The organism is Halobacillus sp. Nhm2S1 (genome assembly GCF_019599545.1).
Taxonomy (GTDB): domain Bacteria; phylum Bacillota; class Bacilli; order Bacillales; family Halobacillaceae; genus Halobacillus.
On sequence record NZ_JAIEZV010000001.1, the window covers coordinates 1,207,691 to 1,248,135 of the forward strand.

At 43.1% G+C, this 40,445-nt stretch carries 31 protein-coding genes, 16 tRNA genes, 2 rRNA genes and 1 riboswitch (1 of these 50 cut by a window edge); of the genes, 3 read left to right on the plus strand and 46 right to left on the minus strand.

Going from position 1 to position 40,445, the window contains the following annotated elements; genetic code table 11:
* The 16 genes from K2225_RS06245 to K2225_RS06320 form a co-directional block, all read right to left on the minus strand.
* Positions 1-47: the beginning of a hypothetical protein gene (locus K2225_RS06245; RefSeq protein WP_220583944.1), read on the minus strand. Its footprint begins 448 nt before the window's first position; 47 of the gene's 495 nt are visible here — the first part of the coding sequence; the start codon lies at positions 45-47; its stop codon lies off the left edge, out of view.
* Positions 48-129: 82 nt separating this feature from the next.
* On the minus strand, positions 130-1,251 hold the full coding sequence (locus K2225_RS06250) for a Ger(x)C family spore germination protein (RefSeq protein WP_220583945.1): 1,122 nt from the start codon (positions 1,249-1,251) through the stop codon (positions 130-132).
* On the minus strand, positions 1,248-2,408 hold the full coding sequence (locus K2225_RS06255; RefSeq protein WP_220583946.1) for a GerAB/ArcD/ProY family transporter: 1,161 nt from the start codon (positions 2,406-2,408) through the stop codon (positions 1,248-1,250). Before K2225_RS06255 ends, K2225_RS06250 begins: the two co-directional genes overlap by 4 nt.
* A complete protein-coding gene (locus K2225_RS06260) occupies positions 2,338-3,924 on the minus strand; it encodes a spore germination protein (RefSeq protein WP_220583947.1) in 1,587 nt (528 codons plus the stop codon). Before K2225_RS06260 ends, K2225_RS06255 begins: the two co-directional genes overlap by 71 nt.
* Before the next feature lie 246 nt (positions 3,925-4,170).
* A complete protein-coding gene (locus K2225_RS06265; RefSeq protein WP_220583948.1) occupies positions 4,171-5,466 on the minus strand; it encodes an NCS2 family permease in 1,296 nt (431 codons plus the stop codon).
* A 129-nt stretch (positions 5,467-5,595) separates the two neighbouring features.
* Positions 5,596-7,092 carry a PH domain-containing protein gene (locus K2225_RS06270; RefSeq protein ID WP_255574242.1) on the minus strand — a complete coding sequence of 499 codons (1,497 nt, stop codon included), beginning with the start codon at positions 7,090-7,092 and terminating at the stop codon, positions 5,596-5,598.
* On the minus strand, positions 7,085-7,564 hold the full coding sequence (locus tag K2225_RS06275; RefSeq protein WP_220583950.1) for a PH domain-containing protein: 480 nt from the start codon (positions 7,562-7,564) through the stop codon (positions 7,085-7,087). The genes K2225_RS06270 and K2225_RS06275 overlap by 8 nt, the downstream gene beginning before the upstream one ends.
* 89 nt (positions 7,565-7,653) lie before the next feature.
* Positions 7,654-8,469: a pyrroline-5-carboxylate reductase gene (proC, locus tag K2225_RS06280; RefSeq protein WP_220583951.1), complete on the minus strand. Its 816-nt coding sequence runs from the start codon at positions 8,467-8,469 to the stop codon at positions 7,654-7,656.
* A 215-nt stretch (positions 8,470-8,684) separates the two neighbouring features.
* Complete coding sequence (locus K2225_RS06285; protein WP_220583952.1) at positions 8,685-10,190, minus strand: potassium/proton antiporter; 1,506 nt, start codon at positions 10,188-10,190, stop codon at positions 8,685-8,687.
* A gap of 137 nt (positions 10,191-10,327) precedes the next feature.
* On the minus strand, positions 10,328-11,491 hold the full coding sequence (gene yhbH, locus K2225_RS06290; protein WP_220583953.1) for a sporulation protein YhbH: 1,164 nt from the start codon (positions 11,489-11,491) through the stop codon (positions 10,328-10,330).
* 248 nt (positions 11,492-11,739) lie between these two features.
* Positions 11,740-13,053: a 2-oxoglutarate dehydrogenase complex dihydrolipoyllysine-residue succinyltransferase gene (gene odhB / locus K2225_RS06295; protein WP_220583954.1), complete on the minus strand. Its 1,314-nt coding sequence runs from the start codon at positions 13,051-13,053 to the stop codon at positions 11,740-11,742.
* Positions 13,040-15,907, minus strand: coding sequence for a 2-oxoglutarate dehydrogenase E1 component (locus K2225_RS06300; RefSeq protein ID WP_220583955.1), 2,868 nt, complete (start codon positions 15,905-15,907; stop codon positions 13,040-13,042). The genes odhB and K2225_RS06300 overlap by 14 nt, the downstream gene beginning before the upstream one ends.
* A 208-nt stretch (positions 15,908-16,115) precedes the next feature.
* Entirely contained in the window at positions 16,116-18,215 is a 2,100-nt protein-coding gene (locus tag K2225_RS06305) for an RNA degradosome polyphosphate kinase (RefSeq protein WP_220583956.1), read from the minus strand.
* 154 nt (positions 18,216-18,369) lie between these two features.
* Positions 18,370-19,905 carry an exopolyphosphatase gene (ppx, locus tag K2225_RS06310; RefSeq protein WP_220583957.1) on the minus strand — a complete coding sequence of 512 codons (1,536 nt, stop codon included), beginning with the start codon at positions 19,903-19,905 and terminating at the stop codon, positions 18,370-18,372.
* 84 nt (positions 19,906-19,989) lie between these two features.
* Positions 19,990-21,885: a PrkA family serine protein kinase gene (locus K2225_RS06315; protein ID WP_220583958.1), complete on the minus strand. Its 1,896-nt coding sequence runs from the start codon at positions 21,883-21,885 to the stop codon at positions 19,990-19,992.
* Positions 21,886-22,247: 362 nt separating this feature from the next.
* Positions 22,248-22,427 carry a hypothetical protein gene (locus K2225_RS06320; protein WP_220583959.1) on the minus strand — a complete coding sequence of 60 codons (180 nt, stop codon included), beginning with the start codon at positions 22,425-22,427 and terminating at the stop codon, positions 22,248-22,250.
* 193 nt (positions 22,428-22,620) lie between these two features.
* Here K2225_RS06320 and K2225_RS06325 point away from each other — a divergent pair, with 193 nt between their 5' ends.
* Positions 22,621-23,436, plus strand: a complete 816-nt coding sequence (locus K2225_RS06325; RefSeq protein WP_305038434.1) for a lipoate--protein ligase family protein — start codon at positions 22,621-22,623, stop codon at positions 23,434-23,436.
* Positions 23,437-23,455: 19 nt separating this feature from the next.
* The gene (lipA, locus tag K2225_RS06330) at positions 23,456-24,400 is read left to right on the plus strand and encodes a lipoyl synthase (protein WP_220583960.1); all 945 of its coding nucleotides are present in this window, start codon (positions 23,456-23,458) and stop codon (positions 24,398-24,400) included.
* A 41-nt stretch (positions 24,401-24,441) separates the two neighbouring features.
* Here lipA and K2225_RS06335 read toward each other — a convergent pair whose 3' ends face one another.
* The 10 genes from K2225_RS06335 to K2225_RS06380 form a co-directional block, all read right to left on the minus strand.
* Positions 24,442-24,696 (minus strand): hypothetical protein, encoded by a 255-nt coding sequence (locus K2225_RS06335; RefSeq protein ID WP_146818585.1) that lies wholly within the window; start codon positions 24,694-24,696, stop codon positions 24,442-24,444.
* Between the two features lie 458 nt (positions 24,697-25,154).
* Positions 25,155-25,631, minus strand: coding sequence for a tRNA (uridine(34)/cytosine(34)/5-carboxymethylaminomethyluridine(34)-2'-O)-methyltransferase TrmL (trmL, locus tag K2225_RS06340; RefSeq protein WP_220583961.1), 477 nt, complete (start codon positions 25,629-25,631; stop codon positions 25,155-25,157).
* A 51-nt stretch (positions 25,632-25,682) separates the two neighbouring features.
* Positions 25,683-26,552 (minus strand): amidase domain-containing protein, encoded by an 870-nt coding sequence (locus K2225_RS06345; protein ID WP_220583962.1) that lies wholly within the window; start codon positions 26,550-26,552, stop codon positions 25,683-25,685.
* Between the two features lie 84 nt (positions 26,553-26,636).
* Positions 26,637-27,185 carry a methylated-DNA--[protein]-cysteine S-methyltransferase gene (locus tag K2225_RS06350; RefSeq protein WP_220583963.1) on the minus strand — a complete coding sequence of 183 codons (549 nt, stop codon included), beginning with the start codon at positions 27,183-27,185 and terminating at the stop codon, positions 26,637-26,639.
* Between the two features lie 72 nt (positions 27,186-27,257).
* Positions 27,258-28,391 carry a tRNA epoxyqueuosine(34) reductase QueG gene (queG, locus tag K2225_RS06355; RefSeq protein ID WP_220583964.1) on the minus strand — a complete coding sequence of 378 codons (1,134 nt, stop codon included), beginning with the start codon at positions 28,389-28,391 and terminating at the stop codon, positions 27,258-27,260.
* A gap of 17 nt (positions 28,392-28,408) precedes the next feature.
* A complete protein-coding gene (locus tag K2225_RS06360; RefSeq protein WP_220583965.1) occupies positions 28,409-30,118 on the minus strand; it encodes an ABC-ATPase domain-containing protein in 1,710 nt (569 codons plus the stop codon).
* Positions 30,119-30,249: 131 nt separating this feature from the next.
* Positions 30,250-30,323 (minus strand) — tRNA-Gly (locus tag K2225_RS06365).
* 783 nt (positions 30,324-31,106) lie between these two features.
* Positions 31,107-31,559: a hypothetical protein gene (locus K2225_RS06370; protein ID WP_220583966.1), complete on the minus strand. Its 453-nt coding sequence runs from the start codon at positions 31,557-31,559 to the stop codon at positions 31,107-31,109.
* 226 nt (positions 31,560-31,785) lie between these two features.
* The gene (locus K2225_RS06375) at positions 31,786-32,310 is read right to left on the minus strand and encodes a hypothetical protein (RefSeq protein ID WP_220583967.1); all 525 of its coding nucleotides are present in this window, start codon (positions 32,308-32,310) and stop codon (positions 31,786-31,788) included.
* Between the two features lie 139 nt (positions 32,311-32,449).
* Positions 32,450-33,622, minus strand: a complete 1,173-nt coding sequence (locus tag K2225_RS06380) for a TraB/GumN family protein (RefSeq protein WP_220583968.1) — start codon at positions 33,620-33,622, stop codon at positions 32,450-32,452.
* 136 nt (positions 33,623-33,758) lie between these two features.
* A riboswitch (purine riboswitch) is annotated at positions 33,759-33,861 on the plus strand.
* A gap of 60 nt (positions 33,862-33,921) precedes the next feature.
* On the opposite strand from K2225_RS06380, the gene ade reads away from it, so the two are divergent.
* Entirely contained in the window at positions 33,922-35,652 is a 1,731-nt protein-coding gene (gene ade / locus K2225_RS06385; protein WP_220584035.1) for an adenine deaminase, read from the plus strand.
* A gap of 42 nt (positions 35,653-35,694) precedes the next feature.
* Here the strand turns inward: ade and K2225_RS06390 are convergent, their stop codons facing one another.
* The 20 genes from K2225_RS06390 to K2225_RS06485 all read right to left on the minus strand — a co-directional run.
* The gene (locus tag K2225_RS06390) at positions 35,695-36,123 is read right to left on the minus strand and encodes a DUF559 domain-containing protein (RefSeq protein ID WP_220583969.1); all 429 of its coding nucleotides are present in this window, start codon (positions 36,121-36,123) and stop codon (positions 35,695-35,697) included.
* A 130-nt stretch (positions 36,124-36,253) separates the two neighbouring features.
* Positions 36,254-37,435 carry a hypothetical protein gene (locus K2225_RS06395; protein ID WP_220583970.1) on the minus strand — a complete coding sequence of 394 codons (1,182 nt, stop codon included), beginning with the start codon at positions 37,433-37,435 and terminating at the stop codon, positions 36,254-36,256.
* A gap of 38 nt (positions 37,436-37,473) precedes the next feature.
* Positions 37,474-38,376 (minus strand): hypothetical protein, encoded by a 903-nt coding sequence (locus K2225_RS06400; RefSeq protein WP_220583971.1) that lies wholly within the window; start codon positions 38,374-38,376, stop codon positions 37,474-37,476.
* 193 nt (positions 38,377-38,569) lie between these two features.
* Positions 38,570-38,651 (minus strand) — tRNA-Leu (locus K2225_RS06405).
* Between the two features lie 9 nt (positions 38,652-38,660).
* Positions 38,661-38,734: transfer RNA gene (locus K2225_RS06410), tRNA-Cys, on the minus strand.
* Between the two features lie 58 nt (positions 38,735-38,792).
* Positions 38,793-38,867 (minus strand) — tRNA-Gly (locus K2225_RS06415).
* 8 nt (positions 38,868-38,875) lie between these two features.
* A tRNA-Gln gene (locus K2225_RS06420) sits at positions 38,876-38,950 on the minus strand.
* A gap of 27 nt (positions 38,951-38,977) precedes the next feature.
* A tRNA-His gene (locus tag K2225_RS06425) sits at positions 38,978-39,053 on the minus strand.
* 13 nt (positions 39,054-39,066) lie between these two features.
* Positions 39,067-39,137 (minus strand) — tRNA-Trp (locus K2225_RS06430).
* Between the two features lie 18 nt (positions 39,138-39,155).
* Positions 39,156-39,241 (minus strand) — tRNA-Tyr (locus tag K2225_RS06435).
* 19 nt (positions 39,242-39,260) lie between these two features.
* Positions 39,261-39,336, minus strand: a tRNA-Thr gene (locus K2225_RS06440).
* A gap of 4 nt (positions 39,337-39,340) precedes the next feature.
* A tRNA-Phe gene (locus K2225_RS06445) sits at positions 39,341-39,416 on the minus strand.
* A 24-nt stretch (positions 39,417-39,440) separates the two neighbouring features.
* Positions 39,441-39,517, minus strand: a tRNA-Asp gene (locus K2225_RS06450).
* A gap of 75 nt (positions 39,518-39,592) precedes the next feature.
* Positions 39,593-39,669, minus strand: a tRNA-Met gene (locus tag K2225_RS06455).
* 46 nt (positions 39,670-39,715) lie between these two features.
* Positions 39,716-39,791: transfer RNA gene (locus K2225_RS06460), tRNA-Val, on the minus strand.
* Positions 39,792-39,797: 6 nt separating this feature from the next.
* Positions 39,798-39,872, minus strand: a tRNA-Glu gene (locus K2225_RS06465).
* 9 nt (positions 39,873-39,881) lie between these two features.
* Positions 39,882-39,974 (minus strand) — tRNA-Ser (locus K2225_RS06470).
* 3 nt (positions 39,975-39,977) lie between these two features.
* A tRNA-Asn gene (locus K2225_RS06475) sits at positions 39,978-40,052 on the minus strand.
* Positions 40,053-40,063: 11 nt separating this feature from the next.
* Positions 40,064-40,177 (minus strand): 5S ribosomal RNA (gene rrf, locus K2225_RS06480).
* A gap of 157 nt (positions 40,178-40,334) precedes the next feature.
* A 23S ribosomal RNA gene (locus K2225_RS06485) occupies positions 40,335-40,445 on the minus strand; the annotation flags it as partial.

Genomic DNA, 40,445 nt, shown 5'->3' on the forward strand with positions numbered 1-40,445 from the left:
CTGATCATCAATAAAAAGAAAAATAAAATTCCAAACCTTTTCCACACGCTTCTTTCCTCCGTCAATTCTATGTTTCTAATATAGAGACGAGATGACTCCCAAAAAGGTTTCACGTGTGAGGAAAAAATTTTAATTAATGATTCCGTGCTGAATAATTTCTACTTCCACTGTTGGTGTAATTGATATTTCCGGATAGGTTTCACTCCAGTCTATTTCTTTCCATACTTCCGGGTGATAAGCTTTTACTCTTCTTCCTATCCCGAACACATCACTATTCGCTTCTTGAAGCTGAGCGATTATATCTACCGACTCTTCGGTAAGTCGCTCTGAGAGCTTCTTGCTAATTTCCTCTATCCTCCCTTTCACATATAAATGATCGGAAGGGTATTCAGCAATTTTCACGCTCATATCTAAGTGAATGGTGGCAGCAATCTCTCCATCTTTATTCTCGACTTTCATTTTCCGATCATTTTCAGCGACACTTACAGTCACATAATCTAAAATTTCATCTTTACCATTGTCATCAATTTTTTCAGTCAAGCGAGCTACCCTTCCTTTCACCCCTTGCAAGAGCATATACATCGTTGTTTGTTCCGCTCCAATCTTTTCCCCTGTATATGCTTTTTCATGAAACAATCCCATCCCGTTGAAAGTGAGTAGGCTGCCATCATCTTCTATTTTCAATAAAGGTACAGAAAAGTCGATCCCAGGTTCCAGTAATTCAGCACAAAGCAGTTGCAGATTTTCACCAGTCGCATGAGTTGATGAAACAGCAGCTTCCAACAGGCCTCCGATATAATTACTGATCCTGGTCGCTCCACTATGATTCATACTTATCACTTCTTTAGCCGTTCCTTCTTCGACCACAGCAAGATAAGCATTCAGATTACTGCGAGGACTGCGGTACATGTCATCAAGAATAGGGTAGATATTCTTTTTTGCAAGGTCCTCGCCTAGTAGGACTACTTTCACTTTTGATGGATCGTACGTTTCAGATATCATTTGATCAATTTTATCTCTTGCATGTAAAGGTGTGTTTGCAGAGGTCGATACAATTTGTAAACTTTCACTCCCCGGGCCTTCGGATGCTCTATTTACAGTAGGGATGGATACTGTCTGAATGATTTCTCCCTCTTCTCCTTGATCAAATCCAAGGGAAAGTACAAGTTTGACGTTTTTAAACTGTTTTTCGTCCCAGCATCCCGTAAGAAACAAAGTGCATACCATACAGATAAAAAAACATACCTTCAAGACGAACTCTCCCCCTTCCTTCTGTTTCTTATGAAGTAACTTAAAGGAACCATGATTAATGGTAGGGCGACAGAAAAAATATAGCCGGAATTGGTCACAACCTTGTTGAATGCTTGAATTCTTGATATGTCTAAACCAACGTATATGCTGATGATGAATATGATTACACCAATAAGAACAATAAAATGGCTCTGGGGCTCCCTCTTAAATAGATCTGACAGTCCTAAACTGGCCATGTATAAATAAGTAGCGAGTGTAGTCGCCACATTGATCACCCAGATTGAAATAAAGAACAAGTCGATCCTCGCAATGATCGGCAGCGTAAATGCCTTCAGCATATACAAAACGGGTTCTGGAACTAGTTTAAGCTCACTCGTACTGAAAAAAGTAAAGCTTGCAAAAACCGTAAACATATAAAAAGTCGTAACAAAACAGTGCGCATAAACAATCGTTTTCAATTTTTGTACATGCGACCCTTCAACCTTTGAGAAAATAACGAGCGAAACGATAAATCCAAAAAAGGAAAAGATCGCTTTATTTATACCAGCAAACACCTTCCCCCAACCCGATTCTAAAATGGGAAACAAGTACATGAGGTGCATTTCTTTTGTAGCAATAATAATAAAAAAGATCAGTAATCCTAACAGTAAAGAAAGCATCGTGTACATACGCCCTAATACGATCAATCCACCGCTTACCATGTACATACAAACCGAAATCAATAATGAAGAAGTAACCCATAAAGGCGTGTTGGGCAACACCCACATACTGATCATCCTGCAGAACAATAGAATGATTAACGAGCCTACGCCAATGAAATATAAAATATACAAAATGGAAATCGGTTTTCCAATCCACTTTGTAAATAGTTTATCGTTTATGGTGTACAAGGTATCTTCAGGAAAACTTTTCGCTACCACCCAAATTCCAAGAAGAATAACTTGAATAGCAAGGGCACCGATAAGCAGGGAAATCCACCCATCTTGCCTCGCTACGCTGTGCAAGTCATAGGGGACAGAAAGAATTCCTACTCCAATTTGAGTTTGAACGATAATAAAGAAAAACTGTCTTTGCGACAGCTTTTGATCATTGTTTCGTGTCTTTTGTCGAGGAGGTTTTCTCTCCTGGACTGCCTTGCTTTGATTGGTTCTGTCCATCTCGATTTTTCCACTCCCTTGAAGGGTCCAAAGCTACAGGTTTAAGCGCATGGGCGTCCTTTGGTCTAAGCTTCATCATAAACATGGGCAAACGGACGAACGTATCCTTCAGATCAACAAGACTCAGCGGAGCAAGGGGGGCAAAATAAGGGACGCCAAAAGAATGGAGCCTCGTCAAGTGAGTCAGTATAATTAACATCCCAAATACGATACCGATAAACCCGAGCGTTCCTGCGAGTACAATCAACGGAAAGGTTAATAAACGAAGAGCTGTACTCAGTTCATTAGAAGGAACGACAAAGGATGCGATGGCCGTCAACGCAACCACAATGACCATTATGTTTGAAACGAGCCCTGCTCTTACCACTGCGTCCCCGATAACGAGACCACCGACAATACCAATCGTCTGACCAATCGGAGCAGGAAGCCGTATCCCCGCTTCCCTGATCAGTTCAATGATGATGACCATGACAAGCCCTTCTATAATGGGTGGATAGGCAATTTCATTGATCGAAGCTTTTACTGGAATTATGAGTTCGTCAGGAATAACTTCAAAATGAAAACTGACAACAGCAATGTAAAAAGCTGGCAAACCTACCGCAATAATGAAACTGAACAAGCGTATCAATCGAACGAAAGTTCCGGTGAACCAGCGCATATTATAATCATCCGGGGCCTGATAAAACATAAAGAAAGTCGCTGGTGCAATGAGGGTCGTAGGACTCCCCTCCGACATAATGGCGACTCTTCCCTCCACTAAATTGGCTGCCACTCGGTCCGGCCTTTCCGTATTCAACATTTGAGGAAACGGAGAGTTGGACTGATCTTCAATAAACTCTTCTACATGTCCCGGACTATGGATCATGTCTGAATCAATAGAATGCAGTCTTGTCTCAATTTCCTGGACAAGTGTAGGGTCCGCTATACCATCCATATAAATGACAGAAACATTCGTGTTCGTCTTTTTACCTAACTTAAAGTATTTGATTGTTAAATCTCTGTGTTCCACCCTTTTGCGGATGAGGTTGATGTTTGTCATCATATTTTCGACAAAACCATCATGAGCTCCGCGGACCACTTTCTCATTCTGTGGTTCTTCAGGGGTTCGTCCAAACGAAGAAGTGACACTGAACTGGGAGATTTCCTTCTTTCCCTCTTCCATATAAATTGCATGTCCGCGCAAAAGTGTTCGTACAGCTTCTTCTAAGTCGCTCGTCTTTTTTGCATTGGGAAGTTGGAAAACGTCATCGGCATGCCCCATTTCGAGTGGTGCAAAAATCTTTTCATGGATTTTTTCGTGTTCAGCTAAAGACTCAAAATATAATAGAGCCGCCTCACCTTTTTTTAAGACCCTTATCTTTAAATCGTTGGTTTGATGAAAAGCACCTAAGATATACTCAACGTTCTCTGACAACCTTCTTGAGCATTGTACTTCTTTCTCACCCGAAGGTTCGGACATATGTCGGTCGGCTAACTTATCACGGTTATTCCTGAAAATTCGCGTAAAGATTCCCATTTCGCATCACCTAACCTTAATTTGCCACGGATAAAATGGAATATACCTAACAAATCTTATCCTCTCCAAAAACCCTCATCCAATAACGTTGAAGACTCAGTTTCGAGGCTTTTACAGGAGAAATGGTGGTTAGGAAACAGCTCACTACAGAACTTAACTCAAAAGTCTCTAAACCAACTCTGTCAAAATCAAGAACTTTAATAACAAAAAAAGTCCTACGGCATGATAGCCGTAGGACATACTGGTTTAGTGGCCTGGGAAGAAGACCATTTGCAAAATGAAAATAACTGCGAACATATACAGCATCCAGTGAACATCTTTTCCTTTTCCAGTGACCAGCTTTAGCAACGGGTACGTAATAAAGCCGAAAGAGATCCCTGTTGCAATACTCGAAGTAAGAGGCATGGAAAGGATAATGATGAAGGCCGGGAAAGCATCATCGAAAGAACCCCAGTTCACCTTTGCAAGACCGCCCATCATAAAGCAACCGACAATGATCAATACGGGAGCTGTAATGGCTGGCAACCCAGAAACTGCTCCAACGATAGGGGCAAAAAACATCGACAGAATGAACAAGAACGCAACAACCAGAGTCGTTAGTCCAGTCCGTCCTCCAGCTGCTACTCCTGAAGAAGATTCAATGTATGCGGAGGAAGGACTCGTTCCGAACATAGCTCCCACGGTTGTAGCTGAGGCATCAGCCATTAAAGCCGCACGTGCTCTCGGAAGGCTTCCATCTTTGCGGATGAAACCTGCTTGTTCCGCTACACCGATCATCGTTCCTGTCGTGTCGAAAATCGTAACGAGTAGAAAAGCGAAAATGACTGTATAAAGCCCATTGCTGAATACCGCTCCAATATCCATATCCCAGAAGACAGGAGCAGGCGGGGCCTGGATGAACCCTTCCAGCTGGAGCTGTCCCGTGAAGAAGCCAATGATACCTGTCACGAACATACCGATGAACAATCCGCCCGTCACGTTTCTAGCGATCAGGATCAAAGTGAAGAAAAGCCCGAATACAGTCAACAATGGACCTTTTGCCGTCAAGTCACCAAGCGTAACCAACGTTTCTTCACTAGGAACAATGATCTCTGACATTCTTAAACCGAGAAAAGCAATAAATAAACCGATGCCTGATGTGATCCCATATTTTAATGAAGGAGGAATCGCAGTAATCAATGTCTTTCGTAAACTTGTCAAACTAAGAAGAACAAACAATATACCTGATACAAACACAGCCCCGAAAATAACAGAATAACTGACATCCTGTTGAACGACCTCTGTAACGAAGTAAGCATTCAATCCCATCCCTGGAGCAATAGCTATGGGATAATTGGCAGCGAAAGCCATGATCAACGTACCAACGACTGCTGCAATGATCGTCGCCATGAACACTTGCTCGAATGGCACTCCAGCACTTGAAAGAATCGCCGGGTTAACAACAACGATATAGACCATCGTCAAAAATGTCGTTAATCCTGCAAGCAACTCTGTTTTAACACTTGTATGATTTTCATTTAATCGGAACCATTTGTTTAACATTTGGAAACACCAAACTTTCCATAAGAATTACAACGTGTATTATAATATTATTTTTACGAACAAAAATCAATAGAAACATTATAAATGTTCGTTTTTATTATCACTACATAAAAAAACCGTCGGAGGAAATCATTCCTCCGACGGTTTTTCAGCTGATCGCTTGACTCTATACCATTCCATCATTTCTTCTGTGTCCTTCTTCTCAAGGTAGTAGCAGGAAGCAAGCGCCCTTCCTCCTCCCGAGGTCAACATGACCTCTATGCTTGAGAGGTGTGTCCTTCTTTGAAAATACGTCTGTTTTTCATATGAGGCCTGAATGCGGTACTTTTTCATAAAGTAGGTCTGTTTGATAATTCCTCTCGATCGTAAGGTAAGTTGGTCTCCAAGTACATTCCATCCTGCATCATGGTAGGCAAGCCAACCGAGTACAGCTAAGAAGAACCCGGCCAAAATGGAAAGCAGACCATAAGGAAAAAAGAAAATACTAATGGGAATCGCGGCTACAAAACCGAACCATGAGTGACGGAGAATATAACGCAATAACGATCTTTTAGGTGGTTGATGAAAATCATCCACAACATCATAATCAGGCAGCACCTTTTTCAATATTTCCCCTACTTTTGCTTCTTTGATCATTGGCAGCAGACGCAACTGATGCTCATCATTTTTCAAGACCGAACCCCCTGCACTGATTAACGTGACAGAAGCGTATCCTAAAGGTTGTCGAATTAAATTTTCTTCCATCCGGACTCCCTGGATTCGATTCAAGGGTATGGTCATCTGCTTTTTCTCCAGCCACCCACGGGTAATGATCAAATCATCTCCGTCAATAAAAACAGAAAAGTTCGCATACCTTAGAATGGTCATCACAATCGATATCCCATAAGCCACTAGTAATATCACGAGAGCCGTAAAAGCAACGACCAGTACCCCAATCTGAATCCAATCAAGGATTTCATTGTAAATGGTCCCTACAGGTAAAAGGTCCATGAATTGAGAAAAGAAAACAGCTACCCCGGAGATGACTACTCCCGCACCGCCAGAAGTGACCGCCATCATTACGATTTCTTTCATTGACATGGCATAGACCTTTACGCGCTTTGGTTCTTCCATCTCTGCTTGTAGTTCTTCAGTCTCACTAACTTCGCCATCCTGTCTCCCGTATCTTCGTTTTTTCTCCTGGAAAATAGCTTCTTCCAAGGAACTTGCGTCTTCCCGGCGAATCGCCGTCAGTTCAGCCTCTGCTTTTTCATTTCCTGTAGATCCAGCGGTCTCAACTGAAACCTTAACAAGGTTCAACGGACGATGGAAAATACCCTCCGAGAAATCAAGACTCTGAATTCGATCAATAGGGATGTATCTCTTTTTACGGAAAATAAGCCCATATTCAATTCTCAGCTCTCCCTCTTCCATGCGGTATGTAAAGCGAAGCCAGCGAATAATCCCTGAACCTAAAACGAGTAGCAGAACACCAATCCATATGAGCAATGGAATCCAATCCACTTCTCCACTGAAGATGTTTCCATTCAAAACGAGCACAATGATCAATGGCAAAGCCGCATCTTTTAACGTCTTCACAAAGTTGATGATGGCTGAAATCGGATGGAGTCTTTTAGGTTCAAACATCATCTTCCGCCACCCTTGCTAAGGAAGAGATGGACTGGCGCAGACGCTCCGCTTCCCGCTCGTCTAATGCCGGAATTTTATGTACCGTTGCGGCAGTAGAAATGCTGATCGTAGATAAGCGGAATTTCCTAAGTAGTGGGCCTTGTTCTGTATCGACATGTTGCACTCTCACCATAGGTACGAGCGTACGCGTCACTATAAATAACCCGTACTGCAAGTCGATCTCCGTTTCAGTGACATCATACCTCCACCTTTTCCATCGTAACGTTGGCACAAGCCAGACCATTGAGAGCACCTCCAACAAAGCGATGCCTAGTCCAATTAGAACGATCCACCATGGCCACTCCCATAAGAAAACGGTGACGGTTAGACCAATCGTCAATAAGAGAATGATTCCCACCTGTATCCATCCGTAAATGCGCCACAATGTAAGTGCCCGTTGTGAAATTCTCTGTGTCGGTTGTTGTTCCATTCTTCCACCCCCTGTATAGGATTACGATTGAGCGATCGAAATGTTTCATTATTATAAAAGAAGCCGGACATGACAGCCCGGCTATCCCTTTATTTTTTTCCCTCTGATAATGCTTTAGATTTTTCCGTACAAGCAGTCATTCCTTGAATGATGGCATTTCTGAAGCCGGCTTCTTCAAGTTTTGTCACACCAGCAATGGTTGTCCCCCCAGGCGTGCAGACAGCATCCTTCAGTTCACCAGGGTGACGCCCGGTCTCTTTGACCATTTGAGCCGCACCTTGAACAGACTGGGATACCATTTTATACGCTTTGTCTCTTGGGAAGCCTTGCTGAACTGCCGTATCGGCCATCGCTTCAATAAGCATGTAAATAAAAGCCGGAGAAGACCCGCTTACAGCCGGCACGGCATCCATCAACTTTTCTTCTACGATTTCAGCTTCTCCAAAACTTTCAAACACTTCCATCACTTCTGCTAATTCCTCTTTGGTGACAAAATCATTCGGACACAGAACGCTCATGCCTGCTCCGACAAGCGAAGGAGTGTTCGGCATGGAACGGATCACTTTCACATTGCGTCCAAAAGCTTCTTTCATGGCATCGAGTGTGATCCCGGCAGCAATAGTGACAACTACGGTATCCTCGGGTACTTCATCCTTAATTTCCTGGACGACCCCTTGATACACATAAGGTTTCACCGCTAAGAACAGCAGATCACTTTCTCTTGCCACTCGTTTATTTTCATTGGAAATATTAATCCCATATTCATCAGTCACAAAGTCTATCGTTTCATCGGATAAAGCCGTCGCAGCGATATCACGCGCCTTTACAAGGCCCGCATCAATCATCCCTTGAATCATCGCCTGCCCCATTTGACCACAGCCGATAAAACCTATACGCTTATTCACCGTACATCCCTCCTTGGTGACTCTTATTGTATAGGAAGATTGTCGAACGTACAATTCCATAATGGATATCCTTCGTTTTCTCTAGTAAAAATTACATGTTTTTTCTAGAAAAGGTTTACAAACCCGCATGTCTTACCTATAATAATAAATGTATTCTTCATATCATAGTGAAACGCCCAAAATATCATAGCTGCTACGAAAAAAGCCGAGCTGCCTTAAGCTCGGCTTTTTTCGTGTTCTCTTTCATCTTCTTTGATTGCTTCAAGAAGCTTCTTCACTTCTTTTTTATTTTTTCTTGCTACAAGGATATACAACGTGTCTCCAGCTTTGATTTCTGTCTGGCCATAAGGGGTGATCACATCCCCGTCACGGATAATGGCATTGATCAATGCCCGATCAGGCAATTCCATATCTTCTAATTTTTGACCAACCACGATGTTTCTTTCCGTTACATCGAACTCAATCATTTCAACGTTTGCTTTGCCGATAGAAATCAGCTCAAGAGAATGAATCGGATTCCCAAGCTTATCGGAAACAAGATGGAATCGTTCAGCAATCCAGGTAATGGAAGAACCTTGTACCAGGGCTGAAGTAAGGACTGTAAAGAAAACAACGTTGAAGATGAGCTGGCTGTTCTGAATTCCCGCAAGCATTGGGAAGATGGCAAGGACGATGGGTACAGCACCGCGCAAACCAGCCCAGGATAAAAAGTACTTTTCCTTCATCGTAAAGGAAAAACCGATCAGACTTAAAAGGGTGGCCACAGGCCTCGCGATAAAAATGAGCACTAGAGCTATTAACAAACCATCTACCATGACAGGCCATGTGAAGACTTCTGTTGGAGAGACGAATAGTCCTAGAATAATAAACATAAGGATTTGGGCCATCCAACCAAATCCTTCATGGAAACGCAAAATGGAATAACGGTAGGCCAGTTCAGCATTACCGATGACAACAGCAGTTACATATACAGCTAAAAGACCACTCGCTTGGAGAAGTGAACTTGAACTGTATGATAAAAAGGCGAAACCTAAGGCGAACAAAGGATAAAGTCCACTGGAGTCAAGATTGATCCGGTTAAGCGATAAGCTTGCCAGGTAACCGATGCCCGCTCCGACAGCAAGTCCAGCCCCCATCTGCCAAAAGAAAGATCCGATCATCCCTAATATATTGACTTGATCAATCGTGAGCAATTGAATGATAGAAATGGTCAGAAAAACAGCCATCGGATCGTTTGTACCCGACTCTGCTTCTAGTGTCGCTTCAAGTTTAGGTCGGACATTTTTACCTTTTAAAACGGCAAAAACGGCAGCCGCATCCGTAGACCCTACAATTGACCCCACAAGGAACGCTTCAATCCAACCGATATGTAAGATGAACTTGGCAGCTAAAGCTACGATGGATGTCGTAAGGACAACCCCTATTGTAGCTAATGAAATGGAAGGAGCCACTACCGGACGTATGTCTTTCCACTTTGTCAGCATACCACCCTCAAACAAAATCACAATCAAGGCGATGACACCAATCAACTGAGCAATTTCCGGGTTGTCGAAATAAATGAATCCAAGTCCATCATTCCCCACAAGCATTCCAACGGCAATAAACAAAACAAGAGAAGGAACCCCGAGCCTGGAAGAGAACTTTGTAACGATGATACTGACAATGAGCAATAGAGCCATCAGCATGATGAATTGATTGGACTCTAAAATTTCCTGAATCATAAACGATACTCCTTTTATTTTCTATATAGGAACATTATAACAAGGAGAACTCAGGTTTAAGTAATAAAACACTCGTCCAGATTTTAAAAACACAAAAAAGGCCAAGCAACAAGATGTTACTTGGCTCCTTTGCAACATCAGCTTAGCATCTCTTCTACTTGTTCACTAAAGAATTGTTTCATAGCATGAAATACATCTGCTTTTCTTCTCAAAATGTAATAACGGAACTTCGGGTGATCGATAGATTTATAAGCCTGCATTAGACTCGAGGAACGATTGTATTGGTTGACTTCTCCATAACCAAACATTTGTGAAACCTCAATGAGTTGTTCAATCAATCCCAGACAGCGTTTATTGTCAGATGTTAAATTGTCACCATCGGAAAAGTGGAACGGATAAATGTTGTAACGGTCCGGTGAATACTTCGTCTCGATCAACTCTAATGCCTTACGATAAGCTGAGGAGCAAATCGTCCCTCCACTCTCCCCTTTGGAAAAGAAATCTTCCTCACTGACAACTTTTGCTTGAGTGTGGTGGGCCACAAATTCAATTTCGACCGTTTCATAATTCCGGTTCAGGAACCTGGTCATCCAGAAAAAGAAACTTCTGGCCATATATTTCTCCCACTGTCCCATAGAACCACTTGTATCCATCATTGCAATAACTACAGCTTTAGACTCCGGTTTGGTTTTTTCATTCCATGTTTTAAATCGAATATCTTCCGGATAAATCGGTGCAAATGACGCTTCCCCACCCAAAGCGTTTCGTTTATACGCTTCAAGCATCGTCCTCTTCTTGTCAATGTTTCCAGTCAATCCTGTTTTTCGGATATCACTGAACTCGATATCTGTGTGAATGATATTGTCTTTTTCCTTCTCATCCAAATTCGGTAAGGTCAATTCCTTAAACAAGGCTTCCTCTAACTCTGCTAATGAAATCTCTGCCTCATAATAATCTTCACCAGCTTGATCACCGGCTCCATCCCCATCGCCAGGCTTACCTTTCGATTGTTGCGGCGCTTGAGCGACGACATCTCCGACTTCACTATCTCCTTCACCTTGTCCTGCATGCTTATTCTTCTCGTGATTATAACGGATCTTATATTCATCAAGTGAACGTATTGGAATCTTAACGACACGCTTTCCATTCGACATCACAATGTTTTCTTCAGTAATGAGATCTGGTAACTGCTTGCTCATCGCATCCTTCACTTTTTCTTGATGTCGCCGCTGATCGTCGTAGCCTTTCCGATGGAGGGACCAGTCGTCTTCGGCGATTACGAAACTCATCTCTTCATCCATGTAATTCCCTCCTAATCGAGTATTACTCTATCGTATGCAGGTCCACGGTAATGGATGAAAGATATTGAGATATACATGGATTATTTGTTTCTTTCGCCTAAATTGTCTACCTTTTCACAATCAGATTGATAGTCCATGCTGGTAAATATGTTGTTTAAGTATATGGCAGGATTGTGTAAGACATGATTTCGAGACAATTTTAAGCAAAGAAAAACCCCTTCCACGGATGTTGTGGAAGGGGTTTTATTTTAGCCTTCGAGCAATAGATCGAATGGATCTTCAATCATTTCTTTAATTCTGCGCAAGAACTGTACCGCATCTTTTCCATCTACGATTCTGTGGTCGTAGGAAAGAGCAATGTACATCATTGGGCGAGCTTCAATTGTGTCATCCGGCATGACTTTCGCACGCTTTTCAATGTTGTGCAATCCAAGGATTCCTACTTGAGGTGCATTCAAGATTGGTGTGGAAAGCATAGAACCGAATATTCCACCGTTCGTGATTGTAAATGAACCACCTTGCAAGTCCTCAAGACCCAGCTCTTTGTTACGTGCTTTGGTCGCAAGGTCAGCAATTCCTTTTTCAATACCGGCAAAGTCAAGGCGATCCGCATCACGGACAACAGGAACGACGAGACCTTCATCTGTTGATACCGCCATACCGATATCATAGAACTGTTTCTTAATGATTTCGTTGCCCTGAATTTCTGCATTGAGTAATGGGAATTCCTTCAATGCTCCAACTGCAGCTTTTGTGAAGAAGGACATGAATCCTAATTTGATGTCGTGTTTCTTAAGGAAGGATTCTTTACGTTCACTTCTTAGCTTCATAACATTGGTCATATCTACTTCGTTGAAGGTTGTAAGCATCGCAGATTCCTGCTGGGCTTCAACGAGTCTCTTAGCAATCGTTTGGCGTCGGCGGGACATTTTCACCCGTTCGACTGGTTTATCAAACTCTGTTTTCTTCGTTTCTTCTTTTTTCTTCTCCTGCTTCTTAGGTTTGTCCTCAGAAGAAGAGTTGGAAGAACCTTTAGATTCTTGCTTATTTTCTCCTTTAGCAGCTGCATCGACATCTTCCGGACGGATACGGCCAAGGGGATCGCGAGCAGAAATCTCACTCAAGTCAATTCCTAATTCACGCGCACGTTTACGAGCAGCAGGAGTAGCAATCACGTCTTTAGAATCTTTTTTGGACGTCTCTTTTTTCTCCTCAGAAGCTGGTTGCTGCTTTTCTTCTTTGTTGGATGCTTCTTTTTCTTTTTCTTCTTCTGGTTCGGACTCTTCCTCATTAGAAGATGTATCTTCATCAGAGCCTCCGGCTTCGCCGTTTTCATCGACTTTAGCAATCACATCGCCGACTTCAACGTCGTCTCCTGCTTCTCTCAACAACTCAGCAATGACACCACTGGCATCAGCATTCACTTCAACGTTTACTTTATCTGTCTCAAGCTCGAGAATTGGATCGCCTTTTTCCACTTGATCCCCTTTTTTGACGAGCCATTCTGATATTGTACCTTCTGTTATGGATTCAGCTAATTCAGGAACTTTAATTTCCTTCATTTGTTTCTCCTCCTTTAGACATCTGTAGCGCTTCATGAATGATTCGATTCTGCTCCGTTTTATGGATGTTCGGCTCGCCTACGGAAGGGGAAGCACGGTGCGGACGACCGACAAAGCGGTGGATCTGTCCCTTTTTCAACAGCTTGTGCAAAATCCCTTCGACGAAGTACCAGCTACCCATGTTCTGTGGTTCTTCTTGGACCCATACTAATTCTTCTAAATTCGGATAAGACTCTAACATCTCAGCTAATCGCTGTTCAGGGAACGGATAGATTTGTTCGATTCTTACAGCATCGATCGTCTCAAAGGTCTGATCGGTACCGTCTACCGTATCTTCAATATCGACCATGATTTTCCCGCTTCCGAGAAGGAGTGTTTTCACTTTTTCTTTATCCTTGTTCTCAGATAAAATGGGTTGTTTCATAATCGGTTGGAATCGTCCCGTACTGAACTGTTCCCCGGAAACCGCCACGCGCTGATTCCGCAACAAACTCTTCGGTGTCATCAACACAAGAGGGCGTGCTTCTTCCTGATTACTAATGGCTGCTTGTCTTCTTAACAAGTGGAAATATTGGGCAGAAGACGTGACATTCGCAACCGTCCAGTTGTTTTCAGCAGCGAGCTGTAGGAATCGCTCAAGACGTGCACTGGAGTGCTCCGGTCCTTGACCTTCGTATCCGTGAGGAAGCAAGAAGACCATATTGGACATTTCTCCCCACTTGGCGCGACCCGCCGATACGAACTGGTCAAAAATGACTTGTCCAGCATTAGCGAAATCACCGAATTGTGCTTCCCAAAGCACAAGAGATTCTGGTGCCTGGACACTGTACCCATACTCAAAACCAATGACACCAGCTTCAGACAATGGGCTGTTATGAATATCAAATGACGCATTCGCCTGTTCTAATCCATGCATTGGACAATACGTTTCTCCTGTTTCTACATCATGAAGAACAAGATGACGGTGGGCAAATGTTCCACGCTCCGTATCTTGACCTGTAATTCGAATTGGACGGCCATCTTCAAGAATCGAAGCAAACGCTAAGGCTTCAGCTGTCGCCCAGTCGACCTTCTGCCCGTCATCAAGCATTTTACTGCGTCTTTGAAGAATTTTTTCGAGCTTTTTGAAGCCATTAAACCCTTCTGGACGTTTCAACAGGCCTTCATTCAATCCTTTGAGACGTTCAAGATCGATTGCTGTGTCAATTTCGTCAAGGTTTCGTTCGACTCCACTCGGGCGATCTTTTACATCAGGAGAAGACGTTTCATGCTCGTTCATATTGTTATAGATGTCGCGTAGTTTTTTCTCTACTTCCGCTTTCATATCATCAAGAGCGCCATCTCCTACGACAGATTCTTCCTGGAGCTGTTTTTCAAACACAGCCGCAGCCGTAGGGTGTGCGTCGATTTCTTTATAAAGTTTCGGTTGGGTAGAGCGTGGTTCATCCATTTCATTGTGACCAAAACGGCGGTAGCCTACGAGATCGATTAAGAAATCTTTATGGAATTTCTGGCGGTACTCATATGCAAGAGCCATAGCTGATAAACAAGCTAGCGGATCATCAGCATTCACATGGACGACAGGAATTTCAAACCCTTTAGCAAGGTCACTCGCATATCGTGTGGAGCGTCCATCTTTCCGGTTTGTTGTGAATCCAACAAGGTTGTTAGCAATAATGTGGACCGTTCCACCGGTACGATATCCAGGGAGGTCACTCATGTTCAGAGTTTCTGCTACAACACCTTCACCGATGAACGCGGCGTCACCATGGATCAACAGGCCGAATGCCTCGTCCTCATCCATTTTGGCATAGCCTGGTTCTGATCGGTCATCCTGAGCCGCACGTGTGAAGCCTTCGACTACAGGGTTGACGTATTCCAGGTGTGATGGATTATGGCTAAGAGTCACGCGTGTAGCAGACTGTTCACCGTTTTCAATTTCCCTTCTCGCCCCAAAGTGATATTTCACATCACCTGTCCAGCCGTAATTGATCCCCATTGAGCCTTCTGATGGCACCAGTTCCTTATCTGGAGAAAGGTGAAATTCAGAAAAAATACGATCATATGGTTTGCCGAGGATATGAGCAAGGACATTCAAACGTCCCCGGTGGGCCATGCCCATCATGATATGTTTGATTTTATCGCCCGAAGCCGATTGGATGATGTGATCAAGCATCGGCACCATGATATCCAGGCCTTCAATTGAAAAGCGCTTCTGCGCAACGAATGTTTTGGCAAGGAAATTTTCAAAGCCTTCGACTTCAGCAAGTCGGTAAAGCAATTGTTTTTTCTCTTCATCTGTCAATGACACCGTATAGGAACCAGTGTCCACTTTATCCTGGAGCCATTTTCTTTCATCTTCGTTATTCACATGACCGAATTCAAAAGAAATGGTCCCTGCATAACGTTCTTTTAGCGTTTTGACTACTTGAAGTGCGTTATCCAGTTTCATTGGGGCATCAGGCCACACCCAATCAGCCGGAATTTCTTTTAAATCTTTCTCCTGTAGTCCATATGTTTCTAATTCAAGCAAATTTGTTTTAGGTCGCTCATCACTGCCTACCGCGTAAATATTCGCTTGTAGATGACCATGACGACGAATAGCCTCAACAAGTTTCAACGCTGAGGTAATTTTAGCTATGTCCCTTTCAGAAGGTGAAGCAGATCCATTGGTTGCAGGAACTGTTTCGCTTCCCATCCATTCAGGAGCCCCGTGCTCATCAAAGATTTCCTTCAAGGAAGGATCGACAGCACTAGGATCGTTTTCATATTGTTCGAATTGTTCTTCGATGTACCCCATGTTGGGGCCATGGAAATTTCCCCAAAAGTTTTGAGTGGAGCCTTGTTTAGACACGTAGAATACCCCCAAGTAGTTGTTGGCTAATGTTTCCTCGAAAACGTTTCCAAGTCCATGTACTATTATAGAATTGAAACGCTTCCGTATTCAACAAATTTCGCTTAATTTTTTAATGAATGTTCAAATCCATTCCATTATAACAAGAAAGACGCACCGATGGGTACGCCTTTTTCACTTTTTGCCACTAAAGTGATATTTCGTTTTGTTATTCTTCGTCCTCCAAGACGCGGTAAGCCATATCATAAAGTTTCATTTGGCTGTTAATGGGTTGGGCGTTTTCCGTACGTTTGACATGCTCATAGGATCCGTCATTCTTTTGTTCCCGCGCTTTGACATTGTCATTCAGCATGACCGATAGTATCTTTTGCAATCGACTTTTAATCTCGGGTTCATGGATGGGGAACAAAAGCTCGACACGCTTGACCATGTTTCTTGTCATCATGTCAGCAGAGGATAAAAAGACACGATCATCTCCATTATGGTGGAAATAATAAATCCGACTGTGCTCAAGGAAACGACCGACAATACTAATGACACGTATGTTATCACTGAACCCCTGAATTCCAGGGCGAAGGCAGCAGATCCCACGTACGATCAAATCGATTTGCACGCCTGCTTGAGAGGCTTCGTAAAGCTTCATAATTAAATTTTTATCCGTCAGGGAATTCATCTTTGCTATAATGCGTCCATTGCCATGTTGCTTTTGAAAACGGATTTCATTATTAATATACCGTATAAAGTCATTTCGTATATCAAACGGGGCCATCGACAGGTGGTGAAATTGTGGTTTTTCGGTGAACCCGCTTAGATAATTGAAGAAATCTGTGGCATCAATCCCGAATTTCCGTTTCGCTGTAATGATTCCCATATCTGTATAAAGCGATGCTGTCTGGTCATTGTAGTTCCCTGTTCCCAGGTGAACGAAACGTTCAATTTTCTCGTTTTTCTTCCTGACCACCAAGGTGATTTTGCTGTGGGTTTTCAGATAGGTCATTCCATAAATCACGTGACAGCCCGCTTTTTCTAGTTCCTTGGCCCATTGGACATTGTTTTCTTCATCAAAACGCGCCTTCAATTCTACAAGTACAGTGACTTGTTTCCCTTTTTCCGCTGCGCGCTTAAGGGCATCAATGATTGGAGAATCTCCGCTAACCCGGTATAAGGTCTGCTTAATAGCCAACACGTGGGGATCATCCGCTGCTTCTGCTACAAAGTCAACGACAGGTTCAAACGATTCGAACGGATGGTGGAGGAAAACATCACGCTCCATCACTTGTTCGAAGATATTTTCATCACTACTCAGATCCCGTGGGGGCTGAGGCATGAGCGTTTCGTAATAAAGGTGATCCTTAACGTCTTCAAACGTTTTATGGAATTTGAATAAAAAAGTTAAGTCCAGTGGTCCATTTGTGATGTACAAGTCATCTTTATGAATTTCCAGGACTTTCAATAAAAAGTTGATCAATTTCTCGTCATACTTTCCATCCCGGACTTCCAGCCGAACTGCCGCTCCCCACTTCCGCTTCTTCAATTCTTTCTCAATCTCTTTTAGTAAATCACGTGCACCTTCTTCATGAATCGTCATATCGGCATTTCTTGTTATTCTGAATTCTGTGATCGATTCAACTTCATACCCTTTGAACAATTTGCTCATAAAATGACCGATGATTTCTTCTAATAGAACATATTGATACTTATCTTCGTGATTCACAGTTACGAACCGGTCCAGTACGGAAGGTACTTGGACAATCGCCGTTTTCGTTGCTCCTTCCCGATCAAGTTCATCGCGGATGACGACAGCGAGATTGATGGACTTATTCAAGAGCATTGGAAAAGGGCGATAGGCATCTACCGCCATCGGGGTCAACACCGGAAAAATCTCTTCATCAAAATAGGTTTCAAAACGCTGGATCTCTTCTTTTGTCAGGTCATCAATAGACAAAATGGAGATTCCCTCTTGTTCCAATTCCGGTTTCATCGACTGATAGGCCGCATATTGTTTTTCCACATTTTTGTGGTTCATCTCAGCGATTTTCCTCAGCTGCTGCTTCGGCGTCAAGCCGGCTTTGTTCTCCGGTTTATTGAAACCGGCTTTGACTTGGTCTTTCAGTCCCGCGACCCGCACCATGAAGAATTCATCAAGATTGGAAGATACGATAGCTAAAAATTTCAACCGTTCCAGCAAAGGGTTGTCCATATCAAGAGCTTCATCCAACACCCGCTCATTGAAGCCTAGCCAGCTGAGCTCTCGATTGTTATAAAAAAGTGGATTGTCCAATTCTTTCGTCTTTTGTTCTGTTGACATTACGCACACCCTTTACACATGTATTCACATTCAGTTTAATACATCAATATATTCCACATTTAAAGGCAAAGTTAACTTCTTGTAAAAAATTGATGATATATGTCGAAAGCTTAGATGAGAAAAAAGAATGACAAAAAAAGCAGCCCGGTACGGACTACTTTTTATTTTCCACAAAAGAGAGATCTATAGTCTTCTTCAAGGACTTTTCCAAATGTTTTTTCTGCTTTTCTGTTTGATATTCTTCAGGCATGTAAGCACCGTTACAATAGAGAGTAATACGGAGGTCCTCCCCATCATTGGATAGCTCCAGTTTTTCGACTGTCTGCCTGCGAGTGCTGTCCAGACTATAGCAGAACTTCAGCATCGAGCCGAGAAGACGGATTTTTTTCCGTTCATCTTTCAGGAACCACTCTTTGTATGGATCAAGGAATTGCTTGAAAACCGTCTTGTTTTTGAAAGAGGCCATCAAAGCCATCCGTAGTCTCTCCATATGCATCAGTCCATCAATCGTACGGTTAGCAAGTAGATAAAAAGTGTGCTGTGAGCTTGATTCGTTGTCAATATATTCACCAAGATTGAATACATAGCTCGCCCTTTTCACTTCCTGCCAGTCCCTTTTCCTTAGAGAGCCGATTCCACGTTCATGGAGCTGGTGGAACAACTCATGGGCCAGGTGCTGTACATGCTGGATGTGTTTCACATTCAACTCATAATCACTGATGAGTTCCTGAATGCTCTCCTCCAACACATTTGGAAATAAGGCTGTTCCCATGTCACTCGTCAACTGTTCGAAAAAGACACCATCACGCAATCCTTTTCTGCTTAAGATGAAACCTGAAGCATGGACCGTATCATATAAAGAATGGAAGACTTCTGTTGCGGGTAGGATGATGTCCGCACGGTCCTTCGATAACCCTTCAACCTTCTGTAACTTTTTCATATTCAAGGTAAAAAGATAGTTCTTGATGAAAGCGAGGTCACTGTCCTTCATTTTATATTGATGGAGACCTGCAAGCGGGTATTCTTTCAAGTTCTGATCGATTTGGACGAGGTTACGGGCGCCACCCCCAATTCCGATCAAAGGAACGTTCTTTTTCTTAAGCCATGGAAGAGATTGAAATTGTTCAATCAGATAATGACGAAGGTCGGACATTTCTTCCTCTGTAGGGAGATCTTTTTTAAAGAAATCTTGTTTAAGAGTTAACGCTCCAAATGGGAAACTATGGGATTCGATCAATTCCCTGTCCTTGAAATATGTAACTTCCGTACTTCCTCCACCGATGTCGACAGTAATTCCTTCTGTCACAGGAGTCGAATTCACCACTGCCAAATAACCATAATAAGCTTCCTCCTGATCAGAAAGGATGCGCATATCAAACCCTGTGTGTTCGGATACCTGGTGAATGATTTCAGCTTGATTTTGTGCTTGCCTGATGGTAGCGGTCGCGACACAAACCATTTCTTCTAATGGGTAAGACTCTGCGACTTCTTTGAAGCTTTTTAATGTGCTCAAAAGGATCTGGATGCCTTCTGTAGATAAGAGACCGTCGTCCATGAGGTGATTCCTCAATCTGGCAACAGCTTTCACATTTTCCACTTCCCGAAGACGTCCACCTTTCTCCCTCAAATAAATGACTAGACGCATTGTGTTCGATCCGACATCAATAATTGCGTAATAACTTTTGGCCATCGTCTCACCACACTTCATTTTTTGCCATTATACCACAAGAAACCGCCCTCTTAATATATTAAGAGGGCGGCTGGGTGTTCGTTATTATCTATTCAGTAAGCTACCGACATATTTCAATAATTCATTGGCAGAGCTTGAGTTATATCCGTGTTCATCGATAAGAGTCGCGACAACTTCATTGATCTTCTTAAGCTGCTGCTCATCCGGCGTCTTCGTAGATGTCGTAATTTTCACTACATCTTTCAGGTCTGCGAACAACTTTTTCTGGATCGCTTCGCGTAACCGCTCATGAGACTGATAATCGAACTTCTTGCCTTTACGAGCATAAGCGGAGATGCGGATTAAGATTTCTTCACGGAACGCTTTCTTCGCGTTTTCTGATACACCGATCTGTTCTTCTATGGAACGCATGAGGCGCTCATCCGGATTCAATTCTTCTCCTGTCAGCGGATCTCTAAGCTTGGCTTTATTACAGTAGGCTTCTACATTATCCAAGTAGTTATCCATTAAAGTGACCGCAGACTCTTCATAGGAGTAGACAAAAGCTTTCTGTACTTCTTTCTTCGCAATCTCGTCGTACTCTTTTCTAGCAAGGGAAATGAAGTCAAGATAACGTTCTTTATCTTCGCTGGAGATGGAAGCGTGGCTTCCGAGACCATCTTTCAACGAACGCAGAACATCCAGTGCATTGATCGACGTCAACTCTTTCTTAATGATCGTAGAGGAGATGCGGTTAATGACATAACGAGGGTCAATGCCGCTCATACCTTCATCCGCGTGTTCTTTTTTCAACTCCTCCACATCAACATCGCTGAACCCTTCTAGAATCTCACCATCATACAGACGCATTTTCTTCAATACATCGATAGACGCTTTCTTAGACTCTTTCAGGCGAGTCAAAATCGTAAACATCGCAGCGACCCTCAGCGTATGCGGGGCAATGTGAACATCCCTGATGTCACTTTCGCGTATCATCTTTTCATAGATACGTTCTTCCTGACTTACTTTCAAGTTATAAGGAACAGGCATGACAATCATCCGGGAATGCAAGGCCTCATTTTTCTTATTGGCAATGAAAGAACGATATTCCGCTTCGTTCGTATGGGCGATGATCAGCTCATCTGCCGAGATGAGGGCAAAACGTCCAGCCTTGAAGTTTCCTTCCTGCGTTAAGCTGAGCAAGTGCCATAAAAACTTCTCATCACACTTCAGCATTTCCTGGAATTCCATAATCCCACGGTTCGCTTTGTTCAATTCACCGTCAAAACGATAGGCCCTAGGATCTGATTCAGAACCATATTGAGCAATCGTAGAAAAGTCGATGGAACCCGTCAAGTCTGCAATATCCTGGGACTTAGGATCAGAAGGGCTGAACGTTCCAATGCCTGTACGCTTATCCTCTGAGAAAAAGATACGTTCAACTAAAACGTCCTCAATCCTTCCCCCATACTCTGTTTCCACTCTCATGGTATTTAATGGAGATAGACTGCCCTCAATCCGAATTCCGTACTCTTCCTGAAAATCTTTACGCAGATGGTTCGGAACAAGATGTAATGGGTCCTCGTGCATCGGACAACCCTTGATCGCAAAGACAGCCCCTTCATCCGTATGCGTGTATTTCTCCATCCCACGTTTAAGTAGATTAACAAGCGTTGATTTACCACCACTGACAGGTCCCATCAATAAAAGGATACGTTTTCTAACATCCAGTCTTCTTGCTGCAGGATGGAAATATTCTTCTACAAGCTTCTCCATGGCCTCATCCAAGCCATAGATGTCCTCATCGAAAAACTTGTAACGCTTATGATCGTGCTCTTCTGCTACTCCCGCACTTTTAATCATATTGTAAACGCGGGAATGGGCGGATTGAGCTAAATACGGGCGCTCTTTCAGTAAATCCAAATATTCTGAGAATGTACCTTCCCATTTCAGTTCTTCTTCTTGTTCCCGGTGGTCTTGTATTTTCTTTAAAATGTCCACTTCGCGACCTCCCCCGTCGTAAGAGACGAATTTTAATACATCCTATGCCTGGCTACTGTAAAACATGTGTAAATGAATACGAAATGCGGAGGCATCCTGGTAGACGCGATAAGCATAAGACAAACGGTGCAGTGGTGCGTTCTTTCACCACGGAAGCGGTTGACTTATGTCTCGAACGTCTGGATGCTACAACTGAATAAATACGTACAAATCCTGCTCATTGAGTGTGGCTACCTGAGGAACATAACTTTTCCAAAAAAACCTGATTTAGAGAAAACTAAGAAGTGAGGGAAATGCCCTCTTATCCACCCTATGGCCTCTCTCGTCCATTCATGACAGAAAAAAGAGGACTAACATGGAAGTCAGTCCTCTTCGTAATCCTTTTCTTGAATATACCTGCGCCTTTTAGACAATCCCATGACCAAAAAAGCAACGAATAGAAACAAATTGAGCCAGCGAAAGTCATCATAAAATATAGCTAATAATGCCCAAATTGCCGCACTGAATAAGAAAAGGATGCTGGAAATCAACGTTTGGCTCACGATCATCCCTCCTTCCTTTATTATAAATCAATAGAACCGGATTGTATGTCCATTTTTTCGCAATGAGCAAGTAGTCCTAAAGATTGTGTGAGCCCTTGTTTAGTAAATTTTGACACGATGATATCGCCTTGTTAGAATTGTTACGAATATTTTAATAGGATAAAGTGCTACACAAAAGAAAGAAGGACTGCAAATGGAAACATGGTACTTTGTCGATTCAGGTCATTGCACCCCTGCTATGAACATGGCATTGGATGAAGCCTTAATGAATTGGCACCGCAATGGAGATATTCCTCCTGTACTCCGTTTTTATGGATGGGAGCCTGCTGGATTATCTGTAGGATATTTTCAAAAAGTCAAAGGAAAGATTGATTTAGAGGGAGTTCAGAAGCATGGGTATGAACTTGTTCGCCGTCAAACGGGAGGACGAGCTGTCCTACATGACAATGAACTCACATATAGTGTAATTGTGTCAGAAGATCACCCCGATATGCCGGACTCTGTGAAAGAAGCCTATCTGGTTCTATCCAAAGGATTGCTTGAAGGGTTCACAAACCTTGGCATTCAAGCCGAATTCGCTGTTCCTGATGGAAAGTTAGACGTCGCAGGATCCGCTGTATGCTTTGAAGAACCTTCCTGGTATGAACTGATTGTCGAAGGTAAAAAAGCAGCGGGAAGCGCACAGACAAGAAAGAAAGGAATTATCCTTCAACATGGATCCATCCCCATTGATGTCGATGATGTTAAATTATTTGATATGTTTATCTATAAAAATGAACGCATCAAAGAACGCGCTCGAAAAGCCTTTGGAGACAAAGCTGTAGCCATCAACCAGATTGTCGAACAACCAGTAACCTTTAATGAGACTAAAAGTGCTTTTAAAGAGGGGTTTGAAAAAGGACTGGGGATTAAGTTAGAGCCTTTCACATTGACAGATGCACAATGGAGCGAAGTCAGAAAGATTGCCGAAAACCGTTATGAGACCGACGAGTGGAACTATGCTCGCTAACGAATAAGGAGTGAACAAATTGGCCAAAGATCAAGAGTACATAAGAAAACCAGAATGGCTGAAAATTAAAATCAATACGAACAAATCCTACACAGGCTTGAAAAAGCTGATGCGTGACAAAAAACTCAATACTGTATGTGAAGAAGCTCGTTGTCCAAACATTCACGAATGCTGGAGTGAAAGAAAAACAGCGACATTCATGATTCTTGGAGATACGTGTACGCGAGGGTGCCGTTTCTGCGCAGTTAAAACAGGTCTCCCTAACGAACTGGATTGGGGCGAGCCGGAACGTGTTGCTGATTCTGTGGAAATCATGGGCCTTAAACACGTGGTCGTGACTGCTGTAGCACGTGACGATTTGAATGATGGTGGTGCAGCCGTCTTCGCCGAAACAGTAAAAGCGATCCGCCGTCGTGTCCCTGGATGTACCGTTGAAATCCTTCCTTCTGATATGAAAGGGGATTATGAAAGCCTCCACACTCTTATGGGTGGAGAGCCGGATATCTTCAACCATAACATTGAAACGGTAAGGCGCCTGACGAAAAAAGTGCGTGCCCGCGCGATGTACGATCGTTCTTTGGAATTGTTGAAGCGTGTTAAAGAGATACGTCCGAATACTCCGACTAAATCAAGTATCATGGTCGGCTTAGGTGAAACGAAAGAAGAAATCGTTGAAGCGATGGACGACCTTCTTGCCCATAACGTGGATATCATGACAATCGGTCAGTATCTACAGCCGACGAAAAAGCATTTGAACGTTGAGCGTTACTATCACCCGGATGAATTTGAAGAGTTGAAGAAGATTGCACTCGAAAAAGGATTCAAACACTGCGAAGCAGGTCCTATGGTCCGTTCTTCCTATCACGCGGATGAGCAGGTGAACGCTACATCTGCCCAGCGCCGGATCAAGTATATGCAAGGATACGAATCCCAAGGAAAAGAACTCGATACAACAAACTTCTAAAAAATGGCCCCTCATGAAATCAATCATGAGGGGCGTTTATTTTACCATGGTCCTCCGTAATAAGGAGGTCGGTTATATCCATATCCTGGTCCACCGTATCCGGGTCCTCCACCGTAGTAAGGTGGTGGCGGAGGCGGGGGTCCAAATCCTCCATAAAAACCTGGCGCAAGAGCTCCACCCAGGAAACCACCGAGCAGTCCGCCAGCAAAAGGCCCTAAAAAGAAGAAACGTTCATCTTCATCGCGGAAATCCTCTTCAATTTGGTACGGATTGTAATAATATTGGTAATGGTTCATTCATGCTCCTCCAATCCATCCTTGGTTATTCACCTACCCTTCACTCTATGTAAACGCCCGCCCTGACGTATAGGCAAGTGTCATCAAGCAAAGGATAATTTTAACTGGACAAACAATTCACATCCCCCGATAATTAGGGTATAATATAATTAATCATGCTTGTCTGGCTACATAAAGGAGGATCACTCATGAATCTTACATTGATTATTCTTGTCTGTGTCGCATATCTTACCGCTATTTTTAGTGCCGGATATGATACAAAACCAGGTACGCCAAAAAAATAAGCCCTTAAAACGCATCCAATATGGATGCGTTTTTTTGTGTCTGTTTTGCAGGGGTTGGCTTTTTAACGTACCAGGTACACAAAACGGCAGGATTGGTGTCATATTTGTTGTTCAAAGACTCACATTAGAGCTGAACACACAAAAAAGACGACCACGATCGGCCGCCTTTCCGCTTCATTTGATTAAATTCGGGTGACCTTGTTGTCTCAGAGCTTCAAAAAGAATGATAGAAGCAGTATTAGACAAGTTCAATGATCTCACCTGGTCAGTCATGGGTATTCTCAAACAACGGTTCTCTAACCCTTCCAACAAATCTTTTGGGATCCCGTCACTTTCACGTCCGAAAACGAACAGCAAATCCTTCTCCACATTACTGAAGTCAAAATCCACATAAGATTTCGTACCGAAATTCTCAATATAGTAAAATTCCCCTTCAGGAAATGCGTCATAAAGTTCTTGGATGGAATCATAATAATTCACATTGACCTTATGCCAATAATCCAACCCTGCACGGCGGACCATTTTGTCGTCAGTCGAGAAACCGAGGGGACGAATCAGGTGCAGTTCTGAATTTGTAGCAAGACATGTACGGGCGATATTGCCCGTATTTGCCGGAATTTCCGGTTGAAAGAGTACAATATGGTTAGGCATACGTTTCACCTCAGTCTAATCTTAGTCAACTAGACTATTATATCATACTCTTCATCCGTCGATTTTATAAAATTTGTACTGAATATCAGGGGTGTAGGCTGTAGAGTCTTCATACGCCCAATAGCGGTGCCGGCTGTTGGATGTGTGAGCATTCACAAGCGGCATGCCATTGGCGTCTTTTTTGACGACGAAGGTGTTGTGATCAAATCTTCCATCTCCCTGAAAGTCATAGCAGATGACATCACCTGGTGAAAGTTGATCGGCAGAAGAAACCTCTGTTGCTGTGAGCCCTTTTCTCGCTCCTCCCAAATACCACCGGAGTGCATGCGCAACCGTCCAGCTATAGCTCCAATTTCCACTTCCATACCACCAGCCTCTTGTACGGTTCGGTGCTCCCCATGGTGTCGCTCCACCTGCTCGTATACACTGGGACACATAATTCGTACAATCCACATCAAAACTTCTGTAGGCTGGATTGTAACTGTCCCACCAACGGTCAGCATAGCGCACAGCTTCTCTGCGGTTGTAATTGGTTCGTGAAAGTACTCGATCTTGATCCGCCGTGAAATCCATAGGTAATGGCTTGGAAATCTGATTTTCTTCAAACCTCTCTGTCATCACTTTGTGCTCCAACAACTCTTCTCCCATGAACCGTGCATCGCCATGATAATGACCCTCTTCTAAGAAATCATATCGTCCTGACTTGATAAGAAGTGATAAAGTTAAAAGATACTGAATGTGCGTTTGATTTTCATATGCGACGCGGTGATAAGGATGTATGTTAAACGTCAGGCGCTGCAGGCGTTGTCCGCGTTCCTCTATACCATTTACTTTTTTTCTTAACCAGTGATGGTCTTCCTGTTCGAACAGACGATCCATGATTCTTTCCCAGTACACTTGCAGTTGATATGTATGGCTCATGCCGCTCCCCTCCTTTTACATCTTATGAAAAGCAAAGAAGGACATGAACATCAAAAAAGCAGCCTCCATTTAATAGGAGCCTGCTTATTGGTTTTGTTTAATCGTTTGATGCTCTTTTTCAAATTCCAATAGTTTCTGCTTTTTATCTAAACCGCCGGCATAACCGACTAACTTGCCGTTACTTCCAATAATCCTATGACAAGGGACAATGATGGAAAAGGGGTTTTGGTTCACCGCTCCTCCTACTGCTCGGATTGCTTTTGGAGCATGCATGGAAGAGGCGATATCCTTGTATGATCTGGTTTCCCCGTAAGGGACATGATGGAGAAGCGTCCTCCATACTTGTCGTTGAAAATCAGTGCCGTAGCAGTTCAAAGGCACATGAAATTCGTTGCGATGTCCTTCAAAGTAATCGGAAAGTTCTTGTTTCGTTTGGGCTACATATTTGTGTTCGGGGTCATACACCAGTTCGCCTTTGAGGAAATGCTTCTTTTTCCAAGATTGATAGGTAGCGAGCCGGTCTTCGTAATGGCCGAAGTCAATTCGGCATACACCTTCATCGTTCGCTAGTACAGTCATTGGGCCCAAAGGAGTTTCAAAAGTGTCATAGTATAGGAACAATTGATGGTTCATATTCAACCCCTTCTTCTTTAACAGTTTTTTCTATTATACAAGAGCTTTCTTAGATTGAAAAGGTACATATGGTTACTGTTCTTGAAATTGGACGCCCTTTTCCATTTCATAAAGCACCTGTTCATCCTCTTCTTTTCCCATCGCTTGTTCGATGGCTGCAAAACATTCCGGTTTGCCAATTTTCCCGAGGCCCCAGGCAGCTGTTCCACGAATGACAGGGCGTGGGTCTTCCTTCATTAAACGAGTCAACTCATCGATCGCCGTCTCGTCACGATAATGTGCAAGAGCGAGAATGGCGTTTCTTTGAATCGGTTTCTTTCCACGCCATGAACCTGAAATAAAACCGAACTTCTCTTTGAATTGACGGTTTGAAATGGATAGTAATGGAGTCAACTTTGGTTTGACGATTTCCGGATCTGGTTCAAACTCTTCATGATTATGAAAATCTTTCTTCCGGTTTTTGGGGCAAACGGTCTGGCACGTATCACAGCCATATAATCGGTTTCCGATTTTCGTGCGGAATTCATCCGGAAGGAAACCTTTCGTCTGAGTTAAAAAGGCAATGCATCGATTAGCATTCAATTGACCTCCTTGGACGAGTGCATCTGTCGGGCACGCATCCACGCAGATGTTACAGTCTCCGCAACTGTCATCGACCGGTTCATCCGGGGCAAAGGGAATGTTCGTGACCAGCTCTCCAAGATATACATATGAACCGAATTCAGGAGTGATCACGGCACAATTTTTCCCACTAAAACCGATGCCTGCACGTTCAGCTACTGCGCGGTCTGAAAGCTCTCCCGTGTCGACCATGGACTTCAATTCCACCTCTGGGAATTTTTCACGTATAAAGGCTCCCAAACGATGGAGGCGATCACGAAGAACATCATGATAATCCTGTCCCCAGGAAGCCCGGCAGAACAGCCCGCGGCGCTCGCCTTTTTTACTTTTAGGAGCATCATGCATTTTTGAAGGATAAGCCAGGGCGATGGAGATAATGGATTGAGCACCGGGAAGCAGTCGACCGGGCTCCGTCCTCTCTTGAACAGACCCTTTTTCAAAGCCAGACTGATAACCAAGTTCCTGCTGACGTTTCAGTCGTGCTTTCAACTCACCAAAAACATCGGCAGAAGCAAACCCGATTTTATCAATTCCAATCTCTTTACTATATGCAATGACTTCCTCTTTGAATTGATGAAAATCCACCCTGACGCACCTCCTTTCTATCTTAAATCTTTCACTTTCGCTGTCCGGATCCGGTTCAGCGTAGCTGCAATCTCAAAACGTCTCGGTCTAGCCAGCTCGCCTGGGTGCTGATCTTTGAATGGGGCAAAGGAAGCGAGCCCTTCTTGATCCAACTGATGTTCAATCGTATCAAGTAGTTCATGTAGAGAATTTCCATGCTTCAGCACGCTTTTTTTATCTAAATGAAGCAGGATATCAGCAATCATCCTTGTCTGAGACGCATCTACAAGCTGTTCCACGTGATCGAGTGCGATCTCTTCAGGCCCCATTAAAATTTTATGCATACCTTTGGCCTGGACCTTTTCTTTCTTTCCTTTACGAGTTTGTAAGCTTTGAGGTAAGAAGGAACGTTTCGGTACAGCTCCAAAGGCATCATCATCCGATTCCATGCGGCCATTTGGGTACTTACTTGCGATTTGTTTCGCTTTTTCTGTAACATTATGAGGAATATACTGATCCATCATGATGACATCATCAGCAACTTGGAAGTAATCCCCGGAACCACCCATAACCAGAATTGTAGAAACTTCCAATTCATCGCGCATCTGTTTAATTTTATCGATGAACGGGGTGATTGGTTCTTTCTCTTTCACAACAAGCTCCTGCATGCGCTCATCCCTGATCATGAAGTTTGTGGCACTCGTATCTTCATCAATCAGAAGGCTCGATGCCCCTGCTTCTAAAGCTTCCACTACGTTCGCGGCTTGTGAGGTACTGCCACTGGCATTTTCCGTTGAAAATCTTGTCGTATCTGTTCCATGGGGAAGGTTTTTAATAAATGGAGAAATGTCCACCGTCGATACTTGACGTCCATCTTCCGCTCTTACTTTTACCGCAGAAGGATCGGTCAGCACATATTCACGCCCATCCCCTTCTACATGAGGATACACGCCACGCTCCATCGCGTTCAACAGGGTACTTTTACCATGATAACCACCACCAACGATTAAAACAATTCCACGCTTCAATGCCATTCCTGTAATGGGCTCTTCTCTGTGAGGAAGGTCAATCGCTACACGGTTTCTCTCAGGGCTTTCAAAAGATACAGCCTCCCGCATCGGTCTCTGGCTGATGCCGCTCTCTCTCGGAAGAATGGAACCATCAGCCACAAATGAGATCCAATCATTTTTCTTCATTTCAGCAAGGATTGTTTCATGTTGATCAGCGAGTTGGCAAACCGATTCAATTTCCTTATCTTTTATAGCAAAAACAGACTGGTTCATGATTTCCGGAAGAATGGAAAAGAAAAGCTTTTCGGCTTGTTTCCCATTGATCCGCCTACCATTGGCCGGCAGACCCACCGTTAGACAAACCGTCACATCCTCGGTATTTAAAGAAACCGACGTCCGTTCTAAAATCTCCTGACCCGGTTGATCGATCGCAATCATACCACTTTTCCCGGAACCTTTCACACTGGTTTGAGTCTTATTAATGGTTTTCGCAACTGCTCTCGTAATCCTGTCCTCTGCATAGTATTTCCTGCGAGCATCTTTTTTCCACTCAAGAGAAATTTTCCTTTCAGAATTCGGAATACGGATGCGGATTTTAGAAGGAGCTGCAAAAGGGTCTCCTTGAACATAGTCAATCATCAAATCATATCTCTGGAATGAATACATTCCTTGAATTTGTTTATAAGCCTTGTAGCTTTTACCATCGATTTGTTTCAAATGCTGCTGTAATTTTTTCATCATGGATTCCTCCCTTGAACGAATAGGTCTATTATAGGGTTTATCCAAATTTCATCAATAAAAAACGCAATGCTTCGTTACCCATTTAACGAAACACTGCGTTGGTTCACATAAGTATAAAATAATAGCATTGGAGCGGGTGAAGGGAATCGAACCCTCGTCATCAGCTTGGAAGGCTGAGGTTTTACCATTAAACTACACCCGCGTAAATTAAAATCATTAATCTTCATTTGATGAGGTTCAACACTCATTCTAGTTGTTCGGACAACTCTTATCGTTTACATTTGTAATCATAACATTCGAAATCTAGCGACGCAACATGAAATTTACGTTTTTTTGTCGAAAATTAACTTCACCTTAATTTTAACAGTTTAATATATATGTTTTCATATAGTATTCCAATTAAAGGCTGTCCCTAAACCCTCTTTCGTTCATCCCGGTAATGTTCCTAATCGGTAAAGCTTTGGGATGTGGATGGAGTCGGAGAGGAAAGACTCGCTTTCCCCACACTCTCCACCAAGACAGAAGCTTGCAAATACAATTTCCAGAAAAGCTATGATTCATAACCCGACAGAAACCGCAGCAACGAATTTTTGTGTTTCAACTTTTCTTAGACTGATACACATAAATCACGGAAAACACTAGAAAAGCGATGAGGTGGATAGAGTCGATGAACAATTTGAAGAGATCAACTAACGTAGTGGAATCCATAGGTTTCACCCCCAACAAGCATTTTAGCTGTGGTTCTGCTAAACATGTTGCTGTAGACAATAGAGCAGTTTGAGTGAGTGGACTAGTTTTTAATAGATAGTGAGAAGAAGCTTTCCCTTATGGTCCCTCGTAATCTCATTTTTATACGAAGCAGACATCAACATTTTAAAATAAGGAAATACTACTAAATGCCACCCATCCTTATCCTTTTTATCAACGTAAAAAGAAACCGAGATGGCGCACCTCGGTTTCTTGCATATCCAAATCTATTTTCCTTTTATAAGATCACCGTACTCTTCAATGCAGCGATTAAATGTTCAAAGTCTTCATCAACTTGCCTTCGAACATCATCCCGTTTGTAGTCTTTGTTTTGTTCCTTGGAGTTTTCTGGTTCAATCAAAAGTGTACGTCCCTCCATAAAAGTGATTTCGATCTTACGTGGAGGGGTGTTTTCAGACAGACTGTAGTCTTCAAAGTATTCCTTCATCGAAATAATACGATCTGTAAACAAGGTTTCTTTTTTCAAAGCCATGTCCTGGGAAAGGCTGAGCACCGTTAACGTACGGTCGTTACGATTCACAATAAACAATTGCTGTTGATCAGAATCGATGACCTCTAATAAACGATATTGGTCTGATTCGAATAACTCTTCCGTAAACTCAAGTATTGCCGCCGTTTTCAAATGACTTAATTCTTCCGTACCCAATCTTTCTTTAAGATGGATGGACATGTATTTGTAACCTCCTTAATAATTTGTTCATTATACTCATCCCCCTTACCTTGAAGGTGAAAACGTGAAATGAGAAAAATAAACAAATTTTACCATGATAAAAAAGGGGGTGGGGTTCCGAATGGTTGATTCATTCGACAAACTCTCCCTTTTTCTACATATGTAGATAGAGAATACAAATAAAAGGACACTTTAAAATTGGGCGGATATCCTTCTCCCATATTTATTACAGCCGCTCGGAAAGAACTTTAAAAGACTCAACCGCTTCTTTATAATAGGTAAACTGACGATTTTGTATCGTTTGCTCCAGTTTCTTGAGAGCTATAGAGGCTAGTTGCTTTAAATCTTCATGACTGGTCATCTTGATCAACTTTTTAATCATCACTTGCTTTTCTTTAGTGTCTTCTTCTACTTCCTTCCATTCTTCATCTGTATCGATGTGATGTTCTCCTAAATCTGCCTCTACGCCTTGTCCAAGACCATCAATCAATTGTTTCATTTCTTCATTGTCATCCATACTTTCCCGAATAGATCGGATTGTTCTGGTATCAACAAGTTCTTCTCTCATTACCGCTTCCATTTCTTCAGGCTCTGCTTGATCTATAATCACCGTTTCGTAGGATTGCCGATCATCACTGGGCAGGGCTTGAACCTTCACACTCTCTTGTTGATCTGCTTCCGTTAGCTGCCACACTCCAAACCCTAGTGCTAGGACACCAAGAATGGAAGTTCCTTTTACAAACATACTCATTTTCCATCCCTTTCTCTATCTGATTTTCTATAATTTTATATTTTCCGACACTTTACTGTAACGCAATTGTAACATTCCATGAAATAACAGTAAATATAAAAAAGAGAAGCTATGTTTAAGCTTCTCTTCTTGACTCAATTTATAGGTTTTCTAAAAATAACCGTATGACATCTGCACCGCCGATGAATGTCCCTAACGAACTTCCGATATTCGCAAGTACAACAACAAGAAGGATACGAGTCACTTTATTGTTCCAGAACCCTTTGACACTTGTTACATCGTCAGACAATGTTTCAAAGTCCGCTACGTTTGGACGACGGAAGTAGGCTTGTACTATTCCTGCAAACCAGCCTGCTGCAATCAAAGGATTCAATGAAGTAATCGGAGCCATGATAAATGCAGACACAATGGCCAAAGGATGCGCAAGGGCTGCGGCTGCTCCTAATGCGGAAAAAGAACCGTTCCAAAGCACCCAGCTGATCGTTTGTTGTGTGCCTGCTGCCGGATTTGAAAAGAATGTGTAGAGAATGATGGATACAATCAATACCGGGATACTCCACCCAATGATTTTCGGCACCTTTGATTTCGGAGGTCTTTGTTTCAACTTCTTCAAATCGTGTTCTTTATGGATTTCTTCCTTGATTCCAGGTACATGTGCTGCTCCAAGGATCGCGACTATTTTCTCTCCTGGGGCATCTTTAATTTTCTGTGCAAGGTACTGGTCCCGCTCATCAATGAGTGGTTTCTTCAACTTTGGAAAATTATCCGTCAAATCCTGGAGCATTCCATCCAGCATATCCTGAGATTTCATCTTTTCCAATTCTTCTTCAGAGATTTTATCGTTACTGAAGATGCCATAAAAGATGGACAATAACAGCTTCATCTTTCCTCCGAAGCCGATGTTGCCCCATATCCTTGAAAAAGTGATCTGGATATTTCGGTCAGCTAGCACAAGCTCTGCTCCGACTTCTTCAGCTGATTCTATTCCCTGGATCATTTCCTGCCCCGCTTGAATACCAAACTGCTTAGCCATTCGACGTTGAAAAGAGGAAATCGCTAAGTTGACGAGCAGCAAAGTCGCTTTTTTGTTCTTAATGACTTCAAAAATATCTGTGTTCTTCCAACGGTCACCATCTTGGATGGACTGAAATCTTTGCTCATCGAGTTCGATACACACCGAATCCGGTCGTTCTTCTTCGATAACCGCTTTAACTTGTTCAGCACTTGCTTTTGAAACGTGAGCGGTGCCCACAAGAACGTATTCCTTATCATCTATATGAATTCTCGTAATGTTTTCTTCCAATGCAGACATCTGAACCTTCCTTTTTCGCTTTCCGTTTATTTGCTCTCCCCTCTCATATTAAACTAGATGAGTCCAAATGAGAATGCTTTCGACTAAAAACATGTCATTGACAAGCCTCTTGAGGAAGGATAGAATCTCCTATAATTATATAAACCATTCCACCTTGCGTATAAATTTGGAAATAAGGTCCAAATGTCTCTACCGAACCACCGTAAAATGGTTTGACTACGAGGGGGATATTCTTATCCTTCTCTTCATTTATACAAACGCACGCAAAGGCTTCAAAAAAGAGGAGGAACAAGAGGATGATGATTGAAACACTAAAGAAAAGAATAAGAGTAGCAAATAAAGAACGTCCAGCTGACCTCGTCATTAAAAATGCGCAGATCGTCGACGTTTTTAATGGGGAGATCATTCATGAAGATGTAGCGATTGTCGATGGCTTCATTGCAGGTTTAGGGGAATATGAAGGTAAAGATGTGATTGATGCCCAAGGCCAGTACATGGCACCTTCTTTCATAGATGCTCATGTCCACATTGAATCATCCATGGTTCCGCCATCGGAGTTCGCTAAAGTTGTCATCCCCCACGGTGTGACCACGGTTATTACAGACCCTCATGAAATCGGGAACGTCCTTGGAAAAGAGGGGATCCAGTTTATGCTTGATGACGCTAAAGGCCTTCCCATGGATTTTCATTTTATGCTTCCATCCAGTGTTCCCGCCACCCCTTTTGAAACATCCGGGGCTGAATTACAGGCCGCTGACCTTCAACCCTTTCTAAATGACTCACAAGTACTGGGGCTCGGAGAAGTGATGGATTATTCATCCCTCCAAAACGCTGATCCTCGCTTGTTAGAAAAAATCGCACAGACGATACAAGCGAATGGTTATGTCGATGGACACCTTGCTGGTTTGAATGACGATGCGGTCAATCTATATACGAGTGCAGGCGTTCAAACTGATCATGAATGTAATACACCAGAAGAAGCCCTGGCACGCATTCAGAGAGGCATGTATGTGAGCATCCGTGAAGGTTCCGCTGCCAAAGATCTGCACGCCCTTTTGCCTATAGTGAACGAAAAGAACGCCAGACGTTGTCACTTCTGCACAGATGATAAGCACATCGATGATCTTTTAAATGAAGGAAGCATTGATCATCACATCCGTTTAGCAACAGCCCAGGGTTTTGACCCCATCACCGCTATTCAAATGGCCACATTAAATGCGGCCGAATGTTATGGACTACATCATAAGGGAGCCATTGCGCCAGGCTACATGGCCGACTTCCTATTTTTCGAAGACTTACATGCACTGGAAGTAACACAAGTTTTTAAGAAAGGAAAAAAAGTGGCTTCCCAAGGAACATTAGTAAGGGATTTACAATCTTCGTTTCCAAATTCTCAAAAAATCACAAACAGTGTTCATATACCAAACCTTGCAAAAAAACAATTGCGTATTACAATCAAGGACTCCCAAAAAGGAAACATCATAAAAATAAACAAAAACCAAATTCGAACGGATCACCTTATTGAAAAAGTAGAGGTGGAATCAGGAACCTTTCAATCTTCTGTTAGCAAAGACCAATTAAAGTTGGTCGTCATAGAGAGACACCACCACACAGGGAACATCGGCCTTGGGATTGTGAAAGGGATGGGGCTTAAAAAAGGAGCGATTGCAACAACCATTGCTCACGACTCTCACAATATCGTAGCCGTAGGCACCAACGATGAAGATATCATCAAAGCGATCCAGCACTTAGGAGAAATTAGCGGGGGAATGACCCTATTTCATGAAGGAACCCCCCTCTCCTCTTTGCCCCTTCCAATCGCTGGCTTAATGTCCGATCAAGGGTACGATGGTGTGGCTGATCAATTAGTAGGCATTCACAAAGGTCTGTCTACCCTTGGCTTTACTGATGACTTCAATCCATTTCTCACCCTGTCGTTCCTGACGTTACCCGTCATCCCTAGCCTCAAACTTACGGATAAAGGCCTTTTTAGCACAAAAGAGGGGAAACACATCTCTGTATCTATTTAAAAAAGAAGAAGCCAGGCGATCGCTTGGCTTCTTCTTTTTTGGTTAACTGGAGTTGGACTTACCCGTCATCTCTCTGCTTACTTTTTCAACAATTCGGGAAAGGTCTTCATCGATTCTCGCACCACTGAACCTCATGACAGTCCAGCCATGATTTTTAAGGTAAGATTCTTTTTCCCACTCATCTTCCCACACATCGGAAGTAATGAGAAAGTCGTGTTCTACAGCTTCTACGGCAATTTTCAATTCTGGAAAAGCGACATCAACCGTGTACTTTTCCACCTGATAACGCAACGTAGGCTTTAAACCGTAAGCAAGAAACCCTTCGTATAATCTCCGTACTAAATTTGAACTGATTCCATCAGCTCCCATATCCTCTGGCTGCTCCTCATTTCTGACTCGTAGTGTCAGTACAATAGCAAGGATCAATAAGGTCATAAAAGCTGCATACTCGATAAACATGGTTATGTTCATATTCATCACCCACTACCATTCTATCCAAATACCCCCTCTTTTTATTCATCGGACCTTTCAGTCTTAAGAAGAGTCAATTATGACAGAACAAAAAAGAAGCTGAAGGAGAGCCTTCAGCTTCTTAACACGTTCAATCTTCAAATACTTTTCGGATATCAATTTTAACGATTTCTTCTGAATCAGCATCTTCTTCAGAATCAGTACCTTCTTCAGAACCAGCTTCCTCTTCAGTATCAGTATCCTCTTCGGAATCAGTATCCTCTTCGGAATCAGTACCCTCTTCAGAATCAGCTTCCTCTTCAGTATCAGCTTCCTCTTCAGTATCAGCTTCCTCTTCAGTATCAGCTTCCTCTTCAGTATCAGCTTCCTCTTCAGTATCAGCTTCCTCTTCAGAATCAGTACCCTCCTCAGAACCAGCTTCCTCTTCAGAACCAGCTTCCTCTTCAGAACCAGCTTCCTCTTCAGAACCAGCTTCCTCTTCAGAACCAGCTTCCTCTTCAGAACCAGCTTCCTCTTCAGAAACGACTACTTGAACGGCAGAGTTTTCAGAAGCATGTAACTTCGCTTGTTCACTAGCTTTTAAACGTGCCATTGCTTCAAATTTCATTTCTACAGCATGTTCTTCGTCTTGATCCTTTTGTTCTTTAGGCTCCTCTTCTTCCGTAGATGTTTCCGTCTCTTCTGAAGTGGTTCCCTCTTCCTCTTTGGTGTCGTCTTCTTTAACTACAGAAGTATCATTAGATTCAGGTTCTTCGTTTGTATCTTCATCCTCTGTGTTTTCTTCCACATCTTCTTCTTTAGAATCACTTTGTTTCTTTTCTTTAGGACCATGGACAGCAGAATTAGGCGATGCATTTTCCTTCGCTGTTTCACTTGCTCGCTCGCTAGCCATAGAACGTGATTTTTCTTTATCAGTCTCTTCTTCTACTACTGAAGATGTTTGATCTTCTTCAGTTTTGCCCTCTTCCATTGGGACGTCTTCTTCTTTCTCTTCTACTTTCTCATCGGTAGAATCAGGTAGAACGTCACTTTCTTCTTCAGAAGCGTGGACGGCAGATTTTGAAGAAGCATTTTCGTGAGCTTTTTCACTAGCCTTCTCACTCGCTTTAGACTGTGCTTTCTTAGCAGGCGTTTCCTTAACATCTGATTGTTCTTTCTGTTTCTTCGTTTCTTGCATTTCAATCACATGATCAGGTTTTCCTTTCTCATCTTTTGCGGCTTCAGTAACCGTACCACCTGCAAATATTCCGACTGAAAGTACACCTGCTGTAATCATAGATTTTACGATCATAGATTTGTTGATAAAGTTCATAATTGATTCGCTCCTTTATTTTTAGTTATTGGTAAGAGTTATAAAAATAAAGAAGCTCTTTTAGGTGGTTCCCCTGGGGGCGCATTCATCCACTGGGTACGCAATCTGTGGTGTCTTAAAACCATCTCCGTATGGTTCTCTGCCGATTCAGACACATATATGTATAAATCCCCCAATAACCATTGATATGCGGAATCGCCCTGCGACCGATCTTTTCCTGTTTTTCCTTGCAGCGATAAAGAACTGTGCTGGAGTACTCCATCATTTCGTATCGGCTTTTTTCCAGTAGGATCTTCAACTGGGGGTGGTAAATCAAGTAAGATATTTTTCACCGAACGATTTCTTTTCTCGTCCGTCGTTCTGTTATCTAGGGCTTTTTCATTTTCTTTTGAAGATGTGCCCTTAACTGGTATCTTACCTAATTCAGAGGAATCCACCACCGATGCTTTGTGTTCCTCTTGCTTCATCTTCTCTTTTACTTTTTTATTATGTACATGCGTTTTTGGTTTCTTATGTTTTTGAGGCGAAGAGATGGGTGGATCAGATGATTTACCCTTGGCGTCATTGTTCTTAAACTCCCTATTCTTGCCTGCCTGCGAATTGCCTTTTTTCATAGAGCGATCCGCATTTTTATTGGTTTTAGTTTTTCTGTGATCTTTTGCCTTTACTTCCTTAGAACGATCAGATGCACGAGTCGTTTGAGGAGAGTCTTCCTTCATACCCTTTTCGCTTACAACTTCGCTTGAGCTGTTTTGGGGCTTTACACCAGTGGGTGATTGTTCTTTTTTCTTTCCCTTATTCAAATGCTCTTTTTCAGGGACTTGATCAGGTACTGATGCTTGTTTCCCCTCACTATTGCCTTGATTTGCCCATACCTGCTCCGGAAGTCCAATAAGAAAAGGTAGACAAGCCACAAGAGATAAAATGACACGTCCTAACAATCCTATTCACCTCCTTTTTAACCGTTTTCAAAATCACCGCTATAGTAGTTAGATCATTCGACAATTTTTGTGACCGTTTCTTTATTATTTTTTCTTATAAGATAATAAAAACTTCTCCCATTTGAGAATACAAAAAAGCTTCGCACTTATTAGTGCGAAGCTTTTTGTTACAACGTTTTAGTTGTGTAGTTAGTACCGGTGGCCGGGGTCGAACCGGCACTCCGTGAGGAACACGATTTTGAGTCGTGCGCGTCTGCCAATTCCGCCACACCGGCATGTGACTATGGAGGCGGCAACCGGAATCGAACCGGTGATAAAGGAGTTGCAGTCCTCTGCCTTACCGCTTGGCTATGCCGCCATATCACGTTCAATTACGATTGTATCATATTCAAGTAAGAAAGAATATGTGATTTTTTTGGAGCGGGAGACGGGATTCGAACCCGCGACCCCCACCTTGGCAAGGTGGTGTTCTACCACTGAACTACTCCCGCAATTAAAGTGGCTGGCCCAGCTGGATTCGAACCAGCGCATGACGGTACCAAAAACCGTTGCCTTACCGCTTGGCTATGGGCCAATATAGGACAATCTTTAATGTAATAAATGGGGCGGCTGATGGGAATCGAACCCACGAATGCCGGAACCACAATCCGGTGCGTTAACCACTTCGCCACAACCGCCATAATTGAAAAGCAGGGGTAGTAGGAATCGAACCCACATTGACGGTTTTGGAGACCGTAGTTTTACCATTAAACTATACCCCTATTTGATTGAAATATAAATGGTGGAGGGAGTAGGACTCGAACCTACGAACCCGATGGGAGCGGATTTACAGTCCGCCGCGTTTGGCCAACTTCGCTATCCCTCCACGCTGAAAAACTTTCAGATGGTGCCGGCCAGAGGACTTGAACCCCCAACCTACTGATTACAAATCAGTTGCTCTGCCAGTTGAGCTAGGCCGGCTAAATGGTGGCTCGGGACGGAATCGAACCGCCGACACACGGATTTTCAGTCCGTTGCTCTACCGACTGAGCTACCGAGCCAAACTATGTATATAGTAATAAAAGTGGCGGTCCGGACGGGACTCGAACCCGCGACCTCCTGCGTGACAGGCAGGCATTCTAACCAACTGAACTACCGGACCATTTTGGTTGTACTTATTAGTACTACCATTTTCATTTAACTAGGAAGATCACTCGACGTAGCCAAATGAATAATTTGGTTGCGGGGACAGGATTTGAACCTGTGACCTCCGGGTTATGAGCCCGACGAGCTACCAGACTGCTCTACCCCGCGATAATGTGAATTCCTTTTAGAATTCATTAAGTGTTAATTTTAGTAATGGTGGAGGATGCAGGGTTCGAACCTGCGACCCCTTGCTTGTAAGGCAAGTGCTCTCCCAGCTGAGCTAATCCTCCGATAAGTGGTGACCCGTACGGGATTCGAACCCGTGTTACCGCCGTGAAAGGGCGGTGTCTTAACCACTTGACCAACGGGCCAATGTTAGATGGCGGAGAGTGAGGGATTCGAACCCTCGAAACCGTGGTAACGGTTTACACGAATTCCAATCGTGCTCCTTCGGCCAACTCGGACAACTCTCCATATGGCTCCAACGGTAGGATTCGAACCTACGACCGATCGGTTAACAGCCGATTGCTCTACCACTGAGCTACGTTGGAATATTGTTGAAACCTGGCGACGTCCTACTCTCACGGGGGTAAACCCGACTACCATCGGCGCTGAAGAGCTTAACTACTGTGTTCGGCATGGGAACAGGTGTGACCTCTTCGCCTTCATCACCAGATCTCTGTAAGTCTCTGTTTTTCAAGGACAAGATATATTGTATCGCCCTTCAGAGTAAAAATCAAGAGGTAATTTCAAGTTTTTTTGAAAACCCTCAAAACTGGATAAGGAAACATCTTTTATGAAAAGCAACGTTCTTCACGAACGATTATAATCAGATAGATAAGTCATCGATCCATTAGTATCCGTCAGCTCCACGTGTCACCACGCTTCCACCTCGGACCTATCAACCTCATCGTCTCTGAGGGATCTTATTACCTTATAGGTAA

Excerpts from the sequence above, each read along its gene's own strand:
- ade (WP_220584035.1), top strand. The coding sequence starts at position 33,922 with ATGATTGAAACACTAAAGAAAAGAATAAGAGTAGCAAATAAAGAACGT.
- K2225_RS06325 (WP_305038434.1), top strand. The coding sequence starts at position 22,621 with ATGGAAACATGGTACTTTGTCGATTCAGGTCATTGCACCCCTGCTATG.
- K2225_RS06345 (WP_220583962.1), bottom strand. The coding sequence starts at position 26,552 with ATGAGCCATACATATCAACTGCAAGTGTACTGGGAAAGAATCATGGAT.
- K2225_RS06275 (WP_220583950.1), bottom strand. The coding sequence starts at position 7,564 with ATGGAACAACAACCGACACAGAGAATTTCACAACGGGCACTTACATTG.
- K2225_RS06265 (WP_220583948.1), bottom strand. The coding sequence starts at position 5,466 with ATGTTAAACAAATGGTTCCGATTAAATGAAAATCATACAAGTGTTAAA.
- K2225_RS06335 (WP_146818585.1), bottom strand. The coding sequence starts at position 24,696 with ATGAACCATTACCAATATTATTACAATCCGTACCAAATTGAAGAGGAT.
- K2225_RS06260 (WP_220583947.1), bottom strand. The coding sequence starts at position 3,924 with ATGGGAATCTTTACGCGAATTTTCAGGAATAACCGTGATAAGTTAGCC.
- K2225_RS06390 (WP_220583969.1), bottom strand. The coding sequence starts at position 36,123 with ATGAACATAACCATGTTTATCGAGTATGCAGCTTTTATGACCTTATTG.
- K2225_RS06380 (WP_220583968.1), bottom strand. The coding sequence starts at position 33,622 with ATGTCTGCATTGGAAGAAAACATTACGAGAATTCATATAGATGATAAG.
- K2225_RS06305 (WP_220583956.1), bottom strand. The coding sequence starts at position 18,215 with ATGTCAACAGAACAAAAGACGAAAGAATTGGACAATCCACTTTTTTAT.
- K2225_RS06375 (WP_220583967.1), bottom strand. The coding sequence starts at position 32,310 with ATGAGTATGTTTGTAAAAGGAACTTCCATTCTTGGTGTCCTAGCACTA.
- yhbH (WP_220583953.1), bottom strand. The coding sequence starts at position 11,491 with ATGGATGAAGAGATGAGTTTCGTAATCGCCGAAGACGACTGGTCCCTC.
- K2225_RS06255 (WP_220583946.1), bottom strand. The coding sequence starts at position 2,408 with ATGGACAGAACCAATCAAAGCAAGGCAGTCCAGGAGAGAAAACCTCCT.
- K2225_RS06360 (WP_220583965.1), bottom strand. The coding sequence starts at position 30,118 with ATGAAAAAATTACAGCAGCATTTGAAACAAATCGATGGTAAAAGCTAC.
- ppx (WP_220583957.1), bottom strand. The coding sequence starts at position 19,905 with ATGGCCAAAAGTTATTACGCAATTATTGATGTCGGATCGAACACAATG.
- K2225_RS06285 (WP_220583952.1), bottom strand. The coding sequence starts at position 10,190 with ATGATTCAGGAAATTTTAGAGTCCAATCAATTCATCATGCTGATGGCT.
- odhB (WP_220583954.1), bottom strand. The coding sequence starts at position 13,053 with ATGAAGGAAATTAAAGTTCCTGAATTAGCTGAATCCATAACAGAAGGT.
- K2225_RS06270 (WP_255574242.1), bottom strand. The coding sequence starts at position 7,092 with ATGTTTGAACCTAAAAGACTCCATCCGATTTCAGCCATCATCAACTTT.
- K2225_RS06395 (WP_220583970.1), bottom strand. The coding sequence starts at position 37,435 with ATGAACTTTATCAACAAATCTATGATCGTAAAATCTATGATTACAGCA.
- K2225_RS06370 (WP_220583966.1), bottom strand. The coding sequence starts at position 31,559 with ATGTCCATCCATCTTAAAGAAAGATTGGGTACGGAAGAATTAAGTCAT.
- K2225_RS06350 (WP_220583963.1), bottom strand. The coding sequence starts at position 27,185 with ATGAACCATCAATTGTTCCTATACTATGACACTTTTGAAACTCCTTTG.
- trmL (WP_220583961.1), bottom strand. The coding sequence starts at position 25,631 with ATGCCTAACCATATTGTACTCTTTCAACCGGAAATTCCGGCAAATACG.